The 57671-nt window shown below is 56.7% G+C and carries 50 protein-coding genes (1 of these 50 running past the window's edge); 26 read left to right on the forward strand and 24 right to left on the reverse strand.

Annotated features, from left to right (window positions below; genetic code table 11):
- Positions 1–318: the start of a glycerol dehydrogenase gene (locus ACQZ5Y_RS24235; protein ID WP_121557827.1), read on the reverse strand. It extends 753 nt beyond the left edge of the window; the window shows 318 of its 1071 coding nt (coding positions 1–318); the start codon lies at positions 316–318; its stop codon lies off the left edge, out of view.
- On the reverse strand, positions 315–1148 hold the full coding sequence (locus ACQZ5Y_RS24240) for a shikimate dehydrogenase family protein (protein WP_121557948.1): 834 nt from the start codon (positions 1146–1148) through the stop codon (positions 315–317). Before ACQZ5Y_RS24240 ends, ACQZ5Y_RS24235 begins: the two co-directional genes overlap by 4 nt.
- A gap of 79 nt (positions 1149–1227) precedes the next feature.
- Here ACQZ5Y_RS24240 and ACQZ5Y_RS24245 point away from each other — a divergent pair, with 79 nt between their 5' ends.
- Together ACQZ5Y_RS24245 and ACQZ5Y_RS24250 are read left to right on the forward strand one after the other, a co-directional pair.
- Positions 1228–2262, forward strand: coding sequence for an L-idonate 5-dehydrogenase (locus ACQZ5Y_RS24245; RefSeq protein WP_121557826.1), 1035 nt, complete (start codon positions 1228–1230; stop codon positions 2260–2262).
- Positions 2263–2279: 17 nt separating this feature from the next.
- A complete protein-coding gene (locus ACQZ5Y_RS24250) occupies positions 2280–3758 on the forward strand; it encodes an NAD-dependent succinate-semialdehyde dehydrogenase (protein WP_121557825.1) in 1479 nt (492 codons plus the stop codon).
- 83 nt (positions 3759–3841) lie between these two features.
- Here ACQZ5Y_RS24250 and ACQZ5Y_RS24255 read toward each other — a convergent pair whose 3' ends face one another.
- The 4 genes from ACQZ5Y_RS24255 to ACQZ5Y_RS24270 form a co-directional block, all read right to left on the reverse strand.
- Positions 3842–4816 (reverse strand): transketolase family protein, encoded by a 975-nt coding sequence (locus tag ACQZ5Y_RS24255; RefSeq protein ID WP_121557824.1) that lies wholly within the window; start codon positions 4814–4816, stop codon positions 3842–3844.
- Positions 4813–5667: a transketolase gene (locus tag ACQZ5Y_RS24260; protein WP_121557947.1), complete on the reverse strand. Its 855-nt coding sequence runs from the start codon at positions 5665–5667 to the stop codon at positions 4813–4815. Before ACQZ5Y_RS24260 ends, ACQZ5Y_RS24255 begins: the two co-directional genes overlap by 4 nt.
- Positions 5668–6109: 442 nt before the next feature.
- The gene (locus tag ACQZ5Y_RS24265) at positions 6110–7435 is read right to left on the reverse strand and encodes an MFS transporter (RefSeq protein WP_162995339.1); all 1326 of its coding nucleotides are present in this window, start codon (positions 7433–7435) and stop codon (positions 6110–6112) included.
- 355 nt (positions 7436–7790) lie between these two features.
- Positions 7791–8678, reverse strand: coding sequence for a LysR family transcriptional regulator (locus tag ACQZ5Y_RS24270; protein ID WP_419459263.1), 888 nt, complete (start codon positions 8676–8678; stop codon positions 7791–7793).
- Here ACQZ5Y_RS24270 and ACQZ5Y_RS24275 point away from each other — a divergent pair.
- The gene (locus tag ACQZ5Y_RS24275) at positions 8593–9693 is read left to right on the forward strand and encodes an FAD-dependent monooxygenase (protein ID WP_336510368.1); all 1101 of its coding nucleotides are present in this window, start codon (positions 8593–8595) and stop codon (positions 9691–9693) included. The two genes, ACQZ5Y_RS24270 and ACQZ5Y_RS24275, sit on opposite strands and share 86 nt — an antisense overlap.
- Positions 9694–10334: 641 nt before the next feature.
- Here ACQZ5Y_RS24275 and ACQZ5Y_RS24280 read toward each other — a convergent pair.
- On the reverse strand, positions 10335–12311 hold the full coding sequence (locus tag ACQZ5Y_RS24280) for an ATP-binding protein (RefSeq protein WP_121557823.1): 1977 nt from the start codon (positions 12309–12311) through the stop codon (positions 10335–10337).
- 367 nt (positions 12312–12678) lie between these two features.
- On the opposite strand from ACQZ5Y_RS24280, the gene ACQZ5Y_RS24285 reads away from it, so the two are divergent.
- The 3 genes from ACQZ5Y_RS24285 to ACQZ5Y_RS24295 all read left to right on the forward strand — a co-directional run bounded on the left by ACQZ5Y_RS24285 (position 12679) and on the right by ACQZ5Y_RS24295 (position 17208).
- A complete protein-coding gene (locus ACQZ5Y_RS24285; protein ID WP_121557822.1) occupies positions 12679–14814 on the forward strand; it encodes a helix-turn-helix domain-containing protein in 2136 nt (711 codons plus the stop codon).
- Positions 14815–15052: 238 nt separating this feature from the next.
- Positions 15053–16330, forward strand: coding sequence for an AAA family ATPase (locus ACQZ5Y_RS24290; RefSeq protein ID WP_121557821.1), 1278 nt, complete (start codon positions 15053–15055; stop codon positions 16328–16330).
- The gene (locus tag ACQZ5Y_RS24295) at positions 16327–17208 is read left to right on the forward strand and encodes a hypothetical protein (RefSeq protein WP_121557820.1); all 882 of its coding nucleotides are present in this window, start codon (positions 16327–16329) and stop codon (positions 17206–17208) included. The genes ACQZ5Y_RS24290 and ACQZ5Y_RS24295 overlap by 4 nt, the downstream gene beginning before the upstream one ends.
- Before the next feature lie 89 nt (positions 17209–17297).
- Here the strand turns inward: ACQZ5Y_RS24295 and ACQZ5Y_RS24300 are convergent, their stop codons facing one another.
- The 4 genes from ACQZ5Y_RS24300 to ACQZ5Y_RS24315 form a co-directional block, all read right to left on the reverse strand.
- Positions 17298–18014, reverse strand: a complete 717-nt coding sequence (locus ACQZ5Y_RS24300; RefSeq protein ID WP_121557819.1) for a hypothetical protein — start codon at positions 18012–18014, stop codon at positions 17298–17300.
- A gap of 1 nt (position 18015) precedes the next feature.
- Entirely contained in the window at positions 18016–20889 is a 2874-nt protein-coding gene (locus ACQZ5Y_RS24305) for an HsdM family class I SAM-dependent methyltransferase (protein WP_121557818.1), read from the reverse strand.
- A gap of 45 nt (positions 20890–20934) precedes the next feature.
- Complete coding sequence (locus ACQZ5Y_RS24310; RefSeq protein ID WP_236763147.1) at positions 20935–21120, reverse strand: hypothetical protein; 186 nt, start codon at positions 21118–21120, stop codon at positions 20935–20937.
- 175 nt (positions 21121–21295) lie between these two features.
- Complete coding sequence (locus ACQZ5Y_RS24315; RefSeq protein ID WP_121557817.1) at positions 21296–22435, reverse strand: RHE_PE00001 family protein; 1140 nt, start codon at positions 22433–22435, stop codon at positions 21296–21298.
- A 521-nt stretch (positions 22436–22956) separates the two neighbouring features.
- Between ACQZ5Y_RS24315 and ACQZ5Y_RS24320 the strand changes: the two genes are divergently transcribed.
- Positions 22957–23874 carry a recombinase family protein gene (locus tag ACQZ5Y_RS24320; protein WP_121557816.1) on the forward strand — a complete coding sequence of 306 codons (918 nt, stop codon included), beginning with the start codon at positions 22957–22959 and terminating at the stop codon, positions 23872–23874.
- Positions 23875–24425: 551 nt separating this feature from the next.
- On the opposite strand, the gene ACQZ5Y_RS24325 is transcribed toward ACQZ5Y_RS24320, so the two are convergent.
- From ACQZ5Y_RS24325 to ACQZ5Y_RS24335, 3 genes are read right to left on the reverse strand one after another with little or no spacing between them, the layout of a single operon-like run.
- Positions 24426–24923, reverse strand: coding sequence for a TniQ family protein (locus ACQZ5Y_RS24325; protein WP_121557815.1), 498 nt, complete (start codon positions 24921–24923; stop codon positions 24426–24428).
- Positions 24920–25837, reverse strand: a complete 918-nt coding sequence (locus ACQZ5Y_RS24330) for a TniB family NTP-binding protein (protein WP_211380948.1) — start codon at positions 25835–25837, stop codon at positions 24920–24922. Before ACQZ5Y_RS24330 ends, ACQZ5Y_RS24325 begins: the two co-directional genes overlap by 4 nt.
- Positions 25834–27417, reverse strand: coding sequence for a Mu transposase C-terminal domain-containing protein (locus ACQZ5Y_RS24335; protein ID WP_233283746.1), 1584 nt, complete (start codon positions 27415–27417; stop codon positions 25834–25836). Before ACQZ5Y_RS24335 ends, ACQZ5Y_RS24330 begins: the two co-directional genes overlap by 4 nt.
- A gap of 308 nt (positions 27418–27725) precedes the next feature.
- On the opposite strand from ACQZ5Y_RS24335, the gene ACQZ5Y_RS24340 reads away from it, so the two are divergent.
- From ACQZ5Y_RS24340 to ACQZ5Y_RS24360, 5 genes are all read left to right on the forward strand, one after another.
- A complete protein-coding gene (locus ACQZ5Y_RS24340) occupies positions 27726–28805 on the forward strand; it encodes a TlpA family protein disulfide reductase (RefSeq protein WP_121557812.1) in 1080 nt (359 codons plus the stop codon).
- A 158-nt stretch (positions 28806–28963) separates the two neighbouring features.
- Entirely contained in the window at positions 28964–29251 is a 288-nt protein-coding gene (locus tag ACQZ5Y_RS24345; protein WP_121557811.1) for a DUF7673 family protein, read from the forward strand.
- Entirely contained in the window at positions 29251–30405 is a 1155-nt protein-coding gene (locus tag ACQZ5Y_RS24350) for a site-specific integrase (protein WP_162995337.1), read from the forward strand. Before ACQZ5Y_RS24345 ends, ACQZ5Y_RS24350 begins: the two co-directional genes overlap by 1 nt.
- A 154-nt stretch (positions 30406–30559) precedes the next feature.
- Positions 30560–31474, forward strand: coding sequence for a restriction endonuclease (locus ACQZ5Y_RS24355; protein ID WP_121557810.1), 915 nt, complete (start codon positions 30560–30562; stop codon positions 31472–31474).
- Between the two features lie 225 nt (positions 31475–31699).
- Positions 31700–33499 (forward strand): hypothetical protein, encoded by a 1800-nt coding sequence (locus ACQZ5Y_RS24360; RefSeq protein WP_121557809.1) that lies wholly within the window; start codon positions 31700–31702, stop codon positions 33497–33499.
- 32 nt (positions 33500–33531) lie between these two features.
- Here ACQZ5Y_RS24360 and ACQZ5Y_RS24365 read toward each other — a convergent pair whose 3' ends face one another.
- The 4 genes from ACQZ5Y_RS24365 to repA form a co-directional block, all read right to left on the reverse strand.
- Positions 33532–34737, reverse strand: coding sequence for a restriction endonuclease (locus tag ACQZ5Y_RS24365; protein ID WP_121557808.1), 1206 nt, complete (start codon positions 34735–34737; stop codon positions 33532–33534).
- Positions 34738–35085: 348 nt separating this feature from the next.
- On the reverse strand, positions 35086–36324 hold the full coding sequence (gene repC, locus ACQZ5Y_RS24370) for a plasmid replication protein RepC (RefSeq protein WP_121557807.1): 1239 nt from the start codon (positions 36322–36324) through the stop codon (positions 35086–35088).
- A gap of 156 nt (positions 36325–36480) precedes the next feature.
- The gene (repB, locus tag ACQZ5Y_RS24375; RefSeq protein WP_121557806.1) at positions 36481–37473 is read right to left on the reverse strand and encodes a plasmid partitioning protein RepB; all 993 of its coding nucleotides are present in this window, start codon (positions 37471–37473) and stop codon (positions 36481–36483) included.
- 84 nt (positions 37474–37557) lie between these two features.
- Positions 37558–38745 (reverse strand): plasmid partitioning protein RepA, encoded by a 1188-nt coding sequence (repA, locus tag ACQZ5Y_RS24380; protein ID WP_121557805.1) that lies wholly within the window; start codon positions 38743–38745, stop codon positions 37558–37560.
- Positions 38746–39125: 380 nt separating this feature from the next.
- Between repA and trbB the strand changes: the two genes are divergently transcribed.
- From trbB to trbI, 11 genes are read left to right on the forward strand one after another with little or no spacing between them, the layout of a single operon-like run.
- Positions 39126–40091, forward strand: a complete 966-nt coding sequence (trbB, locus tag ACQZ5Y_RS24385; RefSeq protein WP_121557963.1) for a P-type conjugative transfer ATPase TrbB — start codon at positions 39126–39128, stop codon at positions 40089–40091.
- The gene (locus ACQZ5Y_RS24390) at positions 40081–40473 is read left to right on the forward strand and encodes a TrbC/VirB2 family protein (protein ID WP_121557941.1); all 393 of its coding nucleotides are present in this window, start codon (positions 40081–40083) and stop codon (positions 40471–40473) included. The genes trbB and ACQZ5Y_RS24390 overlap by 11 nt, the downstream gene beginning before the upstream one ends.
- Entirely contained in the window at positions 40466–40765 is a 300-nt protein-coding gene (locus tag ACQZ5Y_RS24395) for a conjugal transfer protein TrbD (protein ID WP_121557940.1), read from the forward strand. The genes ACQZ5Y_RS24390 and ACQZ5Y_RS24395 overlap by 8 nt, the downstream gene beginning before the upstream one ends.
- A 10-nt stretch (positions 40766–40775) precedes the next feature.
- Positions 40776–43211 (forward strand): conjugal transfer protein TrbE, encoded by a 2436-nt coding sequence (locus tag ACQZ5Y_RS24400; RefSeq protein WP_121557939.1) that lies wholly within the window; start codon positions 40776–40778, stop codon positions 43209–43211.
- Complete coding sequence (gene trbJ, locus ACQZ5Y_RS24405) at positions 43204–44013, forward strand: P-type conjugative transfer protein TrbJ (protein ID WP_121557938.1); 810 nt, start codon at positions 43204–43206, stop codon at positions 44011–44013. Before ACQZ5Y_RS24400 ends, trbJ begins: the two co-directional genes overlap by 8 nt.
- The gene (gene trbK, locus ACQZ5Y_RS24410; protein ID WP_121557937.1) at positions 44010–44213 is read left to right on the forward strand and encodes an entry exclusion protein TrbK; all 204 of its coding nucleotides are present in this window, start codon (positions 44010–44012) and stop codon (positions 44211–44213) included. Before trbJ ends, trbK begins: the two co-directional genes overlap by 4 nt.
- Entirely contained in the window at positions 44207–45385 is a 1179-nt protein-coding gene (gene trbL, locus ACQZ5Y_RS24415; protein WP_121557936.1) for a P-type conjugative transfer protein TrbL, read from the forward strand. The genes trbK and trbL overlap by 7 nt, the downstream gene beginning before the upstream one ends.
- A 21-nt stretch (positions 45386–45406) precedes the next feature.
- The gene (locus tag ACQZ5Y_RS24420; RefSeq protein ID WP_112671253.1) at positions 45407–46069 is read left to right on the forward strand and encodes a conjugal transfer protein TrbF; all 663 of its coding nucleotides are present in this window, start codon (positions 45407–45409) and stop codon (positions 46067–46069) included.
- Positions 46070–46083: 14 nt separating this feature from the next.
- Positions 46084–46914, forward strand: a complete 831-nt coding sequence (trbG, locus tag ACQZ5Y_RS24425; protein WP_121557935.1) for a P-type conjugative transfer protein TrbG — start codon at positions 46084–46086, stop codon at positions 46912–46914.
- Between the two features lie 3 nt (positions 46915–46917).
- Entirely contained in the window at positions 46918–47364 is a 447-nt protein-coding gene (gene trbH, locus ACQZ5Y_RS24430) for a conjugal transfer protein TrbH (protein WP_233283745.1), read from the forward strand.
- Positions 47365–47379: 15 nt separating this feature from the next.
- On the forward strand, positions 47380–48672 hold the full coding sequence (gene trbI / locus ACQZ5Y_RS24435; RefSeq protein WP_121557934.1) for an IncP-type conjugal transfer protein TrbI: 1293 nt from the start codon (positions 47380–47382) through the stop codon (positions 48670–48672).
- Positions 48673–48678: 6 nt separating this feature from the next.
- On the opposite strand, the gene ACQZ5Y_RS24440 is transcribed toward trbI, so the two are convergent.
- Entirely contained in the window at positions 48679–48990 is a 312-nt protein-coding gene (locus tag ACQZ5Y_RS24440) for a hypothetical protein (RefSeq protein ID WP_121557933.1), read from the reverse strand.
- Positions 48991–49335: 345 nt separating this feature from the next.
- On the opposite strand from ACQZ5Y_RS24440, the gene ACQZ5Y_RS24445 reads away from it, so the two are divergent.
- Complete coding sequence (locus tag ACQZ5Y_RS24445; protein WP_121557932.1) at positions 49336–49635, forward strand: transcriptional repressor TraM; 300 nt, start codon at positions 49336–49338, stop codon at positions 49633–49635.
- A 10-nt stretch (positions 49636–49645) separates the two neighbouring features.
- On the opposite strand, the gene traR is transcribed toward ACQZ5Y_RS24445, so the two are convergent.
- On the reverse strand, positions 49646–50350 hold the full coding sequence (gene traR / locus ACQZ5Y_RS24450; protein WP_121557931.1) for an autoinducer-binding transcriptional regulator TraR: 705 nt from the start codon (positions 50348–50350) through the stop codon (positions 49646–49648).
- 350 nt (positions 50351–50700) lie between these two features.
- Between traR and ACQZ5Y_RS24455 the strand changes: the two genes are divergently transcribed.
- Positions 50701–50880, forward strand: coding sequence for a hypothetical protein (locus ACQZ5Y_RS24455; RefSeq protein ID WP_052821072.1), 180 nt, complete (start codon positions 50701–50703; stop codon positions 50878–50880).
- A complete protein-coding gene (locus ACQZ5Y_RS24460) occupies positions 50877–51497 on the forward strand; it encodes a hypothetical protein (protein ID WP_121557930.1) in 621 nt (206 codons plus the stop codon). Before ACQZ5Y_RS24455 ends, ACQZ5Y_RS24460 begins: the two co-directional genes overlap by 4 nt.
- A 34-nt stretch (positions 51498–51531) precedes the next feature.
- Here ACQZ5Y_RS24460 and ACQZ5Y_RS24465 read toward each other — a convergent pair whose 3' ends face one another.
- Genes ACQZ5Y_RS24465 through traA form a run of 4 tightly spaced genes read right to left on the reverse strand, consistent with a single transcriptional unit; the run spans position 51532 to position 57511 of the window.
- Positions 51532–52146, reverse strand: a complete 615-nt coding sequence (locus tag ACQZ5Y_RS24465; RefSeq protein WP_121557929.1) for a TraH family protein — start codon at positions 52144–52146, stop codon at positions 51532–51534.
- Positions 52147–52159: 13 nt separating this feature from the next.
- Positions 52160–53326, reverse strand: a complete 1167-nt coding sequence (locus tag ACQZ5Y_RS24470; RefSeq protein ID WP_121557928.1) for a conjugal transfer protein TraB — start codon at positions 53324–53326, stop codon at positions 52160–52162.
- The gene (traF, locus tag ACQZ5Y_RS24475) at positions 53316–53822 is read right to left on the reverse strand and encodes a conjugative transfer signal peptidase TraF (RefSeq protein WP_233283755.1); all 507 of its coding nucleotides are present in this window, start codon (positions 53820–53822) and stop codon (positions 53316–53318) included. Before traF ends, ACQZ5Y_RS24470 begins: the two co-directional genes overlap by 11 nt.
- A gap of 56 nt (positions 53823–53878) precedes the next feature.
- The gene (gene traA / locus ACQZ5Y_RS24480) at positions 53879–57511 is read right to left on the reverse strand and encodes a Ti-type conjugative transfer relaxase TraA (RefSeq protein WP_121557926.1); all 3633 of its coding nucleotides are present in this window, start codon (positions 57509–57511) and stop codon (positions 53879–53881) included.
- Positions 57512–57671 lie beyond the last annotated feature (160 nt).

The raw sequence follows: 57671 nt of genomic DNA on the forward strand, positions 1-57671 counted from the left end.
CAGAGCTTTCGACACCAGTTTTCCTGTATCGATGGTCTTTCCGCCACCGGCTGCGATCACCACATCGAATTTCGCGCCTGACGCCTCACCCACGAGCCGTTCGATTTCGGCATAGGTGATTTCACCGCCAAAACGAAGATCTGTGACTGTGACCCCGGCCTGCTTCGCGCTGTCGGTAACGGCTTTGCCGACGATCTTGTTGACGTTGTCGTCGGCAAGCAGGATCGCGGAAGTGCCGAAACCCGCAAGTTCTTTACCAATGGCTGCAAGGACGCCTGGCCCCTGAATGTAGCGGCGGGGAGCTCCAAAAATGATCATGCTTTTTCTCTCCGGATATTCGAAAAATGCTCGCCCGAAGCGTTTCGGACGACGAAATCAATGAAAGGATCTATCTGACCCGTCAGCATATGAACGCCTTCGTGGACCGTCGCACCACGCAACCGCGCTTCCTGCAAAAGTCTCGTGACCGGGGGGGACATGATGACCTCGGCGACTATAGTCCCGCGCTCCAGCGTAGCTGGATCTATAGGCAGTGGATCGTTATCGTGCATGCCAAGTGCCGTTCCGTTGACTACCAGGTCAAAGCCCGTGCCATCTGCTTTCCCGACACTGATGGGAATGGCGGGATAGAGCGGTGTTAACCGTTCCACAAGCGCATTGGCACGAGACTCAGTGCGGTTGCTGATAACAAGCTCGCGAACGCCTGATGCCAGGAGCGCATCGGCTATAGCGACTGAAACGCCTCCCGCTCCTATCAGGAGCGCCCGTTTTCCTGCGGGATTGCGCCCGGTGCGGCTCAGCCCGCCGGTAAAGCCTTCACCGTCGAGAATGCGCCCAACCAGCGCCCCGTCATCCTCCTTGCGGACGACATTTGCAACGCCGAGCAATGCTGCTGGACCTTCGAGCCTGTCGCACAAGGCAGCCACTTTTTCCTTATGGGGAATCGTTATGATTGCGCCAGGTACGCTCTCGCTGACACGCATCGCGTTCATCACACCCGCAAGATTGTCGGGATGGACTTGCCAGGGCACCAGTACTGCATCCAGCCTGCGCTCGGCGCAACGCGCATTGAAGAGCTGTGGCGTTCGCAAATGCGCCGACGGATACGCTATGTGAACGAGAACTTGCGTTCTCCCGTTAATCTCCATTTGCGCCTCCCTCGCATTGTCATCACGTATCATGCATGATATTTGATTGCCGTCAACGCTAAAGTCTCCGGGAGGAACAATGAAGGCTGTTGTATTACACGCACCCCATCATCTTGTGATCGAAGATCGGCCGATACCGATACCGGGTGAAGGTGATGTGCTTGTGCGAATTCACCGAGGCGGCATCTGCGGCTCCGACATGCACTATTACCACCACGGCGGCTTCGGAACAGTGCGCATCAAAGCTCCGATGGTGCCAGGACATGAACTCTCAGGCGTCGTCGAGCGTCTTGGGGCCGGTGTCTCCAGTATCGTTGTCGGCACGGCGGTTGCGGTCAATCCATCGCTCGCGTGCGGCACGTGTTCCTTCTGCGTAAAGGGTATGTCCAGACATTGCTCGGACATGCGTTTTATGGGCAGCGCCATGCGGACCCCCCATATTGATGGTGGTTTTCGTGAGTATGCTGTGGTGCGTGCGGCTCAGGCAGTCCCAGTCGGCGAAATGGCTGGGCTTGAGGAGGCGGCCTGCGCCGAACCGCTTGCGGTGTGCCTTCACGCCGTCTCCCAGGCGCCGGATTTGCGCGGAAAGCGTGTCCTCGTAACGGGATTTGGGCCAATTGGAGCGCTCACGTTTCTTGCAGCCAGACACGCTGGTGCCGACGCGATTTCGGCTACCGACATCGCCGACATGCCGCTCGAAATTGCAAATAAGTTGGGCGCGGAAGCGGTCTGGAACGTCTCCGCGGCAGATGTCATGGAGGAAGAATTCCGCGATAGGGGACAATTCGACGTGGTCTTCGAGTGTTCTGGCAGTCCGGCTGCAATGCAGTTGGCCATTGGTGTTACCAAGCCATGTGGAACGATTGTTCAGGTGGGTTTGCTACCGGACGAGATCAAGGCCGAATTAAACCCAATGATCACCAAGGAAATTACGTTTCGGGGTTCGTTCCGGTTCGACAGCGAATTCGATCTCGCTGTCCAGCTAATCTCGGACCGCACGATCGACGTTCGGCCGATTGTTTCGCGAACATTTCCATTTGAGCGCGCCGATGATGCGTTTGCCTTCGCCCGAGACAGGCAGCAGGCCATCAAGGTCATGCTCGAATTCGCATAAAAGAGGTAAAGCAAAAAATGACAAACGATCTTCGATCCCGGCTCAATGATGCGAGCCTGCTTACAGACAAAGCCTTCATTGCGGGTCAATGGGCAACCGCCGACAGCGGCGCTACATTGGCTGTCGACAATCCCGCTACCGGTCAGACAATAGCGGTCGTACCGGACATGGGGCGGCCGGAAGCCGCGCGCGCCATTGACTGCGCTCACATTGCCCAGAAAAAATGGGCGTCGCTGACGGCCGGCGCGCGCTCCAAGATCCTGCGCAAGTGGTTCGAGCTGATGATGGAAAATCAGGAGGATCTGGCCATCATTCTCACCACGGAAATGGGCAAGCCGCTTTCGGAGTCGCGAGGCGAAGTTGCGTACGGTGCGGCATATGTCGAGTGGTTCGCTGAGGAAGCCAAACGCACCTATGGTGACATGATACCGGGTCATGCCGAAGACAAACGCATCATGGTCATCAAGCAGCCCGTTGGGGTGGTGGGCTCCATAACCCCCTGGAATTTCCCGATCGCAATGATCGCCAGAAAGGCAGCGCCGGCACTTGCTGCCGGCTGCACATTCATCTCGAAACCCGCGAAACAGACACCGCTTTCAGCACTTGCGCTAGCGGTACTGGCGGAACGCGCTGGTGTTCCCGCTGGCGTCTTTTCCGTCCTAACGTCAGCCTCCAGTTCAGCGATCGGCGCCGAATTTTGCGAGAATGAGAAAGTCAGAAAACTCAGTTTTACCGGATCAACGGAAGTTGGCCGTATCCTGATGCGCCAGGCTTCGGACCAGATCAAAAAGCTCAGTCTCGAGCTTGGTGGAAACGCACCCTTCATCGTCTTTGAAGATGCGGACATTGATGCAGCCGTCGAAGGTGCAATCCTCTCAAAGTTTCGCAACGCAGGTCAGACGTGCGTTTGCACCAACCGCATTTACGCCCATGACAGCATCTACGAAGCTTTTGTCGAGAAACTGGCGAATGCCGTGACCAATCTCAAGATCGGCGATGGGCTGGCTGCGGAAACGAAAATCGGACCGTTGATCGACAACGCTGCGGTGGAAAAAGTCGAGGAGCACGTCGCGGATGCCCTGTCGAAAGGGGCGACCCTTGTCGTTGGCGGTCAAAAAGATGATCGTGGTGGACGCTTCTTCCGGCCCACGGTGTTGCGTGATGTCAGTCAGGACATGGCGGTTGCACGTGAAGAAACGTTCGGGCCGCTCGCCCCGGTCTTCCGCTTCAGCAGTGTTGAGGACGTCATAGAAATGGCCAATGACACGATTTTCGGATTGGCCGCCTATTTCTATGCCCGTGATCTGTCTCGCGTCATCAGGGTCGCAGAGGCGCTCGAATACGGTATTGTCGGCGTCAATACCGGACTGGTTTCCACGGAGGTTGCACCATTTGGTGGCATAAAACAGTCTGGCACCGGCCGCGAGGGCTCGAAATACGGCATCGAGGATTATATGGAACTCAAATATATCTGCCTGGGGGGCATTGGGAGCTGATCGCTCCCAACAATCAAATAAAAAGGCGGTTTCTTTCGAAACCGCCTTTTTTGTTGCCGTTATTGATCCTGGAGCTTTCGTGATCAGACGAAGCGAGATGCCACTTCCTCGATGCCAGCTGCATCGAGTTTGTAGTGCCGGTAAAGGTGCGTTGGCGGTGCAATCAGGCTGTATTCATCCATGATCCCGTGCCTCACAAGCCGTGCAGTGCCGGGGTTTTCAGCCATCACTTCGGCAACTGCAGAGCCCAATCCGCCGAGAATATTGTGTTCCTCAACGGTCAGTATAGTCCGGGAACCCTTAGCCGCTTCCAGAACCGCATCGACATCCAGTGGCTTGATCGTATGCATATCGATCAGGCCGACCGAGTGGCCCTTTGCATTGAGCGCCTGCATGGCCGCTTTTGCACCATGGACGGGCATGCCGCAGGCAATGATCGTGAGATCTTTTCCGATGGCATGGACCTTCGCCTTGCCGATGCGGAATTTCTCCGTGTCGTCGTAGATCACCGGATCGTGGCCACGATGGGTACGGAAATAGATGGGCTCCTTGTAGACAGCCGACTCTAGCAGCAATTGCTTGTACTGTTGGCCATCAGACGGAGAAATGACAGTCAGGTCGGCAATCGCACGCATGGTGGAAATGTCTTCGGTGGCATGATGCGACGTGCCGTAGAAACCCATTGAAATTCCCGTATGATGACCGATGAGCCTCACCGGCTGAGCGCAATACGCAACGTCCATGCGGATTTGCTCGCACGCAAGCAGGCCAATGAACGAAGCGAAGGTCGCGACATATGGGATAAGACCGGTTGTGGCCATGCCGGCGGCTGCGGAGACCATATTCTGCTCCGAGATGCCGAACTGGACGAAACGATCGGGATAGCGCTCTGCAAAGGCAACAAGACCGTTTGAGTGCTGGAGATCTGCGGTGCCTGCGGCAATGGGATGACCAGCCTCGACCAGTTCGATCAGCGCGTCCGAGAGCACGGATAGAGATGGCGCCTTTTTGTTCAAATCACGGTACTGCCAGGACTGCGGGTTTTGCGGGGCATTCATGATAGGACTCCGTCAAGAATTGTCTGGCGTGCACGTTCTTCATCGTCTGGGGCAAGCCAGCCGAGATGCCAGCCGGGCTCGGTTTCCATATAGTCGATCCCTTTGCCTTTAAGCGTCTTTGCTATGATACAGCACGGTTTCGTCCGGCCGCGGTCTGCCTTCACCTCGCGAAGTTTCTGGGTCAGTTCGACGATATCGTGACCATCAACGACATGAACTTCCCAGCCAAACGAGCGCCATTTCTCATCCAGCGGTTCAATCGCGATCACGTCATCAACCTTGCCATCCAACTGATAACCATTGCGGTCGACGATCGCGATAACATTGGACAGACCGTGGCTTGAGGCGTTCAGTGCAGCTTCCCAAACCTGTCCCTCCTGCATTTCTCCGTCCCCGAGAAGGACGAAAACGTCAAAATGCTGCTTCTGGATACGTGCACCGTGCGCCATGCCCACGCCGTTTGAAAGCGCGTGGCCGATCGAGCCAGAGCTGAAGTCAACGCCGGGTACCTTGCGCATATCAGGATGATCGCCGAGAGGGCTACCAAGACGTGTGTAGTCGTCGAGCCATTCCTTCGGAAAGTAATCGAGATCGGCGAGTATCGGAAACAGCCCAACTGCCGCATGACCCTTGCCCATGAGGAAGCGGTCACGCTCCTCCCACTTCGGCTCGCCGCGTCGGATATTCATCACATCATAGTAGAGGGAGGAGAAAATCTCGGCACAGGAAAAGACGGACGAGTAGTGTCCGACTTTCGCAATACTGATGAGCCGGATGGTCTCCAGACGGACGAACTTCGCCCTCTCCTCGAGCAAGGCAATCTGCTCCGCCCCAAGTTCGGTGTTCTGCATGAACAAATCCCACATTTTTAAAGTTAGAAGGCGCCGGCATCCGGCGGGCCAAGATTAACTGGCAGTCCTCCGCTGTGGCCTCCACCAGCAGCCATATGAAGATAGCTGAGCGAATATCATGCGTCAAGCATCATGCATCATATATGATGTTAGATTTCGTTGGTTTGGAGGCGCTTGAAACGGCGTTCCCTAAATAACTCTCACACACGCTGGCATGCCGATCAAAAAATCCAGTCGCTTCACTCTACGACTTGATCAGTTGCGACACTTCGTTGGTCCACGTTGACTGAGAAATAAAACGGATTTTACGATGCCACGGGTTGTTCGCGTGGCTTCCGCGCAACGTGCGGTAAACGACTGCGGGGAGCCGACATTAATAACGCAATCGCACCCGATCGGATCAAGGACCGGGTGCAAAACTCCAGTGAATGGCAGACGCCAATTACAAGGCGTCGCGTTCGTCGATAAGATCGCGTGTTCTCGTCTCCGGCGCCAAGCAAGCCGATATCAGAGAAATCGCGGCAAGGAGCATGATGTAGAAAGCGATTGGCCACCAGGTATTGAAATAGGACACCAGAGCCGCACATATGAACGGCGCGATGCCGGCGCCGAGCAGGCCACCAATTTCCTTTGACGCGGTAATTCCTGCCAGACGATGGCGAGAGCCGAACATTTCTGCCATCCATGCAGATTCGATCGCGTACATACCAAGAACACACGTGCCGAACGCAAGAACGAAGGCGATCATAATGAGCGGTGTACTTCCGGTGCTGATCATGTAGACGCCGGGAATGGCAAAGAGTGTCTGGAAACCAGACAAGGCGATGTATACCGGCTTGCGTCCGTAAATGTCGATTAGTTTCCCGACCACGGGAATGCTGAGATAAGCAAATACTGACGCGACAATAAGCGCCATTGTGCCGATCGATTTGCTACTGTTGGACAAGGTGCCGATGTATCCGACGAGGAACACCTGATAGACGACGGATGTACCACCCTCGCCGAGCCGAAGCCCGAAGCATGTCGCGAAAGCCTTTCTTCCGCTCCCAAACACACCGCGATAGATCTCACGGATTGTCTTTCGCTCCTGCTTGGCAGAAACCTCCACAAATGTCGGACTTTCCTCTACGCCGCGCCGCATCCAAAGGCCCCACATCGCCACAAGGAAGCTGGCAAGGAATGGAAGACGCCACCCCCAGCTCAACAATTGCTCGGTCGGCAGGAGGGTTACAAGAAGCCATACGGCAGAGGCGATAAGAGTACCGGTGTTTGTCCCGATGCACAGGATCGAGCCGATAAACCCACGTTTATCCGTGGGCGCGCTTTCCACGAGCAACGTCGATGCACTTGCAAGCTCCGCACCTGCGCCAAAGCCCTGCAGCATTCGCAAAGCAAGCAAGAGGATGGGCGCCCAGACACCGATTTGGGCGTAGGTTGGCAGCAAACCGATGGCAAAGGTAGAAACCCCCATAAGAACGATGGTGACGACCAGGATATACTTTCGGCCCAGACGATCGCCCATCGCCCCAAGGAGCAGTCCCCCGACAGGTCGCACGGCGAAGCCTACAGCATAAGTGGCGAAGCTCGCCAGTAGTCCAAGGGTTGGATTTGCTGCCGGAAAGAACAACGTGTTGAAGACCGTTGCAGCAGCCAGCCCGTAGATCACGAAGTCGTAATACTCCAGCGCTGTCCCCAAAAATCCGGACAATGTGCTTCGGCGCGATGTTGCAGTGCTGGCGCCGTGCTCCTCGCAGTCGATCTGATCCATACTAGTACTTGTCATTTTCACTCCCAAATCCGCAGCCACCACGGCTCCTCACGGTCGCACGCAAATGAAATCATGTGGCTGTTTCCTCCAAAACCAGTCACGCATCATGCATGATATATGACGAGTTGCAAGGGGAGTGCATTACATTGACGGTGAACACGCTTGTTTAGGTGACGTTGGTAACAACGCAACGGCAGGAATTTTTAAGGAAAGAACGCCACCCGACTTCGCCCGAGTTGGCAGGTTGTTCTTAGCGTGGCGCATCTTGGAGACCCAATCGTAGGCCCATGCTGCTGCCTAGACGCTTCGACCGTGCCCGTATGGCCTTAAGGGCTAGCGTACCTGCCCGACGATCTTAACGGGCTGAAAGGTGCACGGCCGTGAGAAAGCTACCTGAGTCAGCACTCACTCTGAAAATGCCCTCCACCTCTCGCAGCCGCGTTTGAATGAACTCTAGCAATGCCCGAACCCGAGCAGTGACCGAATTACGATGGCTGTAGGCGCCAAGCAATTGCAGTGGCGCAGGGCGCAAATCCAGTTGTACTTCTTGCAATCGGCCTGCGGCAAGATCTTCCTGACATGGGTAGGCCGCGCCAATTGCGAAGCCAAGGCCCCGACGTGCGCCAGCCACCGCAAGTTCCCCGCTGTTGACGCGATAACGGCTACGCACAGGCACCTTTACGATATCTCCCGCAGTGTCGACAAACTGCCAAGGCTGGCCTTTCAGTGCGCTCAATGTGGTGATGCAAGGTAAGGACTTGAGTTCGCGCACCTGGCGCGGCACCCCGGTTTGGGCCAGTAGAGAGGGCGCCGCGACCACAATGCTGGGCAATGTTGCGAGTTCGCGGGTGATAAACGCACTATCATCTTGACGCCCCCGGTGGAAAACGATGGAGAGATCGAGGTCTTCCCGCAGGACTTCCAAACCGGTCAGACGCGTGTCGCATTCCAATTCAATGCCGGGATGGAGACTGCAGAATTCGGCGAGGATGGGACCTAATAGCCTTGGCGCTTCATTTGGCATGCATATCCTTAGAGGGCCCTTCAACTCGCGCTGTACTGCGGCGAGTTCCTCCTCCGTGGAGAGCAAGGCGTCGAGTACCGGTTTGGCGCGCTCATAAAGCAGCCTCCCGGCTTCCGTCATGCGCAGATGACGCGTGCTGCGTTCCAGCAAGCGAACCCCTAGCCGACGCTCCAGCGACGCGACGTGGCGGCTGACGTTCGACGAGGGAAGTGCCAGCAGGCGCGCCGCGCCGGAAAAGGACCAGGCTGGTAATTCCCTGGGAGGCCTGGACATCAAGCTGCTGGACGAGATCATGGGGTATCCAACCCATACGATCCTGCGTCGCGACTTGCAGGCGGTACTGCTGCACCATGTCGCACGAGCTGGCATCCAGGTGGAGTTCGGGCATCGAGCGATAGCGATTGACCTGGACGCCAGCGGCAAGGCCGTGGCTCGGTTCGAGAACGGCAAGAGTATCCGCCCTGATCTACTTATCGGCGCAGACGGTCGCATGGACTCCGTGGCGCGCAGGTTCGTCGCAGGAACAAATACGCCAACCTATCAAGGCTTTGTGAACTGGATCGGAGTCGCACAATGGAACGGTGACTTGTTGAGCGACGTCGAGATTCAGGACTATTGGGGTTCTGGCGATCGTTTCGGCTGCGTCGCGGTTCGGAAAGATTTGGTTTACTGGGCGGCAGCTCAGGCGCGGCCGTTGCCAGAAGCGACGCCCGCAGCGGACATGCACAAAGAGCTTATGGATCTATTTGCAGCATGGCCAGGGCCTGTCGCCCGCCTAATCAACGCCACGCCAGCGCACTCCATCCAGCTCATTGCCGTTCATGATCTGGAGCCACTGCACACATGGAGCCGAGCAAATGTTCTGCTCGTTGGAGATGCGGCGCACGCGCCGCTCCCGACCTCCGGCCAAGGCGCCTGCCAGGCGTTGGAAGACGCCTGGCATCTGGCTACTTGCCTGAATGCGTCGGACGGTTGCCTTGATGAAGCATTTTTGCGCTTCACCACGGTTCGCGCACCTAAGAACGCAAAGTTGGCGGAACAGGGCAGAATGTTCGCACGCGGCCTTTTTGCAAAAGACCCCGAAGCCTGCCGTATTCGAAATGAGCGTGCCAAGGCGTCCGATCCATTGCGTGATGCGCAGGCTATGGCGGCAGGATGGTCGCAAGGTTTGCCGATGGTACACCGCACTGAGAGGGTGCCAGCGGACGGCGTCGATAGTCTGTATCGCTTGTGAATGGCAATCTAACTCAGGCGGTCGCATTTATCTGCGGCCGCTAGCATCATTCATGAGATACTTTCTGACCGTCTGGGTTTGTAGGGTTAGCATAAAGCAACTGTCCGCAGGGTTGCTGGTGGCTGCTACGATGAGCGGTTCTCGGTCTTTCGTGAGGATCTCGATCCAGCTGGTTTAGTCCCTTCTCGGGATCAGCGCGTCGTTCGCCTTGTCACACCCAGTTTGGAACACTAGAAGGCACCTCCAAGCTAGGCCCTATCACTGCATAGGCGGCATCGCAGATGCGTTCGCCAAACGCTATGGGCGGTCGCGTCAGCTCACGCCTGGTGACACCGAAGGAATGCAGCTTAATGTTCGCGCCTTGCTCTTGAAGGGATCGGGACCTTCGACCCCGTTAGTTGAGCAGACCTAACACGATGATATTGCTCAGCGGCGGGCGAAAGCTTTTCGCTCGCCGAAAGATTGATCTGAGGGAGTCGGCTGCCAGTCCGATGAAATCATAACAGTATCGCAAGCTTACATCTAGGCGGTCGTTCACGGGTCACAGTAGGACGGAATTCTACGTTGTTTAGCTAAGTCGGAGCGCGCATGCGGTTAACCACATGGTCGCCTACCGGCACGCCCTCGCATGTTGAAAAGGCCTAAATCTTTAGCTGCTTGAAAAAAGCTTCGTTCCGAAGCCGTGCATCCTTAAGCACGTACTTATAGCTCAGCGCCTGCACAAACGCGCGGTAATCCGCGTTGTATCCATAGAAACCACCGCCGCCAGGCAAAGGCACATTGATCTGCGCAAGCCTGAGCCACTTGCGCATATTTGGGGTGAAGTCAGCGATGATATAGCAAAAGAACGGCGTATCGGCCGTCACTTCCTGTATCTGTCCCCCGTCCTTATCGAGTATCCTCCCGTTTTGAAGATCTTCGATGTAGCTGTAAATTTGGACAAATGGGTTTTCCTCCTCGTCGTATTCGTTGCGTACTGGTTTCTTAAATTCCACGATAACCACCGGCTGATCGGTCCCCGGACGGTGGTAGGCCGACCTTCCCGCGAACAACAGCACATCCGGGCGGTCTGAAGAAGTGTGCTCGCTGACGACCTTCTTGAGAGCTTTGTCCGACGCCCAGTATTCGTAATACGTGAGCTTATCATCCACGATCCAAAGGTTGTGCTTGTCGACATGGACGTCTTTGTTAGTAACACGCATCGGCACGATGAAGCTGTGCAGCGCCTCTTCAGAATGGTGCTTCATTGTTCCGTCTGTTTTGTACTGAAGGCGCTTTTCCAATAGATCGAGGACGATTTTGCGCCGGACAGTGTAATCAGCTAGCACGGAAAATTCGTGTTCGGTAAGCCGACCCAACAGCTCTGCCACGCCGGTTTCTACAGGGTCCTCTTCTTTTGGCTCAGTCTTGGAAAGCACTTCGACTTTGCGCTCGATATCCCGGTTGTCGCGGTAATCCATGATCGCGAGTTGCTGGTAAATCTGTTCAGCCGTGCGGAAATTACGTGGCACACTCGACACGACGAAGTCCTTGGGATCATCGACCAGGTAGGCATACCGCGGATATTTCTTGATCACAGACTTCGTAATATCGGCCTGCTTCTGGATCACCCGCTCTATAGAAGCAGACAGTACGATCCGAATGGCGTCGAAAGTTTTTCGTTTGATAATTTCGAGCAACTCCGCATCCAGGTCGAATGCCGTTCGCTCAGAATTAACTGAATCATCTAGAATTTGCCCCGATAATACACCAGCGTAGGCGTAGGAAACCTGCTCCCGATCGATGTAGGTGACGAGGCCCAGTGCAAGACCGATATCGAATTCTGCGACAACGCGTCCATGTGCAGCCAGATAAATCTTGTGTGCAGCTTTCCCTTCAACGACCGACTTTTCGAGTAGGTTGTGGTCGAGTCTCAGGGAAATTTCGTTATTTATAACCAAGGGAATGGCGTTCAGGGCCAGCTCCTTTTCCTTCAGATAGGCGCCAAGTTCTATCGACTCGCTTGCGCCTTCAATTGTAATCTTCGGGCGAGCGGAGGAAATCAGATAGGGAAGAAAATGAGCGACGACTTTGCGGACTGTCGTGTCAAATTTTGTGGGAAAATGCTTAGCATATGCAGACTTCATACGCCGAAGCACCACTGTCGTCCCGGGATCCAAACCTTTGGTTTCAACGAGGCTGTAACCCGACAGGGGCACATCGTTATTTAGAACCAACGTAAAGGAGCGCTGGAACAGTTTTCCTTCCTGCTCGAAGATGCTGACCACGTGTGCTTCAGCAAACACTTTTAACCAGGATAGCCGACCAAGGCCTTTACCGCCCCGCATAACCTTGTGCCCGCTATCGTATGTCATGAACGACGTGAAATTATCCTTGTTTAAGCCAATCCCGTTATCCCGTATCTCAATGGAGGGATTGTCGGATTCGGGATCGATAAGAGAAATGTCGATCGCACCGTGGTCCGGCCATTTCTCGCCGTAGCGATCCTGAATGGCGTGCAGCGAATTATAAATAGCCTCCCACAATGGCAGGAGCGAGTTCGAAGGCGTCGAAGATCCAAGGGCGTAATTCTGTACCCTTCGGACTAGGTTCGCCTGAAATGTCATTTCTTCGGTCATTGGCCTATCCCCCACGAATACAAATCAAATGTGGTGAGCATTGCCAAGATATCTCTTGGGTTGAGCACAACCAAATCGTCACGAGTTCGGCACCGAGACAGTGAAAAAGCGCCACTGAACGGCAGCGCGTGTCGAACGCAATGACGCTTGAACGCTAAAATTTCGAAGCAAAGCAGTCGGTATAGGCTTGCTGGAGGCTGCGCGGGGGCCGGGACATCTGTCGATTCCGCAGCATTTTCACGTCTCGGATTAGAGCTTCGACGCCTTGACAGACGCGCGGACGTCACCCGGTGTCTCAGGGGGGGGCTTGACGTATTCTACGGTTATTGAATATATTCATATTAGATTGAATTTCAGGAGCGCACTTATGAATAAGGAAATTGGCGGACTTCTTGCGCAGTTACGTGACGCATCCGGCAAAACTCAAAAGGACATAGCGATCGCCGTCAGTGGCAACCAAACCAGGATCTCTCGACTGGAAGCGGGCGAGGGGCAGATCGAAGACGCGATCCTATATCTCCAAGCGGTCGGAAGCGATGAGGCTGCCAAGCTTGCTGAACGACTGCAATTCGATTGGAAGAATCTAATGAAACCTTCCATTCATCATCCTGATATCGACACTCTAATGGAGATTGAGAAGGCTCTCGACCGCCTCAAGACATTTCTCGTTGATGGGGAAGTGCCTAAAGTTCTGGCCGGGCAAGCGGAGCTGCTCCGGATGCGCCTCGAAGATGTCGGCAATTACTTATTCGAGCTCAATCATGAGATTGTCTATGTAGGCGAAATCGGAGCCGGAAAGACGACGGCGGCGTGCCGGCAGGCAAAACTCGTAATTGACCCCCAGTTTGCCAGTGATTTGAAAGGCTTGCTTCTTGACACGGGCGGCGGGCGAACGACGCTTTGCGACGTTCGCGTTCAGACGGGCGATCGGTATTCGATGTCAGTAGACCCTGTTCCAGACGAAGAGGTTTACAAGCTCGTCGCGGAAATCTGCCGAGGGCTTCGCTATAAAGCGGAGGGTGATTCCACATCGGGTGCGGCAGAATTCAAACCCTCTGAAGAGATGGAGCGTGCGGTACGGAACATGGCAGAATTGCCGCGGCCGAAGGCTGCGAAGAAAGGCCAGCCGCCGGTCGCGGATCCAGCTGCTGAGCTTTCCGCTCAGTTTAACGATCTGGACGAGTTTACCGCCGAATTCGCGAGCCGGCTAAGCCTTTGGCGGCGAAGCCGTCGCGAGATTGAGTTCGATGGCCCGGACCCGAAAGAAGCGAGACAGTGGCTGAAGTCCACTTTCACGGCGATCAACAATGGGCGACACGATGATTTTACACTTCCAAGCAAAATCACAGTGACTGTTCCGTTCCCCCTCGTTCCCGATCAACGTCTTTCTATTGCGCTGATTGACACCAGAGGCGTTGACGGCACTGCTATTCGCTCCGACATTATCGGCCACATGAAGAACCCTCGAGCAATCACCCTTCTTTGTTCCAAGTGGGGGAGTGCACCGGATCCGACATCGCAGGACCTACTTCAGCACGTGCGGGAAACCGACGCTGACCCTACACTATTCGCACGGACGGCGGTCGTTGCTCTCGCGCGACCAGGCGACGCGCTCTCGATGCGCCATGACTCGGGTGATGCGGCTGAAGATGTCGAAGAAGGATACGATATCAAACTAGGGCAGATCGAAAACGCATTGCACAAGATTGGCCTGACGGGTGTCAAATCTTTCGTTTATGATGCGGGTCAAGATGATCCCGCGCTTCTCACCGATTTCATCATGGACCGGGTTTCAGCTGTGAGGCGCAGTCAGATTGATGCAGGCAAGGCGACAATAGCAGCTATCGAGCAGATGTTTGATAACCTCGAGCAGCAACAGGCTCTGGCGGCTCTTGAGTTCGTAAACCAAGACCTGATCCGATTTGCTGATCGTCATGCTGACCTCAAGACCCCTGTCCGTCCGGCGCACGAGCGGCTCTTAATGGCAGTGAGAACATTGCACGCTCGCACTGTGTGGGCAGCAACGACCCGTGCTGGTGACTTCTGGAATTTTAATGTGTTTCATCGTCTGGGGGACGGCGCAGCTGCTGGGGCTAAGCTGCGCTCAAGAAAGGTACTCGATGGCCTTGCCGAGGTTATTGCATCAAGGACAGCAGACCCAGAGCTCGAAAGCACACACGGGTTTCTCGCCGAACTTCTGGAAAATGCCAATCAGTGGGAAAAGGATTTCGTCGACGCTGCCCGACATCATGCAGTGGCTGTCTACCGAGGTGCCCTGAGCAGTGATAAGAAACTGTGGGATGCCTGTGAGGATCCTTACGGCCGCGGACAAGGAAGCTACCGTGAACATGTCGCGGCTCTTTTGCAGTCGTGGTTCGAGGATCGCGACGATCTACGCGAAAAGCTCGATCGGCGGATTGCAAAGGCTTGGTCGAAAACATTCGTGCTGCCACTTCGTCAAGCCGCAGGCCAAGCGTTAGTCACGGAAAACCATGATGCCTAGAGACTAGAAGCGACGACGGGCCCGTCTGGCCTCGGTGCTGGATTGACTTAGAAATCCCGGCCCACCGTGGCCGGGTGCGGAGGCCCGCTGGTTGACGAAGGCTTCTGTCCCTTACCGTACATGGGGGTTATGTAACTTCTAATCCGCCCCCTTTAGCTTTTCCTCGTCCTGGTTACTTGTTGCTTGGCGGCAGGGTTGTTCTTGAACTAGGATATTCGTGATTTGAGGGTTCTTACAGATGTATGCCAAACGGTTGTCCGCTTACGATTTTCGATGTTTTGGAAAAGCCGTTCTTGCGTTCCAGTATCCCGGGCGGCGTGGAGCTGGCACATCACCTATTTCGAATGTGAACTTGATCCTGGGCGATAATGGAGGCGGTAAGTCATCCGTTCTGCGAGCGGTCGCTATCGCCGTGCTAGCGCCCATCCTGATGGAGTCTGGTTACGTTGCTCATCGTGTCGTTCGCCGCCCAGGTGCAAAGAAAAGCTTGCTCAAAGTGGATGGCGTGCTTCACAACCTTGAACAAAAAGACGGCGACCCCAAGAAGTTAGGTCGGACTGAGCTAGAGATGCTGGCTCGGTTCGAGTACCGGGAGAAACAAAGCCGCGATCGGTTGCATCTGGATAGCACTCCGACAAATCCATTGACAGAACTGTTGTATGATGACTCGTCTCCAGCCTTCTTCGTTGCTGGGTATGGAGCTACACGACGCGTCGAAACCGGCGACTATTTTGAAAGCAGTGCTCGCCGATCACGTGGCTTGAGGTATGGCCGCGTGGCCGGGCTGTTTGAAGATCATCTGGCGCTCCGCCCAATGCACTCTTGGTTTCCTCGACTTGATGACCGACGTCAAGCAGAAGCAATCGACATTATAAATGCGGTATTACCTAATAATGTCCGCTTCAATGGTGAATATGACGAGGATGAGGCGCAGTTTCTGTTTGCATTTGAGGGCCAGCGCACACCTTTCACTTCTTTGTCAGACGGTTACAAAGCATTCTTAGGCATGGCCGGCGACTTGATCGGGCATCTTGCAGATGTTTGCCGCGACGATAAGCGCATAGGTGACGTAGACGGCATCGTGCTTATCGACGAGATTGATCTGCATCTACATCCAGAGTGGCAGCGGACCGTTTTGCCTGCCCTAGCCGGAGCGTTCCCGCGCATTCAATTTATCTGTACGACTCATAGCCCTCTCGTCGCGAGCACGGCTCGAAAAGAAAATGTTTTCGTGACAGACGTCGACGATGCAGGCTTGGCCACGATCAAACAGATTGAAGAACGCGTCTTCGGGCAAAGTGCGGAACAAGTCCTGCTTAGCTCTTACTTCGGGCTTGCGACCACAAGGCCGCAGCAATTTGAGGTGGAGGCGGACGCACTATTTCGCAGCGCGGCCCTAGGCGACAAGGAAGCGGCGCTCGACTTCCTAAACCGTTTGACGTCCCCCAATAAAGAAGCGTCAGGCTCGGTCGAGCCAGCTAGACGACGCAAGCATAGGGCAACGCGACAGGAATGATACGCTACACGTCTAGTCCTGAAGAATTGTCGGATGCCGTCGATGCCCTAGACAAACGTTGGCGCGCGAAGGCCGAGACGCGTACCGCTAGATTTATCAACGCCTGCAAATACGACGAAGAGAGCTCGCAATCGATCTGGAGCACGGTCAAGCCTGCATTCATGAATCTGCAAAAGAACAAGTGCGTGTTCTGCGAGCGGCAATTCGAAAACGAGCTTCACGGGAAGATCGAGTTCGACCTCGAACATTTCCGCCCCAAATCGTCGGTTGAAGCTTGGCCAATCGCGGGGACGCACACTCTTACTTACACCTTTACGACCGGTGCTGCGAGCCCTAGTGGATACTATTGGCTAGCGTATGACCTCACAAACTATGCCGCTTCCTGCAAAGTCTGCAATTCTCGCCTGAAGTCGAACTACTTCCCTATAGAGGGAGCGCGCGCCACGGCACCAGGGTCGCTCAAAACCGAGAAAGCCTTCTTATGCTATCCGATCGGCGACGAGGATGATGACCCGGAGGACATCCTGACCTTCATAGGTACGGTTGCAGTGCCGAGACGAAAGTCTGGGTACAAACATCGACGCGGTAAAATCATTATCGACTTTTTTGACCTCAATCGGCGGGAACAGCTTCATCGCGAACGGGCGGCCCACATTATCCTGTTGGGCAACTCATTGCTGAATCTTGACCGCGGTGATGGCGATCCAGCAGACGAAGCGATCGTAGCGCGCGCTAAATCGGCTGAAGCTCCGCATGCAGCATGTATGCGTTCATTTTTTGCACAATGGCAATCTGACCGACCCTTCGCACGCAAACTTCTAAGTTCTTGCAAGTCATATTATGCATCAGCGCTGGGGACGCTGCCTCAAGATCAGTAGAAAATCGTAATCTCTTCTACAGCGCACATAGCTTTTTTGGGCCGCTTCTCCAGTACGGAAACCTTCCTTTTTCTAGAAGGAAGGTCTGATCACATTTCGATCCAAAGGTGGTCAATCCGAATAGGGTGGAGACCCGATTGACGAGTATGGTTCGATTGCAGCGCAGCCACACGATCGGACACTTGATTACGAATCAAGGCGAGCTTGTCATCCGAAGACCATCCGATCGTTGGCTCGGCGACGATCGCATCTACCCACGCATCGATTTGCTGTACCCAATGCTCGACATTCAGGTTTTGAATGAAGCCGATCATTGCCGCTCGTGAGTGAGCCGCACCGTGGTTACCCGCCTTGAAGCGTTGAACTCCGCCGGTGGAAGTGTACTGACTGATCAGGTACTCGCGTTCATCCCGATCGGCGCCTGGTGGAGTGGGCAGCCGCTTGCACTCAATCGGAAGGAGTGTCTGGTATTCGTTGTACTCGCGCCCAGCTAACCAGATGATCTGACCCCGTGGCGCGGCGACCAGATCAACCGCCCGTCTTGCATCAGTGTCGTCTGGCTCTTCACGGCGGAACTGGAGAATATCCCAGCCCGGGGCGTGACGGGTCAGGCTGTTCAGTCTTGCGCACAGCTGCGCCGTCAATCGAGTTTCACCATGAACGGCTTCCCGCACAGGATCATCTCGCCAGGCGGGTAATGCGGTAGCAATGAACTCAAGAAGAGATGAAAGCCACTCGCCAGTAAACTGAACATCGGCATTAAGGGCACCGGCTTGGCTTGAATACTCCCCGTTTTCGGCCAACATATCAGAAACCTTGAGCCCTTAGATCGGCGAGCATATCGTCAGCGTCGCGCAACGCTACAGAACGTGTCCAAAACCGGTGACGGTCTGGCTTCAAAAGGAATACGAAGTTGCGATCATAAAGCCTCATCACCCTCGCAATCGTAAGCCCGGACTGTCGGCGCTCATGCAATAACTCATCCAGCTTCAGATGAAGCTCTTCCGCGCCTGACCAATCGACTGCACCACCGCCGAATGCGTACGCTTTGCAGATAGCTCCCGCCCAATGATAGCTTTGCAACGACCGCAATGGATTTCGACGGTAAACGGCATTTATTTGCCCTGCCAAAATCTCATCGAAAGAAACGAGGGCTTGCTCCGGAGCCCTACGCATCAAGGCTGCGTCTGTCCCGCGACGAATGAAATCCCGCTGAAACTCAACGATATCCTCGGCGAGGATCCGCTCATTTTCGCTCAGATCAAGGTCGTGATCTGTGGGATAGGGGAGAGACAGTATATCAGCGCTCAAAATCGCCGTAGCTCGCTGGACAAACAGGCTTGCACTCACCCCTGCAACGTAAGCTTTCAACACGACACGCTCTTTTTGCAGCCACGACTCGACCTCCCTCAGCTGGGGCAAGTCGTTTCGGCCGGAAGCAAAGCCGACGATACGATGCTTGTACGCAAGGTAATGACCTTCCCAAAGCCCGTGATGAAGGTCGTCGTTTTCTTTGATCAATAGGTAAGGCGGCGTAAATCTTCGTGTGGTTTTGGTATCCTTGATCGGCCGATCGGGAACAGTGACAATTGCCTCAATGTCAATACCGTCCTCCGAGAGGGCTTCCGTCGGCAGGAGGGGTTTTCCAACCAAGTGATCGGCAGGCCTTGAGATCCCCTTCAGACCAGCGATATATCCTTCACCAAAGTCCCATCCACGTTCAACTGCATAGTCGCGCAGCGTGGGGAACTTCCGCAGTCGTTCAATCAGGACTCTAACGCGACTTCCGCCCAGGAGGTTTGCGCGCCAGACATCGCCAGATGCACCAACGTCCGCATTCCTAAGCCAATGAAGATCGTAGTAATCAATATCAAAGCCCTGTTCAGCAGTGGCTCTGCCGTTACGGCGAAACACAGCATGCAGCAGCTTGCCATCGGGCGCCGCCTCCTGAGCTTCAGCTAAAACCACAACGATCTTCGGATCCGCCTCTCCTTTTTTGAACAGTCCTCGAACCGATACGAAATCCAGAATTTCGCGTACACGCCAATTCCCGAAAAAGCGTTTTCGGAACGGAGAAACGTTCTGATTGTAAAGAAATCCTGCCGGCTCAATCATCGCCAAGATGCCGCCGGGCCGCAAAGAGACCATCGCCTCATGCAGGAAAAGGTAGGCAAGCTGGTTGTCAGCTAGAGCGCCGTAGCGTTCACTATATCGCTTGTACGCGCGCTTCGCACCATCAGTGGTTAAAGAAGACTCGAATGGAGGGTTGCCAACAATTACGGCGACGTTGTCTCTGAGAAGACCTTTCTCTTGGGCCTCGAAGAAACAGCTTCCATGCAATGACACACCGTTCAATTGCGGAAAAAGCTTGATGCTTGCTCGGATCTCCTCGGGGTCAAGCGCATCGCATAAACTCAGGCATAGGCTGAACGCAGCCAGCTCGACCGCGCCATCTTCCAAATCGATACCGTGTATACGAAGCAACAATTGTCGGAGTGTACCTACGTCTGGCTTTTCCCAACCGTGGCGCGACCGCCAATGAAGCACAAGCCTCTTATATGCTTCGACAAGAAACACACCTGAGCCACATGCCGGATCAAGCAACACGCCGTCGCTCGCCATGAGCTCATCCAACCGATCCCAGCTAAGCGCCTCTTCGAGCATAAGCCGAACGAGTGCAGGTGGGGTGTATATAGAACTCGCGGCGTCTTTGACAAAAAGCTGATAGATATTGCTTATGAGCTCTACGGGCAGGTCCCGAAACGAATAGAGCCGCCAAAAATTAGCTTGCCCGTTCTCATCCTCGTATCCTTGCACAAGCTTCGCATAACGAGACAGATCCACGCTGCTCTGCAGCGCAACGCGTTCCTCGTCCTGCAGCCGGAAGACATGTCCGTTAAACCGCGCCTCCAGCATCTCCAGGAGCCTTATCAAGGCCGGCGCCTCAGCCAGCACCTGAAAGAAATGCTCTGCCCCAGGAAGCACTTTCCCGAAATCATCGGGAAGCAAGACCGACCGTTCCTCCAAATATGCGATCAACAAGGTTAGGATAAGGAGCCGACGGCGCAGTTGCGCATCGAGGAGATGGCTATCTGTAAGCTGACCAGCCAGCGCACGCACTCCAGCCACCAGCTTGCGATGTGCTGACTTTGTCGCCGAGAGCATTAACTCGCAAGCTTCAGGATCGTCCCAAATGGCGCCGTTGCGAATTCGTTTCGCATCCCACCAGATTTCCGCTGCGGTGATTTCGGCACCCAGCTGGAGCGTTCGGATAGGATTGCAAACAGGGACATCGCCAGGCCCTAAGAAGTCCGGCGCATGCGCGCACCTGAACAGCTGGATCACTCCAGGTCCAACCCGATACAGCAGCGGAACGCCCCCCCAGCTCCAAAGACGTTTATGGAGCTCGGCGAATTGCTTTTCGTCAGGATGATCTTTTGCGTCGAATATCAATGCTTGAGCGATAGGAGGACGGCCGTTTCGCTGAGCTTCGAAGAACACGGCCCGAGCACCGTAGCTGCGAGCACGCTCGATTACTGCGACGACCTCTGGCAAGTGAATCGTCGCGTCAAAGTCTCTGACAGCGACCAACCCATCAACGGGAGGGAGAGTGTCATTTTCACCGATAGCAAAAAGCCACTCGGCCGACTTTGCAGCGGCTGTGTCAGCGACCGGAGTCATGACCGCACCGTAAGTGCATCGCCGCGCAGTGTTTGGCGGAGAAGATCAAGCACCTTCGTGCCTCATCTTGACCAGTTCGAACCCTTCTTTCAGAAGGTCCGTCATCGTTATTCCATGAGCAACGGCGAAGCCCTTGAACTCCCGCTTGAAATCGTCGCTTACTTTGAAATTGAGAGACTTGCTATCCGCGTCAGCCACGTCGCGAACTTTATCTTTGTCTGCCTGAGCCAATTTTGACACCTCATGCAAATGTTCGCGCAGTTATCAGATTCGATCTGTATAATGATTTCCAGCTTTCCGACAAGCGGGATTTATTGAATTATGGAAAGCATGAATTAAAGATTTCTTTATTGCATGAACCGTCGTCATGTTTAGATCACGGGACAAAAGCGCCTCGATAGGGCCTTTAAACGATTCCCCACGCTCGAAACCTCCCCCTCCCCGTCATCTCCCGCAAGCCCAGCTCCGCCACGATCCGCCGCGCCGCCTGCGGCGTGACCTCGAGCGCCTTCGCCACCATCCCGGCCGACACCAACGGCTTCGCCATCGCCAGCTCGACCAGTTCCGGCAGCTTTGACGAGGCCCGCCGCCCCGCCAGTTTTCGCTCGAACATCGTTTTCGCCAGCGTCAGCCGGTCATCCTCTTTCATCCCTATTTCCGCAGCGGCGATTAGACCATGACCGATTGCCAGCAGCCGGGTTTCCCGGTCGCGATGTCGGCGCCGATCGACGGGAATGGTTTTGAGGCCGAGATTGATAGCCGCGAGATGAGCGCCGGTGGTGATGCCGGCTTCTCGCAGGATTGATGCCGCCAGCAGCCGCCCGAGCCATGGGGCGTGCTGCAGCACCAACAGCTCGTTCCAGGCATCGAGGGCGATGATTGCCTGCAGCACCGCGGGCAGTTGTTCGGCTTGGCGCAGCACGCCGCGCCATTCGTCGAGCCGCGCGTCTTCATCCCAGTCAAGATCATAGACCAGCGGGTCCTTTTCGGCAGCACGGTTGCCCGCGGCGCGGCCGGGCCGTGTGGCGCCCTCGATCGCCGCCTCCGATCGGGCCAGCACCGCATCGATAGCATCATAGTCGACGCCAGGAAGCCCTTCGGCTTCGTCGCTGTCTTCCTCGTCACCTTCCTCATCCGTCATGACCGCGGGCCAGATGACACCGGCCGACACCGCAGCCTCAGGACCGATCGGATTGATGTCCGACGTCTGTCGCAAACCTTGGATACCCTCTGCGGACAAGGTCCAATCCGGCGACTGCGCCGCAATGCGCCGGCGGGTACGCAGCACGTCGCGGGCGATGGTGAGTTCGTGGGTCGGGGTGCGGATGTCTCGCGTGGCGTCGTGGAGGACGAGGTCTTCGAGATGGACGAGTTCGCCGTCGATCCACAGCGAGGAACAGGCGTCGCCGAAGTTTTGACGTTCGATCCAGCCGTTTCCGACCGGCGAGCGGGCGATGCGCTCGTCGAGACGGGTGAGCGCGATGCCGGCGTCGAAAGCCGGACGCATCAGGGCTGTCATGCTGATTTTTGCGAGATCGTAAGCCATTGATTTTATGGTAAACGATTTCCTAAACGAACTCTATATAAATATTGCAGTTCGCTACATAGTATGACTACAAGTTGGGCTTCTAACCATCGATAACCATCGTTTATCGATGGTTGATTGCTAAGCCGCGCGAACCATGCGTGTCGGTCGGCCTAGATGAGCGGAAACGCTTGGTTTCCCGGCTTTTTGGGCAGATTTGAGCGGGGATCGGCGGAATAACTGCGGCTGTTGGAGTCGCGTTGAGCGCTCTTCCCTCTCGAGCTGAAGCGGGCGGCCCAAGTAATCTCTCCCACGGTCGTCGCTTGTCACACCTCCCCTCCCCCGAACGCCTTACTTTCCGGCATTTCCGCCGCTGATTGCCGCCAGAGCGCGTTTCACGTTGTGTATGACCACACACTCGTTCGCCATCGCATTTCGAGTCTGACGGGGCTGCATTGTGGTTATAAAACACGCTTGCAACTGTTCGTTTTCTTGCGCATTCCTTATCTGTACAAAGCACCTGAAAAACGCGCGAGAAAACCATGGCAAAACGACAGGCCGCCAATCCAGCGCCGGCCCCCAAACGTCTTATCGGCTATGCCCGTGTTTCGACCGACGATCAGGTCCATGATGCACAGATGGACGAGCTGCGCGCCGCCGGTTGCGAGCGGATTTTTCAGGAACACGGATCCGGTGCATCACGGGTCCGACCGGTTTTGACCAGACTGCTCGGAGACCTGACTGCTGGCGACGTGCTTGTCGTCGTCCGGCTGGATCGCCTTGCCCGATCGGTCAGCCATCTGTTGCAGGTGATCGAGGACCTTGAGGAACGCGGCGTTCATTTCCGATCGATCCGCGATCCGATCGACACGTCCACGCCGCAGGGCATGTTCTCCCTTCAGGTCCTTGGCGCTGTCGCGCAGCTCGAACGGGCGCTGATTGCCGAACGAACCAAAGCCGGCATCAAGGCGGCAAAAGCGCGTGGCAAGCTGCCGGGTAACCCCGGACTTCGCGAGCGGCGGCCAGAAGCGATCAAGGCGGTGTCGAAGGCACGAGAAAAACTCTATCTCGACGAGCTCATCTCCTCAGCGCAGACCTGGTTGCCCATGGTCCGGCAGCTCAGACCACAGCACAGCTGGGACAATGTCGTCCAGGTGCTCAATCGCCGCGGTCACAACTGGACGGTGGAGCGACTGCGCCGGGCGGTGCATCGAATGGTTCGCGAGAAGCTGGCCGATCCCGAGCTGTTGGCACGCTCGCCGCGGCGCGCGCCAGAAGATCACCTGATGAAACTCGTGGCCGCAATTGCCATTGCTGACCCTGATCTGTCGTTGCGTGACATTGCCGCCCAACTTGATCAGATGGGAGAGCGGCCAGCGCGCGGTGGGCGGAAATGGCAGCCTTCCTCTGTTCGCCACCTGCTGGACGAGGCACATCGGTTTGGCCTCATTCGTCATTGAGAGCGCGGAGCATCAGCCTGCCGATTGCCCGGTTTCTTGCGCGCCCCGTTTTGGGCGGCAGAGATTTCCAGCCTTCGCTTTCGACAATGCCGCGAGCGAGCTGCCGGTATTCGGTTTCCGCACGGAGATTTAGGACTGACGCGGCCCGCCTTTGAGGTGGCGCCTGATGATACGCTGGGACCGGTCCGCGCTCGAATTGCCGGAAGGCTTCACGGAAAGAGGCAGAGAGTAGAGGCTTCCTGGCGGTCTCCGCAAAGAGGAGGTCGGCAATGGCCGTAATGGTCACGGCTCGCCATGCCGGTGGGAGGCTGGGCAGCGGAGCCGCGCCTGGTGTAACTGACGGTCGCTGGCCATAAGGCAGCGATAAACTCAGCGCGGCGATGTATGGCATGCCTTCCGGCCTCGGCGACCAGAGGAAGCGGCTTGCTGTCCCAATTCGTTCAAACTCCGGCCCGCCTCTGCCGATAGCATCGCCCATCAACGAGGCGACCTGCAGCAAGTCTGTTTGATCGCGGCGCTGGAACCTTCTCGCCGAGATAATAACATCGCATTCACGGCAAAATAATCTGACAAGCCCGGCAAGCGTAGACCGAAACTGAAACAGGCCACCGCGGAAACATCCGCCGCAGTTGATTTCGAGCCCAGTTGTGCCGGGGGCAAACGACGGCTTCGACGCATGACCAGAACCGTCGGCAGTAGTGGTCCCTCCCCTCCTCGGCATCCTCGTCCAGGCATGTCGGACAAACGCCTCTATTCGCTGGATCGTTGACGAATGACGCCCTGCTACGCCCGGTAGACTGCAGAGACAGTTGCTTCAGATCGTCTTGCCGCAAGCGACAGGCAAGCGCCCATGATCGCGTTGCGGATTGTTCGGTAAGGACGTTGTGGCCGAAGAGATGCGGCTTAGATACCTCCGAAACGCCACATATCCAGTTGTCGATCTGCCGGGGCGAGCTGGAATAATGGCTCGCGACCCGCCAACGCCAACAGCTGAGAAGTTCATCCTCATAGGGCCGTGGGGCGATCGCCAGCAGCCGCACCGCTCTCACGGGTTTGCATGTCGCCGCAGGCGCCCTTCAGTGCGCCGCGCCATCGCGACCAAAGGTAGGACAAGGTTGTCGGCGTCGAAGCTCTCCAAGGTAATCCTCTCATTCCCATTTCGGACAGCTTCGACCGCAACCGTCTCGATGAGGCGAAAAATTCGCACCGTAACGGCGTCGGTCATATCTAGCACCCTGCGGCGCACTGCTGCGGTGCCAAGCTGGGATGGCTCGCGCAGAGGCAGGATGCTGCCGAGACTCGCGAGCAACTGTGCGAGCTCCTGTGTATTGGACCAGCGCTTCAGGTGAATTGCCTCGAACCTCTCCGCGAGCTGAGCATCCGTCAACAACGCTTGTCGGGCAAGATCGGTCCCGGCGCAGATCAACGGGACTTTTAGATCATTCGCCAGAAAGCGGATAACGTTGAGAAAGACACGTTGCTGCCGGTATGTGCCGGTCAGCATGGCATGAATCTCATCGATGATCAGCATCCGCACGCCCATCCTGCGCATAAGAGTGCGGCAAGTGGTCTTCAGTCGGTAGGTCAGGTCTCCACTTGGACCAGGTGCACTCATCGCATTGAGGAGTTCGCCGTAGACATCGCGTTCGACGGGTTCGGCCGGCATCTGCATTGCCACGACCGGCATGTTCGTTACCCCGGTTCCACGATCGAAGATGGGCTGGTGATCGCGAAGAAACTTTCGGATGATTTTCGTTTTTCCCATGCCGGTATCGCCATAGAGGAGCAGACAGGGCATTCGATCCCGCGGCGGATAGGAGAGTAGATCCTCAAGCCGCGCCAGCGCAGCCCTCGCATCGGCTGTTTCCAGCCAACGATCGGCACGGATCCAGGCGATCCGTTCTTCGGTCCCCATCTCGGCATACTGACGGTAGGCTGGTAGGAGATGGGGATATTCCGTCAAGACCATTCCTCCACCGACAATGGTGCCAGATCAGAGAAATTGTCCTCTTCGGCATCATCTACTGTTTGCGCATGCTGCCGGTCGGTGTCCGCCAGCGCTCGCGACCGTCTCTCGGCTCCCCGGCGGATGCTCCGTGTTTGGCGACCTGCCATCTCGACAATCTGTCGCTGGGTTTCGATGGTTTCGAAGATCAGGTGCTCATCGACCGATTGCAGACCACGAGCCCTCAAAGCGGCCACGGCCTGCCGGTGTTCGCCCAGCGTGATCCGTGGCCGTCCGAGGTCTGCAAATCGAACCAACCAGCTTTCGCCTTTTGGCCCGTCGACGAACACGCAGGAAATATCCCGCGGATCGTAACGGACCCGCATCTTGTCCGGCGCACCGGTCCACGGGCTCAGGAAATCATCCCAATATTTGAGGCCGAACAGGTGCAGTCCGTCGCGACGTATGACGCGTTGCTCGAAAGGCAGGAAATCCAGAACGAAACGGTGTTCGTCATAGGGAAGCCGCAGAGGCTCCCGACGCGAGAGGACAGCATCTTCCCAGGCCAGCCGAGGCGGAATCTTTAGCGCACGGTGGATATCGGCGTGATACCGGCCGACGATCTCAAGGGCGAGCCACCGCTCCAGCTCGTCAAAGGTCATCACAGCATGCTTTTGCGGATCGTAGTCGCCACGGGAGCCTATATCGCTGGACGTTGAGCCGGGCAGAAAGTGAACGGCGCCCATCATCGTGCCGATAAGCCGCTCGATATGACCGCCGTAATGTGGGCGAGCAACTGGTCGATGGATAAGATTGATGCCATGTTCGGCCGCACCCCAGGCCAGCGCTTTTCCCCGAAACTCCCGAGCATTGTCGAGATGAATGGCGCTGGGCAAACCATGGACGGGCCAGCCGCCGACCACGTTTCGCTCCGCGAGCCAGCAAGCCTTCGGCAACACCATGTGCCGGATGGCCAAGGCCACGGATGTTGAAGATGGATACTCAAGGCTCAGGTAGAAGCCGGCCACCATACGGCTGGCGACATCGATCGCTAACGTTAGCCAGGGCCGCTGCAATGGTTGGCGGTTTACAGCGTCGACAACGAAGAGATCGACCAAGGTATGATCGATCTGAACGACCTCCAACGCGTCCCCGACTGAATACTCATCGGTAACGGGTTTGTATTGCTGACGGGCGACGCTGGCCCCCTCTCGGGCCTTGGCCAGCTTCCTCTGGTCGGAGCGATCGATGCGAACCTTCACGGCTTTCCAGGAGGGTGCAGGTATGTCTCGCTGACGGCAAATGACGCGGACATGATCATGAACGGCGGTGATCGTCGGTCGCTCACGACGGCAATAAATTTCCTGGATGGCGCAGGTGACGGCATCTTCCTGTTCCGACGACAGGAGCCGCCTCCCCTTCTCTGGCCCGGGCGTTTCATCCAGCAATGAGCTGGTCACCGGCTTTCGCCGGAACTGTGCGAGCAGTTGATAGAACCTTGTTGGCTTGAGACCCAACTCCCTGCATGCGGCAGATCTCTCCGGGCCGGTCAACTTCTTTTCAAAAGCGATGGGCCGAATGACCGCTTCGCGGGCCACGGCCTTCTGCCAAGCCGTATCGCTGATGAGCGTCCTGTTAGGTGCCTGCGCCATTGAGGCTTCCTCGCTGAGCTTTCAGCATGGCCACGATCAAACGTTGCAGATCACAGGATGCTCCTCGAAAATGACAGTTGAAAGACGGCGGGCTTCCGATGCCATTCCTATCCAGTTGGGCTGCGTTCGGTTTTTAGCACCCTTCTGCGGCGCTTTATCCGAGGATTACCGTCCCTGATCTCGCGGGTATGTTGCAAAGGTTTTCGACCGTATCCACATCAAGAATGTAGTTGCGATTGAGAGGGGATAGGAAGATGCAAAGTCCGGGCGATTTACCTGAAGCACATGCGGAAACCCCTTGGCTATCTCCTGGTGACCAAGCCCCTACCCTTCAGTTCGACCGTGTATTCAACAGAGAAGAACAATTATATAAGGTGGCATTCGATCGACCCACCGCGGTCATTCTATGGAACGCCGGCTGCTACGGGTGCCTGCCGGCGGTTAAAGAGGTCGCGGAGCTCGGTGCCAAACATGGCGTGCCAGTTTACGGCGTCGCCGTGATGGTGCGGGACGTGGATCGGACAGCAAAGGCGGCCTTGGCATCAGACAGCCTTGCGATTCTTGCACTTGAGGAACGCAGGCCTGATTTGTCGGGCCTTATGCGCGGAAGCGTCACCCGTCATTGGCTGGAAGCTAGTGGACAACAGGGTGTGCCATCGGCGTTCCTTATCGAGAAAGGCGGCCGGGTCGCCTGGATTGGCGATCCAACAGAGATTGCAGACGTTTTGCCGATGATGGTTGGAGGCACATGGGACATCAGCGCAGCCCGCGACAAGCACCGCTTGGTTACCAGTGATGCCGGCATCGCGCTACTTCGCCTCACCCATGACCTGACGGACGCATTAGTAACTGGAGAGCTGGACGAGGGGCTGAGCCTGATGGCCGAAGGTGAGCGGCATTTGCCTTCACTGTCCGAAGATCCCGAATTCGCTATACTCAAGTTCAGCTTACTTGCTGCACATCCAAAGCGAAGTGATGCGGCGATCGATTACTACCGCGAGGTCGCAGGCAGGTTCAGGGAGAATTTGCGCGTCCAGTCAATGTTGGCAGGGACTGCTATACGGCAGCTATGTGGACACCCCGAGGCTCTGCGAACAGCAATGAGGGCGATAGCCATGGTGGCTGATGGCCCTTCCGCAAATGAACATGAAACAGCGCATAGAATTTACTGCCGACTATTAGAGGCTGAGGCGGCAGCAAGACTTGGTCAAACGGAAGAAGCAACTGAACTGCTGCATAGGGCAAACGTGTTGACCAGAGACGGAAATCTGCCGGCGCCGCAGCAGGATTGGACGAGTGCGGAGATCGGACGGATACGGAAATTGACGTTGTAGTTTAGGTGGGCTTCAGGCGCATTCCGGTAAACACAGGAGATTCCAATGATCCTGGCCGGGTAAAAACTGTATCATTCCAACAACAATGATTCCGCCTAATCAAGCTCGTCGACACCATCGAATCTAGGCTAATCCACTCTCCGCAAAGGCTCATCTCCATGGAAGATCGCGTCCGTTTCGCTCTCGAAAAGCTGCTCAACATCGCCCACCAGGATACCGGGCAAGGCTGTCGCGTCGCCAACTTTCTGCTTGCCTGGTGGAACGCCGACGTGCATGGCGGCTTCGATCTGACTGATCTAGCGAATGTCGATCGCGAGGTCGCCGACGATATGGCGACCGTGTTCACCTGGCTGGCGCGCGAAGAGGACCTTCACTACCCCCACGACTGTCGCAGCGAGATCGAGCAGATTATCGCGCGCTGGCGCCCGACGGCGGAAACAGCTTGATGGCTGCATCGCAGAAATCAGCCCGTCTGACCGGCGTAGAACGACGAGCCGTCGAGCTCGACACGATTGCATCCGTGCTGCCGATCGACCGGCGCGATGAACTCGCCGAACTGCTGACCGACAGTGATATCGAAACGCTGCGCCATCTCGTCAACGAAGGCATGGGCCCCAACACGCTTCGGGCCATCACCTCCGACCTCGCCTATATCGAGGCCTGGGCGCTGGCCGCGACAAAACGATCGCTGCCATGGCCGGCGCCCGAGGCGCTGCTCTTAAAATTCGTCGCCCATCATCTTTGGGATCCGCAAAAGCGCGCCACCGATCCCGATCACGGCATGCCGGCCGAGGTCGCGGAAATCCTTCGCAGCCAAAACTTTCTGAGATCGACCGGGCCGCATGCGCCGGCGACCGTGCGTCGGCGGCTAGCCAATTGGTCGACGCTGACAAAGTGGCGCGGCCTCGATGGCGCCTTCGCCTCCCCTCCCGTCAAATCTGCCATTCGGCTTGCAGTTCGGGCCGTGCCGAGGAAGAAGACTCGAAAGAGTGCCAAGGCTGTTACGAGCGATGTTCTGGCGAAACTGCTGGCGACTTGTGCAGGCGACAGCCTACGCAATATCCGGGATCGTGCGATTCTGATGGTCGCCTTTGCCTCTGGTGGGCGTCGGCGCAGCGAGATCGCCGGACTGCGGTTTGAGCAGTTGAGTGTTGAGGCACCGATCGAGTTGCCCGATGACCCTCCCCTGCCGTCTCTCGCCATTCATCTCGGGCGCACCAAGACCACCAACGGCGAACAGAATGATGTTGTGTATCTGACTGGCCGGCCGGTGGATGCTCTGAACGACTGGATCACGGCGGCGAAGATCGAGAGGGGTAGTGTGTTTCGGGGGATCGGGCGTTGGGGCTCGGTGTCCAAGCGCCCGCTCGATCCGCAGTCGGTCAATGCGATCATCAAGCAGCGGGTGGAGATGGCCGGGTTGGATGCGGCGGAGTTTTCGGCGCACGGTTTGAGATCAGGCTACCTAACCGAGGCAGCCAATCGTGGCATTTCTTTACCCGAAGCTATGGAGCAATCTCGCCACCGCTCTGTTCAACAGGCATCGAGTTACTACAACAGCGCGACCCGCCGCAGCGGGAGGGCGGCAAGGTTGATCTGACGATCACCCCTGATAGTGACAACGACCCTCGTTGTTGGATCTCGAGAGAATGACCAAGAGCGCACGTCCTAGAGACGATCCGCGTGAGGGAGGTTCAACCAAATATATACGTTCTCAGTCTAGATGACGTTAAAGAATTGGTATCGGGGATTACATGTCTAATAGGGGACCCGCAATCGAGGCACGCATAGCTGAAATGCGCCTGCGCCACGCAATAGAACCGATGCTAGTCGAAAGCGGGTATTATTTTCGCCAAGAAACAGATGACTTTGGTTTCGACTACCGCGCGGGACGGCCAGCTATTGGAGGACATGCGCGGCACAGCATAGGGATTTTCACCAAGATCTCTCAAGCGCCTATCGAAGGTGCGTCCATCCAAAGACTTCTTGAACATCGCATAGATTCGGTCGACCGCGCGATTCTCGTCTCCGATGCTGGCTTCAGCTCCTCGGCACGAAAAATTTCAGCCGAAGCGCCCGCCAAATTGGAGCTTTTGACCACTTCCGATCTCGCGGCATGGGCGAAAAGCTTCCAACAAAAGAAAACGCCGGTCGAGGTCCTGATTCAACAAGCCGTCAGCGACCTTTCGAGAAAGTTCGTTGGGTGGATCGCCGACCAACCTGACAGCGCACTTGCAGCGCTCAAGTGGTATCAGATCGAGGAGACAGTTGCAGAGCTATTCTCCGGACTGGGTTTTAGAGCAACGCTTACTCCGCCTGCGAAAGACGGTGGAAAGGATGTCGTGCTTGCATGTGAAATTGGCGGTCAAGGCGTAGAATACTACATCGAAATCAAACATTGGCGATCCGGCAAGAAGGTCGGATCTCGGGCAGTGAACGAGTTCGTTGAACTGATCGCCCGCGAAAAAAAGAGTGGCGGACTATTTCTGTCCACACACGGCTACACCCGTGCGGCCTTCAGTCATTTGAGCGAAATCGAGAGAGAGACAATAAATTTCGCAGGCCGTCAGAAACTAGTGACACTATGTAAGACCTATCAGAAGGCAGCTTCTGGAATTTGGTCACCACCCTCAAGTCTCGCTGAGGTCCTGTCCGAAGACTATCTGTGAGCCGCGGCGAAGCACGGTGATGGCGGGCGGCGATTCCAAGATGAGGTCTCGTTCGGCTCAGGTGAGCATGGGGCCGCATCCGGATCTGCGGGATTTTTCTATGATCCCTTTGGTTGTTTCTAATCCCCACTTCTCCCTCTAACCTTGCAGTCAACCACGAATGCGAGCAGAAACGCATGGGCCTGAAACGAACGCCCAACCGATTTAGCAACACGAGTAGATGACATGGTTCAACAGGCTCTCCGCAAACTGCCCACAGCGATTTTGAAACCATACCTCTCAGCCGGCTTCCTCAGGCTCGTATCCAAGGGGAAGCCAGCAAAGGCCCTGCAGGAATTTGCGACCCAGATCGTGGAGCTGACGAGTGACGCAAATGGCCGGAAATTTCGCGAGAGCTTCGCCGTGTCAACCACCGCCGGGCTCACGATCCAAGCACACGTCTATGTCAACAAACGACTATCTCCTTGGGCTAGCGGCGAGTTCTATGACGAAACGAACGAGCTTGTGGTTATTGCAGTCAGGAATGACCTGGTCGCCATCGTCTGCTCTGAATCCTCAATGCGCGAGCGACTGACCAAGAAGATTGCTATCGCCAAGCCACTAAAGAGCGACCTGTTGGAACGAGCGTTCGTCGGAAGCCAGGCGAAAGCCATGTGGCTAACGGGAGTGCACACTCCCACTGCGGCAAAAGCAAGTGCTAAGTCGATGACGGGGCCGGCTCTAGAACTCGCATTGGATCCCTTGGGTGATCAAACCTTCTACTATTCCGCGGTTAAAAGCAGCGGAGCCTTCGATGGCAAAACTGTGATCGGCGCGGCGCCCTCCTCAAGCCGAATTTGGGTAAACAGGCCAAAGGATTGGAAAGCATTTACAACGACGCTGTCAGGTCTGATTGACCACATCGCCACGACCGAGAAAGGTTCATCTGTTGCTCAACCTTGGTTGCAGGTGCTCGCCCAGACAGTAGGGGAAGCGTCGACAGCCACGGATCCTTACGCCGTGGCGCTAATTTCGCCAGAATTGCTAGCTGAAGACACGATCGACCAGGCAACGCGCGAACGGGCGATTGCATGGGCTTATGAGAGCGAGCTGACTGTTCTGGACCATAGCGGCCCGTCGCCAAGATGTCGTGTCTCTCTTGGCGGTACAGAAATCGGCTCGGTTGAGATCACCATTGCTGGTGCGGCTGACCGCTCCTATGCAAGTGCGACATGGTCCGACCAAGTTGAGGGGTGTCAATTGGAGCGCGAGCAGTGCTCCCAGCTGATCGAACGGCCTGAGTGTCTGCGCATTTACTATGCTGATGGAACGACGCTCGCGGATGGTCGCCTGTTCACGCAAGCTTACCGTGATCAACGTTTTGACTGGGACTTCAGGGACTTTGCAAACTACGCTGTCGACAAAGAGAAGCCAAAACTGTGGGGCGGGAAAGCCCTGGCAGATGTCATTGCGTCGCAGAAAGAGGACGGCACAAATGACGATTCGCTTTTTGCCTACGTAATCGAGAAGCTCTTCCCAGCAGGTTGGCTCGCGAGTGATGATGGTTCGATGGAGTTCGCCGATTTTGTTCATATTAACCCCGCGGGCGATCATGTGACCCTCATCCACGCAAAGGGCTCAAACAAGACCGACGTTAACCGCGGTGTCTCGGTCTCAAACTACGAGGTCGTCGTCGGTCAGGCCGTCAAGAACGTAAGGCATTTGGACCGCAATATACTCGCGGACATTCTCGCCGGCGGTAAGCACAAGAAAATCGGGGGAGCAGTTTGGTTGGACGGAATAAAGCAGAACGATAGGGTCGAGATCATCGAGGCAGCGAAGGCGCTAAAGCCTGATCACATCAAGACCGTAATTGTTCTCCAGCCGCAACTCACCGAAACTGAGCGGCAAGCATGCATAGGCCCGAGCCCAACTGCAACGGGCGATCGCATTAAGCGCATGAAGCAGCTCGATACCCTGATGCTATCGGCCAGGCTATCGTGCGGCGCTGTCGGCGCCAGCTTCATTGGGATTGGAGCGAAATAGCCGGTCTTGCTAAGCCCGTTGCATAAAGTCCGCTAACCACCACGAAGGGCAAATTCAGCGATTATAGCAGGCCGCGCAGAAAGTAGTCGCTCTAGATGGCTTTCGGGCCACATCTCAATGCGTGGCGCCTCACCTTTCGAGTTGTGTTTCTCGATCCAGCTGACTCCATCAGCGGTGAACCGCCCGCTTGTCGCAATGATGAGGACATCGACCTTTGGATGCTCCCACAGGCTCATTTGCTCCTTCGCCGTAGCGGCTTCGCCGACCCCGACACTTTTGCTAAGCCAATGCTTGCACTGAATGACAACTCGCTGGTGGAGGGTCCCAGACAACTCGTCCTTGGTTTCACGCGTAACCGAAAGATCGCGGCCTCGATCCGGCGCTCGTGTCTGCATGAGCCACTCGGGATTGAGATACCCTGGCGTGTCACTTATCAACGTGAAGATGAGACGTTCAAAGGCACCATCATCAATTTCCGACCAAGCAAGTGCTGTTGAAATCGGCCCCTTCGGTCGCGATGCAACTAGCTCTGACAAATCCTTTGCTCTGACCGGGATCGGCTCATTGGCACCGTAAAGGCCCTTGCGTAAAGCACTCTTGATGTTTGGCCAATCTGCATTCTCAATGTCGATGAGATCGCTGACATAACCGAAATGTATGTGCCTCAACATGAGTTGCCAGTGCGGCGGCTTCTGCACGCTCGAACCGAGAAGCACTTCGATCTGTTTGATATGATCCCGAATGCTGCTCCAGGCCTCACGGTCAAGGCGATGGTTTGCCTCTACCTCAAGCGGGAGAGCCGAACGGATACTCCGCAGATCAGCATCGACTTGATCGATCAACACGACGAGCGCATCGCGAATTAGAGCGCGTCGCATAGTATTCATCCGGAAGCGATACTCTCGCAATGCGCGCCCCGGCTCTTCGATCCAGCTTTCGATGGCGCTGTATGTCGACGGCTCGTCGATCTCCATTGCGTCGAAACGGCTTTGTGCAATTCCGTTGAGGTCCGCGGGCATCGCGGTCGGCTTCCAGCCGTTGATCATGGGAAGACTGTTCAGCAGAAGCTCAAAGGAGCGCGTCCGTTCCTCGTACTCGACATCCTCGCCAAAGGATATCCCCTCAGGAACCATCTCTTGAAGCTCGCTGCAGATCCGCTCAAGCTTGACGAGATTGGCTTCGGTGGCCTCGAACTGCTCAAGGGCAGCCATAATCGAATTGTCTTCTGTACCGCGCATAATCTCGCCTTTCGTCCGCCGTTCCTTGAGAAAACCAACCTATTCGCATCTGCGGTTAAGCTTGATTCCAAGGCACCTGAATCTCGAATTAGCTGCAAACCGAAGCGGAAACGGGCTCATTCTCACGGTCAATGTGGCAACCGATCCGAGTATTGAGAATCCAAGTCTCCCGTCCCTACCTCGCTAACCATCAAATAATCTCCAAAGAGCCACATCTCGAAATTCGACTCTCATTTTCCTTAACAGGTTGAATAACTTTACGAAACCGTGAAAAAAAACGGCTGACAAGCTCAAAGCGCCGTCCGCGTTCTGTGGGACGGTTGCGTGATATCTCTTGGAATCCTCACCCTAGCTCGCGATAGCACCACTTTCGCCACTCGCTCTCAAAAGTGCCATAAGCATCGGCCCCAGCGAAAACTCGTCCCTCGCCGCTCGCTTCGTGAGATCGCGAAGGTAACCGCCCGCCGAGTTGATGAAGTTCGAACGCTCGAGGATACACGCCATCGCTACGGCCGCGTTCTCAGGCCCCATCGCATCGCAAGCTTCCTCGTAGGCGGACGGACTAACTCCAAGCATGGAGCGCACCACTACCGCCGCAGTCATGAGTTCTCGCCAATGGGATATGCCTCCAGGTGGACCATAGTCTCCAATCTGCGGGCAGGCTCGAAGGACCATACCTAACGGGAAGGCCTTGATCGCATTTTTGGTAGCTCCCGCCTCACCAAGCATTCCACGATCACGATTGCGCGCCAAGTTGACGCCCTGCTCTTTTCCAGAGCTAGGTTCAAGTTCAATTATAATATCGGTATTTGAATTCTGTATGTGGCGTGCATTTTGAACGGCATTGCCATGCATATTTTCGTCATTGTCGTTAAAATCGAGATGGTTAAGCACCTCTTCGCGCAAGAGTTCCATTTCTTCGAGGGTTTTCTCAACGCGAGCCCTGTCTGCATAGCGCGGATGGCGGCCCACTATGCCGACATACACAGTCTCGATGTACTCCCAGTTCCCTGGTGCGCCTTCTTCCATCGCAGCCGTGATAAGCTTTCGGACATCGCGTCGGCAGATAGTCAGCGCTTCTTTTGCTCGACGGAAGCGCATGCGTTCCGCCGCAATCTCCTGTGCGAGTAATGCAATCTCGGATGCGCGCGCGAGAAGCGGGGTAAGATCGAAGCCATAAGCGTGCTCGATTTGGCCATCGCGATCACGATGCGCGTACCGCTTGCCGTTCGGACTGTCTCTACGTTGAATGAGGCCGGCCTCAACGAGGGAGGCCAGCTGCCGGCGGAGCGTGCTTTCGGTGATGCCGTGCGCACGGACCGATAGCTGCGCATTGGACGGGAACACGACAAGCCCTCTCTCAGGATCGAGCTGTGGCTCTGGGTAGAAAGTCAAAAGCGCATCGAGAACCGCGATGGCTCGATCTTGGAGGCCAAATCGCTCCCTTGCCTCGCAGACGTCGCGAAACACTTTCCACTTCTCTACTGGTGCTCCTATTTTCGAATCTCGCATGGCGAACTGATCTTTGACCAGGGCGAGATTCACCGACCGCCGCCCAAAGGGCGTCGTTATGTGTCCCGACTGCATTTTTCTTTCACCTTTCTCTAGGCAAAAGAAATCCACTCACCAAATCGGCGCCAAGACTCTTGACTGTGATTCCGGGAAATGCGATTCTCAATCCTGCGACAGATAACGAGAGAGGCTTCCACGGTTTACCGTTTGGGGGCCTTTTTCTTTTGCGGTTTAGTCTCCGTTGTTGTTCGTTTTTGATCCGCTGTATTCGGCATACAGGCGGTCCATGTGGTTCGAAAGCCAATCACCAAAGGGCTTCGCTTCTGCATTTGAGAGCTCGATCGCGACCTTTTTTGACTTAGCGTTCATGGCAAAACTCAGCGAACTGTCGCTGGACACCCAATCTCTTGTCTGGGCTCGGGTCTTCGGTGCCTTGGCCGCCGACTTGACCTTGTACCGCTTCAGGAAGTCGTGAAGGGCGTCAAAGCGTTTGTCTTCGTCCACTGCCATGAAATCCGAGGTTGCGGCATGCTCTGTTGCGACCTTCAATAGAGCAGGGGCAAGGACCAGTTGGCGAAGGCTTAGCCACTTGTCTCGTCCGATTTTCTTAGACGCGCCAAGAGCTTTAATGATCGGGGCAGGGACCACGTCGACGACGCCTAGCATTTTCGAGAGCATAGCCTCATCGACTGCAAGCGACGAACGAACAACCTCTTTCGTCATCCCAGACACAAGCATGTTCTGCGCGAAATATGCGCGCTCGATGAATGACAGGTTCGACCGGGCCGAGTTCTCCTGACCTTGCGCAATAGCAGAGGTAATATCGTCCAGCTTCTTGACGACTGCCCTAACCGGGACACCAAGTTCTTTCGCGACCTTCAGGCGCCGATGGCCGAATACGACCATGAACCGCTTACTATCCGAAGAACTGGGCCGCACGAGGATAGGCGTTGTCTGTCCAGCCTCCTTGATGGCCTGTTTCAACTCCTGATATTCTTCGCCTTCATCTGTAAGACGGTCGGCTATGGGCGAAACGTCAAGAAGTTGAGGATCGAGCTCGACGATGGCTTCGCCATCCATAAGCTTCCTGGTGTTCTCGGCCATGTCTTCGATGGACCGAACAACCGTCTTCGCTGCGCCGGTCATACCATAGCCAGGCTTGGCAGGTGTTTTCTCGGACAAAGACGACAGATCTAACTTTGCGAATGGATTCTCACGCGACATAGTCGACCTCCAATTGCACGATCACCGGCAACAAGACATTGGGAAGACAAGAAAAAAGGTCGAAAAAAACGGCTGACAAGATCGTCATTTCCTTCCCCATGCGCTGTGAATGAGGTCCACGACTTCGCCATTGGCGGCATTGAGACTCTCCATGGCGCGATCATAGGTTTGGCGAACGAAATCTCCTCGCTCGACCTCGTAAAGGGTCTGTTTGCGGATCGAAGCATCCGAAATCGCCGTCGACTTGAGGACATGGTTGCGGAGCATCTGCTGTGCGAACATCGACTGCATGAAGCCCACCATCTGAGCTTGGGGAATATCGGTCGGCTCAAAACGTGTTACGAGATAGCGAAACCATTCCACCCTGATCTCCGCACCGGCCTCTGCAACTGGCGTCATGATGCCGCCGAGCATCTGCAAGAACTGGCTCATCGACATGATGTCGAGCATCTGCGGATGAATAGTAATCAGGATGCCCGTGGAGGCCATCAGAGCAGTGATGGTCAGATAGCCAAGTTGCGGTGGGCAGTCGATGACCACCACATCGTACAAGTGATCAACCTCTTTCAGCGCATTGACGATGCGCATGTGGAACAGCCTGCCTTCGTCGCCCTTCCTGGAGGAGATGGCGAGAGGCACGTCATACTCGAATTCCTGCAATACGAGATTGGCCGGGACAACGTCCAATCCAGGAATGTTAGTTGATTGGATGACCTCGGAAATCGGCTTGCGTTCATCATCAAAGCGAAGTGCCTCATAGAGCGAGGCGGTGTCATCCAGTTCAGGTTGGATACCGAACAATGACGTCAGAGAAGCCTGAGGATCCAGATCGACGGCGAGGACACGATGCCCGGTAAGAGCCAGATATTGGGCAAGATGTGCCGCTGTCGTTGTCTTGCCGCTACCGCCTTTGAAATTCACGACGGAAACGACCTGCATTGCCTCGCCTTCCCTGCGCCTCGGGAGGTAATAGCGTTTGTCTGACTTTTTATTCGATTCGAGATATTCGCGGAGCGCCAGCATCTGATCGGCGGTATAGTAGCGGCGACCACCAACGGATTCGATCTCGGGGCCTTTCCCATCAGCATGGATCTGGCGAAGGTGGGTCTGGGTAACGCCCATGAACTCGGCGACCTCGGGGAGCTGGAATTTTCTTAGCCCCTTGCGAGCGTCTGGAGGATACTGTTGGCTGCGCAACATATGTAACGCACTTGAGATCTTCGCCCCTTGCTGGGCGATTTCAACGTCAAATCTGTTGGGAAGCTGGCTCATTTTGCGAACTATATCCTGACTAGCGTCACTTTCGAAAAAATGGCCACAGAGCCATCGTTTTCGAAACTATCGTTCGATTTCGCATGCGCGACAAGGAATTTAAAGTTAACAAAGTCTTAAGCCATCCATTACTGAGCTGCGAAAACTGCAAACCACCTTTTTATATCAACAGCTTAGCTTGCTCGTGAGCAACTTGCGCCGTTCGTCTTTTCTGTGATTCATTTTCGGAAATATCGCGCGAATCCGCTCGAGAACGAAAGAATCGCTGCGAACGTGACGGAATCACCCGAGGCTCGCGAGGTGCAAATTTGCACCTCGACTTTGTGGTGCGCTCGCGGTCTGTCTCCCCCGAACACTCAAACGAGGGGACGATGTCAACCATGCTTCAATCGCACTCCCGCCTTGTCCGCAAACTGCAGGATGCGCTTGGTGAGCGCTTATGCGTCGCCCTAGACGACCCGACGGTGGTCGAAATCATGCTCAATCCGGACGGCAAGCTGTTCATCGAGCGGCTTGGGCACGGTGTCGCACCGGCAGGGGAAATGCAGGCGACGGCGGCGGAGACCGTCATAGGCTCCGTTGCTCACGCGCTACAATCGGAGGCCGATGGCGAACGCCCGATAATCTCGGGCGAACTCCCGATTGGCGGACATCGATTCGAGGGCCTTCTTCCACCGGTCGTCAATTCGCCAACATTCACGATACGCCGGCGCGCGTCCCAACTGATCCCGCTTGAAGACTATGTCGTGACCAAAGTCATGACTGAAGCACAGGCGTCGATCATCCGAAGCGCCATCAATAATCGGCTCAACATCGTGATTGCCGGTGGCACGGGATCCGGGAAGACGACCCTCGCAAACGCTGTGATAGCCGAGGTCGTCAAGACAGCACCGGAGGATCGAATGGTGATCCTCGAGGACACTTCCGAGATCCAATGCGCAGCAGAGAATGCTGTCAGCCTCCATACGAGCGATACCATCGATATGGCTCGGCTTCTCAAAAGCACTATGCGCCTCCGTCCTGACCGGATCATTGTCGGCGAAGTACGCGACGGTGCAGCTTTGACCCTGCTGAAGGCCTGGAATACCGGCCACCCGGGCGGCGTAACAACCATCCATTCCAACACGGCTATGTCTGCCCTTCGCCGCCTGGAACAACTGACCGCTGAAGCAAGCCAGCAGCCGATGCAGGCCGTGATTGGAGAAGCTGTTGACCTGGTGATCTCGATCGAACGTTCGGGGCGGGGGAGGCGGGTGAGAGAGGTCCTCCATGTCGAGGGCTTCAACGGTTCTCGCTACCAAACCGAACATTATCCGCAAATCGATGAGGACAGCCATGCCGCATAAACGTCTGCTTCGCCTTGGAATTCTAACTGCCTTTTTCGGCATATCGGTGGCCGCGCCGGTGTTTGCCAGTTCCGGAGGCAGCTTGCCCTGGGAGGGGCCGCTTGAGCAAATCCAGGAATCAATTACCGGGCCAGTAGCAGGGTACATCGCACTGGCCGCCGTCGCTATAGCCGGTGGCATGTTGATCTTCGGTGGCGAGCTCAACGATTTCGCGCGACGCCTCGTGTATGTGGTGCTCGTTGCGGGAATTCTTCTCGGTGCCACCACGATCGTTGGTTTGTTCGGCGCAACTGGCGCGTCGATTGGCATTCCCACGGTCGCCGGAAAGATGGAGCTACCACCGGCGAGAAACCTGGAGAGAGGGGAGGAGGCCAATGGCTGAGGCCGGCACCACACTCCAGAGAAACCGTATCCATCGCGCGCTCTCACGCCCAAACCTCCTTATGGGAGCGGATCGAGAACTGGTTCTACTGACCGGGCTTGCTTCGGTCATCCTCATTTTTGTGGTGCTGACCTTCTACTCAGCTTTATTCGGAATGGCGATCTGGATCGTCGTTGTCGCAGCGCTCCGAATGATGGCGAAAGCCGATCCACTCATGCGACAGGTCTATGTGCGACACATGCGCTACCGGGCGCATTACCTGCCGACATCGTCTCCTTGGCGAAGCTTCTGAGGGTCGCAACATGGTGGCACTGCGCACGTTTCGATCAACTGGCCCGTCCTTCGCTGATCTCGTCCCTTATGCTGGGCTGGTCGACAACGGCATCCTGCTTCTAAAGGACGGCAGTCTGATGTCCGGATGGTACTTCGCGGGTCCTGATTCCGAGAGCGCTACCGACTTCGAGCGCAACGAGCTGTCCCGGCAAATCAACGCCATTCTTTCGCGGCTGGGATCCGGCTGGATGATCCAGGTAGAGGCCGTTCGCGTTCCTACGACCGAATACCCGTCAGCCGAGCGAAGCCACTTCCCCGACACAGTCACCGCTTTGATCGATGACGAAAGGCGTCGGCATTTCGAGAGGGAGCAGGGGCATTTCGAGAGCCGACAAGCGCTGATCCTAACCTACCGGCCACCGGAACGGCGGCGGAGCGGCCTGACCCGCTATATCTATTCAGATAGTGAAAGCCGAACGGCGAGCTATGCCGACACCGTCCTTGATACGTTTCGGCGGTCGATCCGGGAGATCGAGCAATACCTCGGCAATGTGGTGTCGGTGCAGCGCATGCAAACCCGCGAAGTGAGAGAGCGCGGCGGAGAACGGATCGCGCGTTATGACGAGCTTTTCCAGTTCATTCGATTTGCCATCACTGGCGAGAACCACCCCGTTCGTTTGCCGGAAATTCCCATGTATCTCGACTGGCTCACAACCGCCGAACTTGAACACGGCCTGACACCTCGGGTCGAAAATCGTTTTCTCGGCGTGATCGCCATTGACGGCCTACCGGCCGAGAGCTGGCCGGGGATACTGAACAGCCTTAATCTCATGCCGCTCACCTACCGCTGGTCCTCGCGCTTTATCTTCCTCGATGCTGAAGAAGCCAAGCAGCGCCTCGAGCGTACACGCAAGAAATGGCAGCAGAAGGTTCGGCCGTTTTTTGACCAGCTTTTCCAGACGCAATCCCGATCGATCGACCAGGATGCCATGTCCATGGTCGCCGAAACGGAGGATGCAATTGCTGAAGCGTCCTCGCAGCTTGTCGCTTATGGCTATTACACACCCGTTATTGTTCTGTTCGACGAAAGCCGCGAAGTTCTCCAGGAAAAAGCCGAAGCCATTCGCCGGTTGATTCAGGCCGAAGGCTTCGGCGCTCGCATCGAGACACTCAATGCGACGGATGCTTTTCTCGGCAGCCTACCCGGAAACTGGTACTGCAATATACGAGAACCCTTGATCAACACGCGGAACCTTGCCGATCTCGTGCCGCTCAATTCTGTCTGGTCAGGTAGCCCCACCGTTACCTGCCCATTCTATCCACCTGACGCCCCACCGCTGATGCAAGTGGCATCGGGCTCAACACCGTTTCGACTGAACCTCCATGTCGACGACGTCGGCCATACCCTGATCTTCGGGCCGACCGGCTCGGGCAAATCGACGCTATTGGCGTTAATCGCGGCTCAGTTCTGCCGTTACGGGGAAGCTCAGATTTTCGCCTTCGATAAGGGAAACTCGATGCTGCCTCTTACTCTTGCTTCCGGTGGCGATCATTATGAGATTGGCGGCGATGCAGGGGAGGGGGCACATCTTGCTTTCTGCCCTCTGTCGGAACTTTTGACAGAAGGCGACCGCGCGTGGGCATCCGAATGGATTGAGACGCTCATCTCTCTTCAGGGTGTGACGGTCGCGCCCGAACATCGAAATGCCATCTCCAGACAGATCGGCCTGATGGCATCGGCACCCGGCCGCTCGCTGTCAGACTTCGTCAGTGGCGTCCAGCTGCGCGAGATCAAGGATGCGCTTCATCATTACACCGTCGATGGCCCGATGGGGCTACTCCTCGATGCCGAATCCGATGGTCTGACGCTTGGCCGCTTTCAGTGTTTCGAGATCGAGCAACTCATGAACATGGGTGAGCGCAATCTCGTGCCGGTCCTGACCTATTTGTTTCGCCGAATTGAAAAACGCCTCGACGGACGGCCGAGTTTGATCATTCTCGACGAAGCCTGGCTGATGCTTGGTCATCCGGTGTTCCGCAACAAAATCAGGGAATGGCTGAAAGTGTTGCGCAAGGCGAACTGCGCAGTCATCCTCGCTACGCAATCCATCTCGGATGCGGAACGCTCGGGTATCATAGATGTCCTGAAGGAATCCTGCCCGACGAAGATCTGCCTGCCCAATGGTGCGGCCCGCGAGACCGGCACCCGCGAATTCTATGAACGTATCGGCTTCAACGAACGTCAGATCGAGATTGTGGCCACCGCCATCCCTAAGCGGGAATATTATGTGACGTCACCGGATGGACGGCGCCTCTTTGACATGGCGCTCGGTCCGGTCACGCTATCCTTCGTCGGCGCCTCCGGGAAATCCGACCTTGCACGCATTCGGGCGCTCCAATCCATCCATGGCAAAGAATGGCCCAGGCAGTGGCTCATCGAAAGGGGGATTAATCACGATGTCTAATGCAAAGAAGTCATCTAACGCGGTATGCACGGCCGCTTCAGTCGCCCTTGCTATCGGCGTGATCACTACCCCGACGATGTCGTATGCTGGCGCGGCTGCCGGGGGAGCAAAGGAGTGGACGCAGCTCCTCAACAACGCCGAGCTCGTCTCTCTTGTCGGTCAGTCGGGCACGCAGATCGAAAACCAGATTACCCAAATCACGCAGCTTGCCGAGCAAATCCAAAATCAGCTGAATATCTACAGGAACATGCTGCAGAACACCGCCCAGCTCCCGAACCACATTTGGGGGCAGGTTGAGAGCGATCTCAACAGGCTTCGTAGCATTGTCGACCAGGGACAAAGCATCTCATTCTCAATGGGCAATGCAGACGATGTCCTTCAGCAGCGGTTCAAGAGCTATGCGGACCTGAAAACCAATCTCCCTAATGCTGAATCCTTCTCGAGCACCTACCAGTCCTGGTCGGACACGAACCGGGACACAATCGGCAGCACGCTGAAGGCGGCAAGCCTGACAGCCGATCAGTTCGACACGGAGGAGGGAACGATGAGTTCGCTGCGATCCATGTCGGAGTCGGCCGACGGCCAGATGAAAGCCCTCCAGGTGGGACACCAGATCGCAGCCCAGCAGGTGTCCCAGATGCAGAAGCTGCGCGGCTTGGTTTCCCAGCAAATGACAATGATGGGGACATGGCTGCAGACCGAGCAGACGGACAAGGATCTCGCGCAGGCCCGGCGTGAGAAATTCTTCAATGCCGACGTTTCCACGATCCCGAGCGGCCAGAAGATGGAGCCACGCTGGTGAGCCGCCCGGTGTTGATCGTCATGGTGCTGGTCATGGTCGCTGCAGCGGCTTCCGCCACCACCTTCTATTTCGTCCAAGCGAACACCCCGGCGTCATCAAAGATGAGCGAGGAGCAACGCGCCACCCGTGAGAAGTTTTTCGGCAGAGCTAAGGAGCTTCCCCCGATCGAGAAAGGTCAGGAGATGCGGCCGCGATGGTGAAGCGAAATCTCGAACAGGCTTTCCTACTCGGGGGGATAGCCTGCCTTGCCCTGGCCACTCCAGCGTTTGCACAGCAGGGACAGGTCCTGGCGGAACTTGAGAACCAGGTTTCTGCTGCTGCCAAGGGTTGGGAGACCACCATCATGGACGCGGCGAGGTCGCTGTTCTGGATTCTCGCCGGGATCGAGGTCGGTATCGCCGCTGTCTGGCTCGCTATACAGGCCGCATCCCTTGAAAGCTGGTTCGCCGAACTCGTCCGACGGATCATGTTCATCGGCTTTTTCGCATTCGTGCTCACCTTAGGTCCGACGTTTGCGAAGGACGTAGTCAATAGTCTCTACCAGATTGGCGCGGACGGCGGATCCGCCTCGCCAGCCGAGGTGTTCGATGCTGGTATCCGTGTCGCATCTCAAATGTCGGAGCAGGCCAAATTTGGCGTATTTGAAGACAACGCGCTTGCCATTGCTGCCGTCCTTGCCATGGGCGTAGTCGTTATATGCTTCTCGTTGGTCGCGGCAATCTTTGTCGCTGTGATGGTCGAGATGTACGTCGGCCTGCTAGCAGGCATGATCATGCTCGGATTGGGTGGCTCGTCCTTCACCAAAGATTTCGCCGTCCGCTATTTGATCTATGCCTTCGGCGTTGGCATGAAGCTTATGGCACTCGTCATGATTGCGAAGATAGGCTCGGAAGTTCTCCTCGGATTGGCGCAGGCGCCAACGGCAGACAGCGATCAGTTCATCACAACCCTCGCAATCGCCGGCATATCTGTCGTCGTATTCATCATCGCGATGTACGTGCCAACGATCATCCAGGGTGTCGTGCAAGGTGCCTCTGTCTCAGGCGGCATGGAGGCCATCCGTCACGGTGGGCAGGCTGCTTCTTTTGCGCTTGGCACAGCATCTCTGGCCGCGGGCGCAGTCGGAGCTGGCGCCGCGGCGGCTCAATCGGCACGCGCTGCAGGATCCTCTGTAGCGGGAGCCGCACTACGCGGGATGGGCGCCGGGATTGGGTCGGCGGGGAAGGCTGCCGGGTCGGCAGCCAAGGAAAAGGCGATCGGTTCGCCTGGCGCCTATGCCGGATCGATCATGGGGCTCGCCAACGCGAAGCTCGATCAGAGCCGCACCGGGCAAAGCGGCCCCAAGCCGCCGCCCGAACGAAACGACCAGTAGTCAACAGGAAGGCAACAAGCGATGGCAGCGAACCGGCCGCCCGACAGCCCTTACCTTGCCGCGCGGCAGGAATGGACGGAACGATATGGATCCTATGTCCAGGCGGCGCGCGCATGGAGGACCGTGGGCATTCTAGCATTATTGATGGCCGTGATCGGCTTCACCTATGCGCTTTACCTCAGCACGCAGGTCAAGCTGGTGCCTTACATCGTGGAGGTTGATAAGCTCGGCAATACAGTCTCCGGCGGCTTTCCCCAGCAGATCGAATACGCCGATACGCGCGTCGTTCGCGCCACTCTCGGGAATTTTATCTCGAGCTTCCGTTCGATCACACCAGATGCGGTTGTGCAGAAGCAGTACATCGACCGGACTTACGCACTGCTGAGAACCTCCGATCCGTCGACCCAGAAGGTCAATGCTTGGTTCCGTGGTAATTCCCCGTTCGAGAAGGCCGTGAACGCGACCGTGGCTATTGAAGTGAACAATATCGTGGCGCTCTCCAACCAAACCTACCAGATCGACTGGACCGAATATGAGCGCGACCGCAAGGGGAAGGAAACGGCAACGCGCCGGTTCCGCGGTATCGCAACCGTCGCGATCACTTCACCACAAGACGAAGCAACAATCCGGCTCAATCCGATCGGTGTCTATGTCACCGATTTCGACTGGACCGCGCAACTGTAAGGGCAGGGACTGCTATGGGGACGATCAATAGCAAAGTGGCCGCAGGATACCTTCTCGCTGCTGCAACGGCAATCGCGGCGGCATCTCCGGTCACAGCGCAAAGCCTGAACGGGAATGAGGTCAAAGGCACGGCTTTGTCCGGAAAGTGGCGTGGTCAATCGGGCCTTGTCACACGCGGGCCGGACGGAAAGGTCATATTCCTGTTCGGCGAGACCCAGCCATCCGTGGTCTGCTCCCCCCTGCAAGTCTGCGACATCGAACTGCAGGGAGGCGAGATCGTGCGAGACGTCCTGGTCGGAGATACGGTTCGCTGGAAGGTTGAGCCGGCGACCTCAGGCGCCGCGGGTGGACAGGCGATCCATCTGATCGTCAAGCCGTCGGAACCGGGTCTCGTAACGTCTATGGTCGTTACCACCTCTCGTCGTACCTACCACATCCAGCTCAAGTCCCATCCGAGTCAGTATATGGCGCGCGTTGGCTTCGAATATCCGGAAGATGCGGCAACGAAGCTATCCGACATCAATGCCCGGATCCAATCCATGAGCGGTCCGGGCGGTGGCGTTCCCCCCGAGCAGCTTGCGTTCTCATATTCACTCAGCGGGAATGCTCCGTGGCGTCCGAAACGGGTCTACTCCGATGGGCAGAAGACTTACATCCAGTTTCCGAGAGTAATTTCCGGGCAGGACGCGCCTGTCCTCTTCGTCGTCTCTGGCGGTCAGAACCGGATTGTGAACTACCGCATGAAGAACGACATGATGATCGTCGACTACAACATCGACAGGGCAATCCTGATCTCCGGGGTCGGCTGGAGACAGCAAAAAGTCACGATCAGAAGGGGAGGGTGACCAATGCGGATGCGCCATTTTTTCCCAGCTGTCGTCCTTATCTGCCTCACAGGTTGCCAAACGCCCACCGATGGGCTCACTACCAGCGCTGCTCCAACAGATCTGAGCGGCCCGGCCGCAAGTGCCATTGCAGGCGATCTGGCGGGTCGCTTCGCCGAGCAGGCGGGATCGACCGCGACGCCGATCAGATTGCACAGGGACAGCTCTGACTTTGCGGTCGCTCTCGAGGCCGCATTAAAGGGCTGGGGCTACACGGTAGTGACGGACGACAAATCAGCAGGGACCGCGAATGCAACAAAGCGCATGGAGCTGGCCTACTCTCTTGCATCCTCGGACGGGCAGGTGCTTGCGCGACTGTCTACCGATCAACTCGAACTGGGCCGGGCATATACCGTCTCCAATGGAATGGCTGCTCCCGCCAGCCCGCTTTCCCTTATGAAACGCAACTGACGGCGGAGATGGCTCATGGTTCAATCGCTCCAACTCGGTAACCCCAATCTTTCCGCCAACGACAAGGGTATGAAGCGATTGAACCGCCTCCCTTTGTTTGTGGGGATAGGTATCACCGTTCTTTTCCTTTCCGTTCTGGTCTACGGCCTATCCTCTCGAGGGCTTCGCTTCGGTCAACAGATGCCCCAGGAAGGGGGCGGCAACGCGCCTGCATCCAGTTTTGCCGAACAGATGAAGCGGGGCGTGGCGGATGGCATTATTGGCGATCGAGACGATTCGCCAAGATTTCAGCCTACCCCGATCCAACCCATTCAGGAATCCGCGCAACCAGTTTCAGCAGAGCCACGGACCGAGCCGCGGCAACCAGCACGCACTCAGATGGAATCCGACGAGGAGTGGAATGCACGCATGTTGCGGGAACAGCGTGAACAGATCGCACGCGAACAACAGCGGCAGCGCATGGCGAGCCTGCAAGCAAAAGCAGCAGCCCTTGATTCACCGCTGACAATCGACATATCCGAGGTCGACAACACCGGATCGGGATCGGCTGGCATGTCACGAAGAGCGCAGCCGATCGGTGGAGCATCCGATCTGTACGCGGCGGCACTGCAAGCGGCTGCCGGCGGCCAGGTCGGCGATCAAAACAACCAGGCATCCAAGGAGGACTTCTTCAATTCCGATATCAAGGACCTCGGCTATTTGCCCAACCGGGTCGTGCCACAGCAATCCCGCTACGAGCTCAAGCGGGGATCGGTGATCCCGGCAACGCTGATCACCGGCATCAATTCCGATCTCCCCGGCCGGATCACCGCGCAGGTCAGCCAGAACGTCTACGATAGCGCCACGGGTCACTATCTGCTGGCTCCCCAGGGAACGAAGCTGTTCGGTCGCTACGATAGCAAGGTATCTTTTGGCCAGAGCCGCGCGCTTGTAGTCTGGACTGACATTATTTTCCCGAATGGTTCAACACTTCAGATCGGAGGGATGGCTGGCACGGATGCCGAGGGCTACGGCGGCTTCCGTGACAAAGTCGACAATCACTATCTGCGGACATTCGGCTCGGCGGCGCTCGTCGCCTTGATTGGAACCGGTATCGACATGTCCTTGCCGGAGAGTTCTACCCTTGCCACCCAGGACACGGCTTCCGACGCCGCGCGCAGGAATTTCGCCGAAACGTTTGGACGGGTGGCGGAACAAACGATTTCCAAAAACCTGAATGTTCAACCAACTATCAAGATCAGACCCGGGTATCGTTTTAACGTGATGGTCGACCAGGACGTGATCTTTCCTGGCATTTACGCGGACTAACCCCCGTCAATTGGCAATAACTGGCTTGATGCCATCACCTGCAAGAAGGCGAGCAAGAGCTTCGTAGTCTCGGCGATGCAGTAACAGGTGTTTCGTCCTGGGGATGACGAAGACGTCCGGAACGGGCAGCAACCTTGCTTCTTCCCCATCGATTGAGGCGTGCGCCTGTCCCAGGGGCGGATACGCTGGGTCCGCGGACCGGGCAAAATAGGTCGTGGTGCCGTCGGTACCCGGCATCATCCAGAAACCCTCGTCGGTTCGGGAGAGGATACCCGTCAGCAAATCGTCGATCGCCGACCCCGCGCCCATAGTTGCCATAAGTTTATCTCCGCTCCTTGAGTGAAAGACCCAGAACTCGCATCGGGGGCGAAAGGAGACAATGTGCAAAACTGCAGTGGAAGACTCGTCTGCCACCCGCTATAAGCGGCGGTGAGGCAGTACGCGCTGCCTCCGGGCTTTGTAACCCGAAGAACACCGGTTTGGTGCTCGCCGTTAGAGCGCCGAATTCCTCGATCTATGGTCGGGGAGCCGTGGACGTATGTCCAGGTTCCACCGAACTAAAGGTCCATGGGCTGAGTGTTCTCGGTTACAAACTCCCCGATCGCCAGGGGTCAGGAAGCAATGCGGGGGCGAACCGCGCTTTTGTTTTGGGAGGACGTGGCCATGGCCGATGAGGCGAATGGCGCTCAGATTGATGTGGAACTCAGGCCTTTGATCGGCCTGCTTGCGGACGTGCCGGAACCGATTGTCGAGGTTCTGACGGTGCAGGCGATAATGATCCACCGTGAACTCGTGCAGAAAGCAGAAGCTCTGTTCGAAACCCTTTCGGCCGAAGAGCGATCCGGGGCTGGGTCCGGCAGCTCTACACATGTAGCCTACCTTCAGGCGACTATCGAAATGCATGCCCAGATGTCTGCACTGACGACGCTCTTGAAGATTCTGGGCCGGACCCCGAAGCTTTGATCAACGCAAATTAGATCAGCCCACGGCGTACAGCCAGTCCTACCAGCTGCGTATTATTGGTCAGGTTGTAACGCTCCTTAACCCCGTCCAAGGTAATGCGCACGGTGCTGTACTTTACCTGTTCGAGGTCGGCCGTTTCATCGACGGTTTTACCGAGCTCGATCCATCGAACGTAGGTGGCCTCCTTCGGTGTCAGATAGACCTGCTCCTCGATCGTCGGCTTGATCCGCAAATGCTCGATATGGGCATGCAGTTGCCCTACGGCCGAAGCGGCCGCAATCGCATCGATGTCTCGCTCCAGGATCAGCTTCGGCTTGGAGGAAGCAAAAGTCAGCATTGAGATTGCACCGTTCGGCGTGGCGATGGGGATAGAGACGCCGGATCGGATGTCATAATCGGACGCGTCGGAAAAGAAGGCCTTTTCCTTGGCGGACAAGGAGCCCCGTTCTGCGCTGCCCGACCACGAAAATGCGCGCATCAGGCGTCGTGCCTGTGTCATGACTGGATCGAAAAGTTGGAACCCGTTGTCACGATATCGCGTCTGCCACTCTGGATGATAGCTCGAGACGCCATAGGCCTGACCGGGGCGAAGGTTCACGAAGGCGTATCCGGAAAAATCGAACCTGTCTGCCAGTTCTGCAAGTGCCGATTTCAGGGTCGTCTGATCGCGCGCGATTGCATTAATGTCCAAAAGTCTCTCAACCCACTGGGCCATCAATCATACCTCACCGCTTCAAGGCGCCGCCAACCGTACCCCTCTCTCCTGGAGGGACTCTGAGTTACAGCGCGATCCAACAGTGATCCGCGTGATAGTGGGGCATCCTAGATTGCATTTTAGCCATAAAATCCGAACTATTGAACAGTTTGTACCTTCAATGAGTTGAATTGCAAACCGCTAACGTTCTATTTTTCCAACTGGTTGAGGCAATAGACACTACATAACAACTTCTCCACGCAATGAGGTTCTGCAGCTGGATTGCTGGGACAGGGCGTGCAGGCGATTTGATCCCAAGGCGGATTTCGTGTAAATAACGTAACTGTAGAATTGCCCGAGGAGTCGATGTTATGACTGATATCCAATTGGAGGCGCTGATTGCGCTGATGGAGAAGCGGACGGAAGACGCCGCTAAGTCTCCAGAGGATGCTCGTCGTCATCTCGTCGATGCCGGGATCCTGTCGGTAGAAGGCAAACTCGCACCGGAGTATTCCGACGATGAGGATGCCGAGGAAGCTGCTGCAGCTTGAGTTCAAATTATCCTGCATATGTTCTGGGTTACCACGGCTGCGACAAGGCCGTCGGTATGGCAGCCTTGACGGGTACGTCGGCACTCCTTCCAAGTGAGAAGGCATACGACTGGCTCGGCTCGGGTATTTATTTCTGGGAAAATGACCCGCAAAGAGCATTTGAATGGGCAAGCCAGAAGGCGGCCAGCGGCGCATACAGTGAGCCGTTCGTTTTGGGCGCAATCATCGATCTGGGAAACTGCCTCGACCTTATCACGCGCAAGTACGTTCCCCTTGTCCAGACCAGCTATCGCATGCTGAAAGGCCAGTTCGACGCAATCGGGGAAAAAATGCCTATCAACCTCGACGCAAAAGGTGACAGGAATGCCGACAAACTCGTTCGCAGACTTGATTGCGCCGTCATCAACTACGTGCATACCCTGGTGAAGGAAACCGGCGCGCCCGAATTCGACACCGTTCGCGGATTATTCCCCGAAGGTGACGAAATTTACGACGGTGCCCGCTTTCGTGAGAGGACGCATACGCAGATCGCCGTCAGGACAGATGCTTGCATCAAGGGCTTCTTCCTTCCTCGAGACAGTGGAACTGCTCTGTCGACGCAAGCGCTGGCGCCTTGACTGCATGACATCGTCCTCTTCAGAGAAACCGACATCATTTCTGTCCACCAATCCGGGATAGATCGATTCGGATACCGGCGTCGGAAGCGTTCATCGGTTCAGCCGCTGTGTTCTCCTCTTCGTGAGGTTCCGGCTCACTGGCGGGCACCGCTTGCTGATGCTCCCCGGACCCTTTCCCGAAGAAAGTTGGTCCGCCCGGATCTTCGGCTTTGAAGACATTCTGTCCCTCGAAGTCTCCTGTTTTCCAGGCATAAATTGCGTCATCCAGCATCTGCGGAAGAAGCTGGTTGTTGGTGGGGCTGCCATACCATTTGGTGACGATGCGCGCCACCTTCGCAAACAGGGCGGTCCCGGTGCGCAAGTTCTCACAGCGGTCGAAAATATCCGGTTGTAGATCAGATGCGTCAGCAATTCCTATTCCGGCGGGAAGCTGCGTCACACCGACCCTCACCACTGCGCGACCGACATAGTCCTTGATTGTGCTCAGCGCCTCATCCGGCGTCCTCTGCTTCGGGATCAGGACCAGGCGCCCCCCTTGCCTGATCGTGATGGCCAAGGGATCATCAGAGCCGGCAGATGCAATGAACTGCTCGACTATGGCAGGTGGTAGCGCCGCATCGAAGCAATTGTCCGTCAGGGCAGCATCCATTTCTTTCTCCTTGTCACGTGTTGAAGGACATCACGAATGGTTTGTCGAAGAGGCGAGCCCAGGCCTCGACGCTCATCCGCTGAATGGCAACGATTTTCGTCCCCGTCGTCCACCAGCCGTTCCCGACGGCGAGGATCAACTCCGGCTCATGCAGCATGGACTGCAGGATTGGCCAGACGATCAACTGCTCATAGCAAATGAGCGGCGCGACCTTTTTCCCGCCAATGGCGGCCACGGGGTTGTCGAAGAAGTGCGCTTGAGCACCCACACTTTCTCCGACGAGCCGGCGCCACGGTTGCCACATGGAACCCGGGACGGGCATTCGCTCGCGATAGACCACCTCGGCGCTTGAGCCAGAGATGTGCACGAGCACATTGTCGTAGCCCGCTTCGGTGACGACCGCTGCACCGGCGATAACCGCATGTCGACCGGATTGAAGTTCCCTTTGCCAGCGACTTTCCAACGTAGGTGTCCAAAGTCCAAGCGCACTTTCGGGAAGAACAACCACATCTCCTTTCGCTTGCTCGATCTGCCTGACCGTTGCAACGAGGTCACGGTGATGGGCCAAGCTGCCGTCGCGGCCCAATTTGCTGCCCATATAGAGGTCGACGCCGTGCCAGCCGCGCTCTATTTCTGGTGGTGTCCAGAACGCGGCGGACCAGAGCCAGCAGCCCGCAAGGGCAACGGCTGCAGCCGGCCAATATCGGGTCACCATGACCGTGAGGCCGGTTGCCATTGCTGCGAGACCTGCCCAACCCAACCCGGGAAACAAGACGCCCGCGGCGGTGACGGGGTGCGCCCAGCCAACGATCCCAAATGGCGGTACGGCCATGAGGATCATCGCTGCGACGGACCGGATACCGAGGCGACGCCCTTCGTGACGGGTCCACAGGGCTGCATGTACAAGAACAAAGCTGCTCGACGCGACGAGCCACAGCAAAAGTCCTGGCCACAGATCGGATTGATAGAAGTTCGCCACGCCTTGCGGCAATCCCCGTGATGCAGCCAGAAAATATCCCGCAGATATGAGCGCAGCGGAGGCTCGACCGGCCGCACGAGACCACAGAAACGGAAAGGCTGCCGACAAAGGAAGAAGAAGAATTGATCCGCTCCAGCCAATCCAGCCGCAACTGATCGCTGCAACGACGAGAAGTGAAGTCTTTCGCTGGTCAGGGGTCATGGGTCAGCACCTCACGCGCCAATCCAAGAATACCTGTCTGCGGGATTGGTCCGAAGTACCGGCTGTCCCACGAGCCGGGGTAGGGAGAGTGTAGGACCACATCACCGAACGGCACGACACCTCCGCGATAGCGCTGAAGAGGGCGTCCCTGGCCATCGCGTTCGCTCACTTGTGAATTGGCAAGTGGCACACCGTTGATCGATACCGAACCGTCCACCTCTACCGTCTGCCCGCCGACCGCCACCACGCGCTTGATCAAGGGCCCCGTTTCGCCCGGGCAAAGTCCCCAGCGCAGATATCCTCTCTCTTTACCCTCCGCGTGCGCGGTGCCTTCCGGCATGCAGGCAAAGACGAGATCACCGATGGCAACGACGCGAGTGAGCGGTTCGATGCGCCAGATCCCGAGCGGCTCGCTTGGCGTGGTATTGACCCTGATGCCAGCGCCAAATCCGGCATACAACATCGTGGCAAGCCCGAGCGCAGCCGCTCCCAACATGACGACCACGACCTGTCCCGGACGTAAAGCTCGCCTTCTGTCTCGCACTTCGGCACTCATTTCAAAGAAAGCCCGGTGGTCTTGGCCTGACGCATCGTCTCCGTCTGTTTCAGGGCAGTCACCGTTCGCTCGTGGGCTGAGAGCTGCTGCACGGTTCGCAATGTCTTCCAGGCCGATTGAAGGTCCGCTTTTTGTGCCGGCGCCATGCCGGCCGACAGCTTTTCGAAGACCTTGCCGTCCGCCTCTTTCGCGGCCAGCGGCAGGAACGATCTTTCCCCGAAGCGCTCGGACACCGCCTTGGCAAACCCTTCCAGCTCTGCCTTCACCATTTTATCTGCGAGCGCGTATTCCAAGCCTGAAGGAAGATCGTTGCGGTCGATGGCATCACGGACCTTTTCGAGGGTCTGCCTGGCTGCATCGGACAGCGCCGGAACATCGATCGACATCTTCAGTCGAACGGCCCGCTCTTCCGCCTCATAGCGCCGCTCTGCCTCGGCCCGCTTTTGCAGGTAGCCATCCAGATCGCGCGCCAGCGCGGGGGCATTCACAATTGCCGTCTCTCGCGCCTGGGCATCTGCCTTGCCCGCGAAAAGCCCCGTCTTTCCTTTCAACGGCCCAAAGCTTTCCGGCTGCCTGGAAATCGCCGTGAGAGTCGACTTCGCGGTCTCGGAATTGGCAACCATGGCATCGACATTCACTGCGTTGAACGCCGCCTGCGGATCGGAATAGACGAGGTGGAAGCGGGCCGAGACCTCCTGCCACTGGCTCTTCAACGCGGGATCAGCCGAAACCTTGTCCTCGACCGATTTTTCGATTGATTTTGCAAATGAAGTGATGCCGGCAACCATGGGCTTCCTATCCTCCTGGATGACAGAGTTGGTCTGGTTTCGGGTTTCAGATGCTTCGCGCGCGCGTGCTTCGCCGGCGGCGTTATAGCGAAGTCCGAGCCGGCTCCCGGCGGCAGCCAGCCGCGAGACGAGATTGGCCAGTTTGTCCTTCTGACGGACGGTCCACTGCAGCCGATCGCGCAGTAGGGTGCGCCCGACATTCATCAGATGGAGCCCGCGCGCGTCCGCAAACCGCAGCGCAGCGCGATAAGAAGACGCGTTCTGATAGTCGAGTGTCGTCTCCTTCGATCCGTCGCGCGACAGCCGTTCATGCAGTCTCGCTACTGCCAGTTCCTCGACGGCCACGACCTTCCAGGTATTGCGATCGGCTTCGGTGCCATCCGGCAGAGTGACGCGCTCGGAACCATCGTGCTGAAGGCCGATGCGATCACCAATGCTTGCATCCGCCGCCGCCATCGCACGGGCAAGATCGACGCCCCACACGGTGCGCTCCTCGCCATCGGCAAAGCCGAGCGTGACGAAGTAACTGGCCCGGTTGTCCGGCTTGTGCTCGTAGGGTGCTTCACCATGGGCAATCAGCACGCCACCGCGCCGTTGGGCGAACTCCTCCAGCCCGACATACAGCTCGGCCGTCTCGCGATGGCGAGTCATGGCGACATAGGTGAGATGTCGATCCAGAGTGCTCGATGCCAGAACCTTTACCCGATCAACGGTGGCACCTTGGCTCTTGTGAACCGTGGTGGCATAGCCATGATCGACATTGGCGTAGAAGCGCTGCTCGACCACGACCTGACGACGATCATCGCCATCGCCGACCTCCGCAACGATGCGGCCTGGCTGAGCTTCGATCACACGCGCCAGCATGCCATTCTTGACACCGAGTGATCCCTCGTTTTTCAGGAAGACAATCTGGTCACCGGCCGAAAATTGCCGGAGCCCGTCTTCCGTCTTGAAGGCGTGGCCAGCCTCGACCAGACCACGTTCAACGAGCTTGCTGCGCGCCAACTCGTTCAGCATCCGGACATCGCGACGGCGATGGGCGAGGATCAGCGACGTCTTCGTTAGATCGTATTCGCGGTCCCATTCGGCGATCAAAGTCGAGATCGCATCGTCTCGTGTCCACCCCGTCCGGACCATACCCTGGCTCTCGTATGCGACGAGCGCGGCCGAGACGTTTCCGCGAGCGAGGTCAAGGGAGGCGTCGCGCATCCACTGCTCGCGCTGACGGTAGATCGTCTCCAGTTCCGCATAGCCAATCCGCTCGGAAATGGCGCGGAAGGCCGCACCCGCTTCGATCGGTTGGAGCTGATCGGGATCACCGACGAGAACCAGTTTAGCACCGGATCTTGTGGCTTCCTCAACGAAACGTGCCATCTGCCGTGAGGAGACCATGCCGGCCTCATCAAGAACCAGAACCGTCTTGTCATCGAGACGGTCGCGACCCTGATCCCAGCGCAGCTCCCAGGCCGAGAGAGTGCGTGACGCGATCCCTGCTTCCTTCTCCAGACCTTCGGCGGCTTTCCCTGCGAGGGCTGCGCCGACAACGCGATAGCCGGCCGCTTCCCAGACCTCACGAGCGGCCTTCATCATCGTGGTTTTGCCAGCTCCTGCGCGCCCGACAACGGCGGCAATCCTGGTCTTACCAGCGATACGTTCGATCGCTGATTTCTGCTCGTCCGAAAGCCGGTCATGCCGTTCGAACGCCTGGGTAAAAACGCGGCTCGCAACACGGTGTATGTGCTGCCGCCCGAGCCAAAGCGCGCGGTTCGCCATCTCCGCTTCGATGCGAATGAGGTCATGCGTGGTGTATTTTGCCGGAGATCTGGCACCCGTGGAAAACGAGATCCGCTCGCTATCCAACCGCAGTGCATCCGGGTGCTGCAGGACCCGCGCCATCAGATCTCGAAACAGGGTCGGATCGTCGATATAGCGGTGCAGAACCTTGGCGATATCGCGTTCGTCGAAAACGCTCTTTTCCCGCGTGATGAGATCGAGGACGAGGCCGGGATCGCGCTGGATCCGCCGCGCATTTTCCTCGCGGCGCTCTTCCTGGAGCTCGATCCGTTCGAGCTTTACCGCAGCGCTGGATGCTGTCTCACCAGCTTCATCCGCCTTCCGCTCGATCGCCGTGGCGCCGACACCAACATGGATGGTCGGCTCCAGCGCAATCCCCTGCTTTTCGAAGGAACGACCATCGATGCGGATATCGAGACCGGCTAAGGCAAGATGCCGGTTCTGACAGGCAAACCATCCGTCCCGGAACGCGTTGAAGTCGGCGGCGCCACCGGCCCAAAGCTCGTAGACGATCTTGCCAGCGTCATTGCGCTGAGCCTTTCCATCTTGTCCGAGGACCGCAACCTTCTTCGCCCCGAAACCATCTTCGGTCAGCGGCCGCAGCGTCGTCATCAGATGGATATGCGGGTTGCCCGGCGCATCATGCAAGACCCAGTCGGCGATCATGCCGAAAGCGGTGATGTGCCGTTCCACGAAATCCCTGACCAGGGCAATATTCTGCACTGCCGAGAGCTCGATCGGCAGTGCGATGGTAACGTCCTTTGCAAGCTGGGCATCTGACCGCTTCTCGAAACTCTCCACCTTATTCCAAAAGGCCTCGGACGCTCCAGAAACGGACAGGTCCGCCACCATCGCCCGCAACCAGTCCGGAGCGTTGACCGGGATCACGAACTCTTCGTGAAGGAGCCCCTGCTTGCGGGTGTAGTCAATTGTCCTCGCTTCCCGCTCGTAATCCATTTTCGCGCAGTGCCGGTACGCCGCAGACAACACAGCGCTGCGGCCGGAGCCGCGGGCGACAATGCTGACTGAGAAATGCGGGACGGCCACAGGTAGAGTTCCTTTAGCAAACGATTCCAGTCGTTTCGGAGACTGCGGCGGCCCCGCCAGGCCGCTCTTCGAGCACGTCGCATCAGCGACGTATAATTGCGCCCTTGGATCCGCTTCTTCGAAACGGCGGGATCATTCGCCAAAAGCTGGCGCTTTGGCG

The organism is Agrobacterium sp. A3-95 (genome assembly GCF_053521785.1).

Bases quoted from the DNA above. Each gene is read 5' to 3' on its own strand.
- ACQZ5Y_RS24305 (WP_121557818.1), bottom strand. From the start codon at position 20,889: ATGACTCCGGTCGCTGACACAGCCGCTGCAAAGTCGGCCGAGTGGCTT.
- ACQZ5Y_RS24365 (WP_121557808.1), bottom strand. From the start codon at position 34,737: ATGCGCGGTACAGAAGACAATTCGATTATGGCTGCCCTTGAGCAGTTC.
- ACQZ5Y_RS24395 (WP_121557940.1), top strand. From the start codon at position 40,466: ATGGCTGAGGCCGGCACCACACTCCAGAGAAACCGTATCCATCGCGCG.
- ACQZ5Y_RS24255 (WP_121557824.1), bottom strand. From the start codon at position 4,816: ATGAATGCCCCGCAAAACCCGCAGTCCTGGCAGTACCGTGATTTGAAC.
- ACQZ5Y_RS24315 (WP_121557817.1), bottom strand. From the start codon at position 22,435: ATGGCTTACGATCTCGCAAAAATCAGCATGACAGCCCTGATGCGTCCG.
- ACQZ5Y_RS24390 (WP_121557941.1), top strand. From the start codon at position 40,081: ATGCCGCATAAACGTCTGCTTCGCCTTGGAATTCTAACTGCCTTTTTC.
- ACQZ5Y_RS24445 (WP_121557932.1), top strand. From the start codon at position 49,336: ATGGCCGATGAGGCGAATGGCGCTCAGATTGATGTGGAACTCAGGCCT.
- trbH (WP_233283745.1), top strand. From the start codon at position 46,918: ATGCGGATGCGCCATTTTTTCCCAGCTGTCGTCCTTATCTGCCTCACA.
- ACQZ5Y_RS24420 (WP_112671253.1), top strand. From the start codon at position 45,407: ATGGCAGCGAACCGGCCGCCCGACAGCCCTTACCTTGCCGCGCGGCAG.
- repB (WP_121557806.1), bottom strand. From the start codon at position 37,473: ATGTCGCGTGAGAATCCATTCGCAAAGTTAGATCTGTCGTCTTTGTCC.
- ACQZ5Y_RS24285 (WP_121557822.1), top strand. From the start codon at position 12,679: ATGAATAAGGAAATTGGCGGACTTCTTGCGCAGTTACGTGACGCATCC.
- ACQZ5Y_RS24350 (WP_162995337.1), top strand. From the start codon at position 29,251: ATGGCTGCATCGCAGAAATCAGCCCGTCTGACCGGCGTAGAACGACGA.
- ACQZ5Y_RS24250 (WP_121557825.1), top strand. From the start codon at position 2,280: ATGACAAACGATCTTCGATCCCGGCTCAATGATGCGAGCCTGCTTACA.
- trbJ (WP_121557938.1), top strand. From the start codon at position 43,204: ATGTCTAATGCAAAGAAGTCATCTAACGCGGTATGCACGGCCGCTTCA.
- ACQZ5Y_RS24300 (WP_121557819.1), bottom strand. From the start codon at position 18,014: ATGTTGGCCGAAAACGGGGAGTATTCAAGCCAAGCCGGTGCCCTTAAT.
- ACQZ5Y_RS24320 (WP_121557816.1), top strand. From the start codon at position 22,957: ATGGCAAAACGACAGGCCGCCAATCCAGCGCCGGCCCCCAAACGTCTT.
- ACQZ5Y_RS24245 (WP_121557826.1), top strand. From the start codon at position 1,228: ATGAAGGCTGTTGTATTACACGCACCCCATCATCTTGTGATCGAAGAT.
- ACQZ5Y_RS24260 (WP_121557947.1), bottom strand. From the start codon at position 5,667: ATGCAGAACACCGAACTTGGGGCGGAGCAGATTGCCTTGCTCGAGGAG.
- traR (WP_121557931.1), bottom strand. From the start codon at position 50,350: ATGGCCCAGTGGGTTGAGAGACTTTTGGACATTAATGCAATCGCGCGC.
- trbB (WP_121557963.1), top strand. From the start codon at position 39,126: ATGCTTCAATCGCACTCCCGCCTTGTCCGCAAACTGCAGGATGCGCTT.
- ACQZ5Y_RS24440 (WP_121557933.1), bottom strand. From the start codon at position 48,990: ATGGCAACTATGGGCGCGGGGTCGGCGATCGACGATTTGCTGACGGGT.
- trbI (WP_121557934.1), top strand. From the start codon at position 47,380: ATGGTTCAATCGCTCCAACTCGGTAACCCCAATCTTTCCGCCAACGAC.
- ACQZ5Y_RS24280 (WP_121557823.1), bottom strand. From the start codon at position 12,311: ATGACCGAAGAAATGACATTTCAGGCGAACCTAGTCCGAAGGGTACAG.
- ACQZ5Y_RS24400 (WP_121557939.1), top strand. From the start codon at position 40,776: ATGGTGGCACTGCGCACGTTTCGATCAACTGGCCCGTCCTTCGCTGAT.
- repA (WP_121557805.1), bottom strand. From the start codon at position 38,745: ATGAGCCAGCTTCCCAACAGATTTGACGTTGAAATCGCCCAGCAAGGG.
- ACQZ5Y_RS24265 (WP_162995339.1), bottom strand. From the start codon at position 7,435: ATGGATCAGATCGACTGCGAGGAGCACGGCGCCAGCACTGCAACATCG.
- ACQZ5Y_RS24290 (WP_121557821.1), top strand. From the start codon at position 15,053: ATGTATGCCAAACGGTTGTCCGCTTACGATTTTCGATGTTTTGGAAAA.
- ACQZ5Y_RS24360 (WP_121557809.1), top strand. From the start codon at position 31,700: ATGGTTCAACAGGCTCTCCGCAAACTGCCCACAGCGATTTTGAAACCA.
- ACQZ5Y_RS24295 (WP_121557820.1), top strand. From the start codon at position 16,327: ATGATACGCTACACGTCTAGTCCTGAAGAATTGTCGGATGCCGTCGAT.
- trbG (WP_121557935.1), top strand. From the start codon at position 46,084: ATGGGGACGATCAATAGCAAAGTGGCCGCAGGATACCTTCTCGCTGCT.
- ACQZ5Y_RS24240 (WP_121557948.1), bottom strand. From the start codon at position 1,148: ATGGAGATTAACGGGAGAACGCAAGTTCTCGTTCACATAGCGTATCCG.
- ACQZ5Y_RS24470 (WP_121557928.1), bottom strand. From the start codon at position 53,326: ATGACCCCTGACCAGCGAAAGACTTCACTTCTCGTCGTTGCAGCGATC.
- ACQZ5Y_RS24355 (WP_121557810.1), top strand. From the start codon at position 30,560: ATGTCTAATAGGGGACCCGCAATCGAGGCACGCATAGCTGAAATGCGC.
- trbL (WP_121557936.1), top strand. From the start codon at position 44,207: ATGGTGAAGCGAAATCTCGAACAGGCTTTCCTACTCGGGGGGATAGCC.
- ACQZ5Y_RS24465 (WP_121557929.1), bottom strand. From the start codon at position 52,146: ATGGATGCTGCCCTGACGGACAATTGCTTCGATGCGGCGCTACCACCT.
- ACQZ5Y_RS24340 (WP_121557812.1), top strand. From the start codon at position 27,726: ATGCAAAGTCCGGGCGATTTACCTGAAGCACATGCGGAAACCCCTTGG.
- repC (WP_121557807.1), bottom strand. From the start codon at position 36,324: ATGCAGTCGGGACACATAACGACGCCCTTTGGGCGGCGGTCGGTGAAT.
- ACQZ5Y_RS24455 (WP_052821072.1), top strand. From the start codon at position 50,701: ATGACTGATATCCAATTGGAGGCGCTGATTGCGCTGATGGAGAAGCGG.
- ACQZ5Y_RS24345 (WP_121557811.1), top strand. From the start codon at position 28,964: ATGGAAGATCGCGTCCGTTTCGCTCTCGAAAAGCTGCTCAACATCGCC.
- traF (WP_233283755.1), bottom strand. From the start codon at position 53,822: ATGTTGGGAGCGGCTGCGCTCGGGCTTGCCACGATGTTGTATGCCGGA.